This window comes from Cupriavidus sp. 2SB, assembly GCF_005503625.1.
GTDB lineage: Bacteria > Pseudomonadota > Gammaproteobacteria > Burkholderiales > Burkholderiaceae > Cupriavidus.
In genome coordinates this window covers 57,378-105,399 of sequence record NZ_SCMX01000015.1, presented here as the reverse complement: position 1 = coordinate 105,399, position 48,022 = coordinate 57,378, and the positions used below count along the sequence as shown (strand labels likewise).

Annotated in this window: 50 protein-coding genes (1 of these 50 running past the window's edge); 14 read left to right on the top strand and 36 right to left on the bottom strand. The window is 64.6% G+C overall.

The window, feature by feature from the left end; translation table 11 throughout:
• Positions 1-181: 181 nt before the first annotated feature.
• The 6 genes from FFS21_RS09995 to FFS21_RS09970 all read right to left on the bottom strand — a co-directional run bounded on the left by FFS21_RS09995 (position 182) and on the right by FFS21_RS09970 (position 5,705).
• A complete protein-coding gene (locus tag FFS21_RS09995; protein WP_137924673.1) occupies positions 182-1,804 on the bottom strand; it encodes an ABC-F family ATPase in 1,623 nt (540 codons plus the stop codon).
• Positions 1,805-2,012: 208 nt separating this feature from the next.
• Positions 2,013-2,948 (bottom strand): muramoyltetrapeptide carboxypeptidase, encoded by a 936-nt coding sequence (ldcA, locus tag FFS21_RS09990; protein ID WP_137924672.1) that lies wholly within the window; start codon positions 2,946-2,948, stop codon positions 2,013-2,015.
• A gap of 49 nt (positions 2,949-2,997) precedes the next feature.
• Positions 2,998-3,561, bottom strand: coding sequence for a tRNA adenosine(34) deaminase TadA (gene tadA / locus FFS21_RS09985; RefSeq protein ID WP_137924671.1), 564 nt, complete (start codon positions 3,559-3,561; stop codon positions 2,998-3,000).
• Between the two features lie 12 nt (positions 3,562-3,573).
• On the bottom strand, positions 3,574-4,050 hold the full coding sequence (locus FFS21_RS09980; RefSeq protein WP_137924670.1) for a 6-pyruvoyl trahydropterin synthase family protein: 477 nt from the start codon (positions 4,048-4,050) through the stop codon (positions 3,574-3,576).
• 3 nt (positions 4,051-4,053) lie between these two features.
• Positions 4,054-4,686: a 7-carboxy-7-deazaguanine synthase gene (queE, locus tag FFS21_RS09975; RefSeq protein ID WP_137924669.1), complete on the bottom strand. Its 633-nt coding sequence runs from the start codon at positions 4,684-4,686 to the stop codon at positions 4,054-4,056.
• 125 nt (positions 4,687-4,811) lie between these two features.
• Positions 4,812-5,705 carry a LysR family transcriptional regulator gene (locus FFS21_RS09970; RefSeq protein ID WP_137924668.1) on the bottom strand — a complete coding sequence of 298 codons (894 nt, stop codon included), beginning with the start codon at positions 5,703-5,705 and terminating at the stop codon, positions 4,812-4,814.
• A gap of 65 nt (positions 5,706-5,770) precedes the next feature.
• Between FFS21_RS09970 and dkgB the strand changes: the two genes are divergently transcribed.
• Positions 5,771-6,571 (top strand): 2,5-didehydrogluconate reductase DkgB, encoded by an 801-nt coding sequence (dkgB, locus tag FFS21_RS09965; protein WP_137924667.1) that lies wholly within the window; start codon positions 5,771-5,773, stop codon positions 6,569-6,571.
• 21 nt (positions 6,572-6,592) lie between these two features.
• Here dkgB and FFS21_RS09960 read toward each other — a convergent pair whose 3' ends face one another.
• Positions 6,593-7,570, bottom strand: a complete 978-nt coding sequence (locus FFS21_RS09960; RefSeq protein WP_171020364.1) for an acyltransferase family protein — start codon at positions 7,568-7,570, stop codon at positions 6,593-6,595.
• Between the two features lie 292 nt (positions 7,571-7,862).
• Here FFS21_RS09960 and FFS21_RS09955 point away from each other — a divergent pair, with 292 nt between their 5' ends.
• Together FFS21_RS09955 and FFS21_RS09950 are read left to right on the top strand one after the other, a co-directional pair.
• Positions 7,863-9,365: an MFS transporter gene (locus tag FFS21_RS09955; RefSeq protein WP_249359263.1), complete on the top strand. Its 1,503-nt coding sequence runs from the start codon at positions 7,863-7,865 to the stop codon at positions 9,363-9,365.
• A gap of 195 nt (positions 9,366-9,560) precedes the next feature.
• Positions 9,561-11,552 (top strand): acyltransferase family protein, encoded by a 1,992-nt coding sequence (locus FFS21_RS09950; RefSeq protein ID WP_171020363.1) that lies wholly within the window; start codon positions 9,561-9,563, stop codon positions 11,550-11,552.
• Position 11,553: 1 nt separating this feature from the next.
• On the opposite strand, the gene FFS21_RS31985 is transcribed toward FFS21_RS09950, so the two are convergent.
• From FFS21_RS31985 to FFS21_RS09805, 29 genes are all read right to left on the bottom strand, one after another.
• A complete protein-coding gene (locus FFS21_RS31985) occupies positions 11,554-11,706 on the bottom strand; it encodes a hypothetical protein (protein WP_171020360.1) in 153 nt (50 codons plus the stop codon).
• A gap of 22 nt (positions 11,707-11,728) precedes the next feature.
• Complete coding sequence (locus tag FFS21_RS09940) at positions 11,729-12,022, bottom strand: hypothetical protein (RefSeq protein WP_137924663.1); 294 nt, start codon at positions 12,020-12,022, stop codon at positions 11,729-11,731.
• On the bottom strand, positions 12,019-12,513 hold the full coding sequence (locus FFS21_RS09935; protein WP_137924662.1) for a hypothetical protein: 495 nt from the start codon (positions 12,511-12,513) through the stop codon (positions 12,019-12,021). The genes FFS21_RS09940 and FFS21_RS09935 overlap by 4 nt, the downstream gene beginning before the upstream one ends.
• Entirely contained in the window at positions 12,500-12,757 is a 258-nt protein-coding gene (locus tag FFS21_RS09930; protein ID WP_137924661.1) for a DUF7940 domain-containing protein, read from the bottom strand. Before FFS21_RS09930 ends, FFS21_RS09935 begins: the two co-directional genes overlap by 14 nt.
• Positions 12,754-13,104, bottom strand: a complete 351-nt coding sequence (locus FFS21_RS09925) for a hypothetical protein (RefSeq protein WP_137924660.1) — start codon at positions 13,102-13,104, stop codon at positions 12,754-12,756. Before FFS21_RS09925 ends, FFS21_RS09930 begins: the two co-directional genes overlap by 4 nt.
• Positions 13,105-13,135: 31 nt before the next feature.
• Positions 13,136-14,098, bottom strand: a complete 963-nt coding sequence (locus FFS21_RS09920) for a hypothetical protein (protein ID WP_137924659.1) — start codon at positions 14,096-14,098, stop codon at positions 13,136-13,138.
• A gap of 3 nt (positions 14,099-14,101) precedes the next feature.
• Positions 14,102-16,876, bottom strand: a complete 2,775-nt coding sequence (locus FFS21_RS09915) for a hypothetical protein (protein WP_137924658.1) — start codon at positions 16,874-16,876, stop codon at positions 14,102-14,104.
• A 64-nt stretch (positions 16,877-16,940) separates the two neighbouring features.
• On the bottom strand, positions 16,941-22,697 hold the full coding sequence (locus tag FFS21_RS09910) for an LPD22 domain-containing protein (protein ID WP_137924657.1): 5,757 nt from the start codon (positions 22,695-22,697) through the stop codon (positions 16,941-16,943).
• On the bottom strand, positions 22,690-24,882 hold the full coding sequence (locus tag FFS21_RS09905; protein WP_137924656.1) for a transglycosylase SLT domain-containing protein: 2,193 nt from the start codon (positions 24,880-24,882) through the stop codon (positions 22,690-22,692). Before FFS21_RS09905 ends, FFS21_RS09910 begins: the two co-directional genes overlap by 8 nt.
• Before the next feature lie 2 nt (positions 24,883-24,884).
• On the bottom strand, positions 24,885-25,535 hold the full coding sequence (locus FFS21_RS09900; RefSeq protein ID WP_137924655.1) for a virion core protein, T7 gp14 family: 651 nt from the start codon (positions 25,533-25,535) through the stop codon (positions 24,885-24,887).
• Position 25,536: 1 nt separating this feature from the next.
• Positions 25,537-26,019, bottom strand: a complete 483-nt coding sequence (locus FFS21_RS09895) for a hypothetical protein (RefSeq protein ID WP_137924654.1) — start codon at positions 26,017-26,019, stop codon at positions 25,537-25,539.
• Entirely contained in the window at positions 26,009-28,090 is a 2,082-nt protein-coding gene (locus tag FFS21_RS09890; protein ID WP_137924653.1) for a phage tail protein, read from the bottom strand. Before FFS21_RS09890 ends, FFS21_RS09895 begins: the two co-directional genes overlap by 11 nt.
• Positions 28,090-28,773: a phage connector family protein gene (locus FFS21_RS09885; protein WP_137924652.1), complete on the bottom strand. Its 684-nt coding sequence runs from the start codon at positions 28,771-28,773 to the stop codon at positions 28,090-28,092. The genes FFS21_RS09890 and FFS21_RS09885 overlap by 1 nt, the downstream gene beginning before the upstream one ends.
• A gap of 65 nt (positions 28,774-28,838) precedes the next feature.
• Complete coding sequence (locus tag FFS21_RS09880; RefSeq protein WP_137924651.1) at positions 28,839-29,027, bottom strand: hypothetical protein; 189 nt, start codon at positions 29,025-29,027, stop codon at positions 28,839-28,841.
• 10 nt (positions 29,028-29,037) lie between these two features.
• Positions 29,038-29,475, bottom strand: a complete 438-nt coding sequence (locus FFS21_RS09875; protein ID WP_137924650.1) for a Bbp16 family capsid cement protein — start codon at positions 29,473-29,475, stop codon at positions 29,038-29,040.
• 28 nt (positions 29,476-29,503) lie between these two features.
• Positions 29,504-30,553, bottom strand: a complete 1,050-nt coding sequence (locus FFS21_RS09870; protein WP_137924649.1) for a major capsid protein — start codon at positions 30,551-30,553, stop codon at positions 29,504-29,506.
• A 12-nt stretch (positions 30,554-30,565) separates the two neighbouring features.
• Positions 30,566-31,252: a hypothetical protein gene (locus FFS21_RS09865; RefSeq protein ID WP_137924648.1), complete on the bottom strand. Its 687-nt coding sequence runs from the start codon at positions 31,250-31,252 to the stop codon at positions 30,566-30,568.
• A complete protein-coding gene (locus tag FFS21_RS09860) occupies positions 31,218-31,559 on the bottom strand; it encodes a Bbp19 family protein (RefSeq protein ID WP_137924647.1) in 342 nt (113 codons plus the stop codon). Before FFS21_RS09860 ends, FFS21_RS09865 begins: the two co-directional genes overlap by 35 nt.
• 42 nt (positions 31,560-31,601) lie before the next feature.
• Complete coding sequence (gene gp10 / locus FFS21_RS09855; RefSeq protein WP_137924646.1) at positions 31,602-31,937, bottom strand: capsid staple protein; 336 nt, start codon at positions 31,935-31,937, stop codon at positions 31,602-31,604.
• Between the two features lie 9 nt (positions 31,938-31,946).
• Positions 31,947-33,650 (bottom strand): portal protein, encoded by a 1,704-nt coding sequence (locus FFS21_RS09850; RefSeq protein ID WP_137924645.1) that lies wholly within the window; start codon positions 33,648-33,650, stop codon positions 31,947-31,949.
• A 2-nt stretch (positions 33,651-33,652) separates the two neighbouring features.
• A complete protein-coding gene (locus FFS21_RS09845) occupies positions 33,653-34,003 on the bottom strand; it encodes a hypothetical protein (protein ID WP_137924644.1) in 351 nt (116 codons plus the stop codon).
• 2 nt (positions 34,004-34,005) lie between these two features.
• Positions 34,006-34,449, bottom strand: a complete 444-nt coding sequence (locus FFS21_RS09840) for a hypothetical protein (RefSeq protein ID WP_249359260.1) — start codon at positions 34,447-34,449, stop codon at positions 34,006-34,008.
• Entirely contained in the window at positions 34,446-34,907 is a 462-nt protein-coding gene (locus FFS21_RS09835) for a GNAT family N-acetyltransferase (RefSeq protein ID WP_137924643.1), read from the bottom strand. Before FFS21_RS09835 ends, FFS21_RS09840 begins: the two co-directional genes overlap by 4 nt.
• 7 nt (positions 34,908-34,914) lie before the next feature.
• Entirely contained in the window at positions 34,915-36,330 is a 1,416-nt protein-coding gene (locus FFS21_RS09830; RefSeq protein WP_249359257.1) for a thioredoxin domain-containing protein, read from the bottom strand.
• Positions 36,331-36,418: 88 nt separating this feature from the next.
• Entirely contained in the window at positions 36,419-36,994 is a 576-nt protein-coding gene (locus tag FFS21_RS09825) for a terminase small subunit-like protein (protein WP_137924641.1), read from the bottom strand.
• A 40-nt stretch (positions 36,995-37,034) separates the two neighbouring features.
• Positions 37,035-37,274: a hypothetical protein gene (locus FFS21_RS09820; RefSeq protein ID WP_137924640.1), complete on the bottom strand. Its 240-nt coding sequence runs from the start codon at positions 37,272-37,274 to the stop codon at positions 37,035-37,037.
• Positions 37,275-37,446: 172 nt separating this feature from the next.
• Positions 37,447-40,119, bottom strand: a complete 2,673-nt coding sequence (locus tag FFS21_RS09815) for a hypothetical protein (RefSeq protein WP_137924639.1) — start codon at positions 40,117-40,119, stop codon at positions 37,447-37,449.
• A gap of 7 nt (positions 40,120-40,126) precedes the next feature.
• Positions 40,127-40,375 (bottom strand): hypothetical protein, encoded by a 249-nt coding sequence (locus tag FFS21_RS09810; RefSeq protein WP_137924638.1) that lies wholly within the window; start codon positions 40,373-40,375, stop codon positions 40,127-40,129.
• Positions 40,376-40,378: 3 nt separating this feature from the next.
• On the bottom strand, positions 40,379-40,630 hold the full coding sequence (locus FFS21_RS09805; protein ID WP_137924637.1) for a hypothetical protein: 252 nt from the start codon (positions 40,628-40,630) through the stop codon (positions 40,379-40,381).
• Positions 40,631-40,770: 140 nt separating this feature from the next.
• On the opposite strand from FFS21_RS09805, the gene FFS21_RS09800 reads away from it, so the two are divergent.
• The 11 genes from FFS21_RS09800 to FFS21_RS09750 form a co-directional block, all read left to right on the top strand.
• On the top strand, positions 40,771-41,277 hold the full coding sequence (locus FFS21_RS09800) for a hypothetical protein (protein ID WP_137924636.1): 507 nt from the start codon (positions 40,771-40,773) through the stop codon (positions 41,275-41,277).
• Positions 41,278-41,445: 168 nt separating this feature from the next.
• On the top strand, positions 41,446-41,949 hold the full coding sequence (locus tag FFS21_RS09795; protein ID WP_137924635.1) for a hypothetical protein: 504 nt from the start codon (positions 41,446-41,448) through the stop codon (positions 41,947-41,949).
• On the top strand, positions 41,946-42,185 hold the full coding sequence (locus tag FFS21_RS09790) for a hypothetical protein (protein ID WP_137924634.1): 240 nt from the start codon (positions 41,946-41,948) through the stop codon (positions 42,183-42,185). The genes FFS21_RS09795 and FFS21_RS09790 overlap by 4 nt, the downstream gene beginning before the upstream one ends.
• Positions 42,186-42,584 (top strand): hypothetical protein, encoded by a 399-nt coding sequence (locus FFS21_RS09785; RefSeq protein ID WP_137924633.1) that lies wholly within the window; start codon positions 42,186-42,188, stop codon positions 42,582-42,584.
• 2 nt (positions 42,585-42,586) lie between these two features.
• Positions 42,587-43,885: a DUF2800 domain-containing protein gene (locus tag FFS21_RS09780; RefSeq protein ID WP_137924632.1), complete on the top strand. Its 1,299-nt coding sequence runs from the start codon at positions 42,587-42,589 to the stop codon at positions 43,883-43,885.
• Positions 43,882-44,064, top strand: a complete 183-nt coding sequence (locus FFS21_RS09775; protein WP_137924631.1) for a hypothetical protein — start codon at positions 43,882-43,884, stop codon at positions 44,062-44,064. Before FFS21_RS09780 ends, FFS21_RS09775 begins: the two co-directional genes overlap by 4 nt.
• On the top strand, positions 44,061-44,255 hold the full coding sequence (locus FFS21_RS09770) for a hypothetical protein (protein ID WP_137924630.1): 195 nt from the start codon (positions 44,061-44,063) through the stop codon (positions 44,253-44,255). Before FFS21_RS09775 ends, FFS21_RS09770 begins: the two co-directional genes overlap by 4 nt.
• On the top strand, positions 44,252-44,815 hold the full coding sequence (locus FFS21_RS09765; RefSeq protein ID WP_137924629.1) for an ssDNA-binding protein: 564 nt from the start codon (positions 44,252-44,254) through the stop codon (positions 44,813-44,815). Before FFS21_RS09770 ends, FFS21_RS09765 begins: the two co-directional genes overlap by 4 nt.
• 345 nt (positions 44,816-45,160) lie before the next feature.
• Complete coding sequence (locus FFS21_RS09760) at positions 45,161-45,529, top strand: HNH endonuclease family protein (RefSeq protein ID WP_137924628.1); 369 nt, start codon at positions 45,161-45,163, stop codon at positions 45,527-45,529.
• Positions 45,526-46,035, top strand: a complete 510-nt coding sequence (locus tag FFS21_RS09755; protein WP_137924627.1) for a DUF1643 domain-containing protein — start codon at positions 45,526-45,528, stop codon at positions 46,033-46,035. The genes FFS21_RS09760 and FFS21_RS09755 overlap by 4 nt, the downstream gene beginning before the upstream one ends.
• Positions 46,008-48,022: the 5' portion of a DNA polymerase family A protein gene (locus tag FFS21_RS09750; RefSeq protein WP_249359250.1), read on the top strand. 199 nt of this gene lie beyond the right edge of the window; the window shows 2,015 of its 2,214 coding nt (coding positions 1-2,015); the start codon lies at positions 46,008-46,010; the stop codon falls past the right edge of the window. The genes FFS21_RS09755 and FFS21_RS09750 overlap by 28 nt, the downstream gene beginning before the upstream one ends.

Here is a 48,022-nt window from a genome sequence, read left to right as displayed (position 1 = left end):
CAATTTGGACCGCTGGCCCTCTCCCCCAACCCCTCTCCCGCGCGCGGGAGAGGGGTTGGGGGAGAGGGCCAGCGGTCCAAATTGCGGTTAGTCGGCAAGCAGAACTGCCTGCCCTCTCCCCCGCCCCTCTCCCGCAAGGCGGGAGAGGGGAGCAAAACCTCGGGAAAGAAACCCTGAGAAACTAAGCCTCGATCCCCTGCGACTGCAGGTACTCGTCGTACGTACCCAGGTAGTCGGTGATCGTACCGTCCGTGCGGACTTCGATCACGCGCGTGGCCAGGCCGTTGATCAGTTCGCGGTCGTGCGAGACGAAGATCAGGGTGCCAGCAAACTTGTCCAGCGCGATCTGGAGCGATTCGATCGACTCCATGTCCATGTGGTTGGTCGGCTCGTCCATGGCCAGCACGTTATGGCGGCCCAGCATCAGCTTGCCCCAGATCATGCGGCCCTTCTCGCCACCCGACAGCACCTTCACGTTCTTCTTGATGTCGTCGGCCGAGAACAGCAGGCGGCCCAGCGTGCCGCGCAACGACGTGTCGTCGTCGCCGGCCTGCGTCCACTGGCTCATCCAGTCCATCACGTTCACGTCCGTCGGGAATTCCTCGTACGTGTCTTGAGGCATATAGCCAACGTTAGCGTTTTCTGCCCACTTGATCGTGCCACGATCCACTTCCACGCCACGCTGCACACCGGTTTCCACCGCGCTGTTCAGCAGGCTGCGCAACAGCGTGGTCTTGCCCGCGCCGTTCTCGCCGATGATCGCCACGCGCTCGCCGGCCTGAATCGCCATCGACAAGTTGTTGATGATCTTGCGGTCATAGGTCTTGGTGACGCCATCGGCTTCCACCGCCAGGTTGTGCAGCTTCTTCTCGAACTCGAAGCGCACAAACGGGTTCTGGCGCGAGGACGGCTTGATGTCCTCGACCTTGATCTTGTCGATCTGCTTGGCGCGCGACGTCGCCTGGCGAGCCTTGGACTTGTTGGCCGAGAAGCGACGCACGAAATCCTGCAGTTCGGTGATGCGTTCCTTGGCACGCGCGTTGGCGGCCATCTGCCGTTCGCGGGCCTGCATCGACGCCTGCATGTAGTCGTCGTAGTTGCCCGGGTAGACCTTCAGCGTGCCGTAGTCCATGTCGGCCATGTGCGTGCACACGGAGTTCAGGAAGTGGCGATCGTGGGAAATGATGATCATGGTGGAGTTGCGCTCGTTGAGCACATCTTCCAGCCAGCGGATCGTGTTGATGTCCAGGTTATTGGTCGGTTCGTCGAGCAGCAGCACGTCCGGGTTCGAGAACAGCGCCTGGGCCAGCAACACGCGCAGCTTCCAGCCCGGGGCGACATCGCTCATCGGGCCCTGGTGCTGGTCGGTGGGAATGCCCACGCCCAGCAGCAGTTCGCCGGCACGCGCCTCGGCCGTGTAGCCGTCGTACTCGGCGTACTTGGCTTCCAACTCGGCGGCCTTCATGTAGTCTTCGTCGGTGGCCTCGGGGTTCGCGTAGATGGCATCGCGCTCGCTGGCGGCAGCCCACATTTCCGTATGGCCCATCATCACTACGTCGAGCACGCGGTTGTCTTCATAGGCAAACTGGTCCTGGCGCAGCTTGCCCAGGCGGATGCCCGGCTCCAGCATGACCGTACCCGACGATTGCTCCAGGTCGGCGCCCAGGATCTTCATGAACGTGGACTTGCCGCAGCCGTTCGCGCCGATCAGGCCGTAACGGTTGCCCTCGCCGAACTTGACCGAGATGTTCTCGAACAACGGCTTGGGGCCGAACTGCATGGTGATGTTTGCGGTAGAAAGCACGTCTGAAACCTTGTCTGGAAAGCGGGTGTGCCGCGTGGGTACCCTGAGAAGCCTGGAAAGCCAGCGTGGGACCGGATATGTACCCGGCTTGCACCTGATATGGGCGCAGGGGGCTACCGGATGGCGCGGCGGAATGAGGAAATAACCGGGCATTTTAGCACTTGCGGACGCATCCCGTAAGTCAGGTCCGCCAGTGCCGCCTGCGTTACTACAGCGTCGGATACGCCGACAGCGCCAGCGAGAATCCATCCACCCCCAACTTCACGCGCGCCTGCGCGCCCACCGGCAGCGTCAGCTTGCGCGGGCAGTGGCCGAATGGCAGGCCAGTCAGCACCGGAATGCGCAACTGGGCACGGATGTAGTCGAACACGGTATCCATGTCATAGCCGTTGTCGTAATCCGTGGTGCGGTAGTTCGAGAAATCGCCGAGCACGATGGCCTGCTGCCGCGCCAGCACGCCAGCCTGCAGCAGTTGCAGCAGCATCCGCTCCACGCGGTATGGCGGTTCGTTGATGTCTTCGAGGAAGAGGATGCCGCCGTCGACTTCAGGCAGATAAGACGTGCCAAGCAAGCTGCACAGCATGGCGAGATTGCCGCCCCAGAGGGTGCCCTCTACGGTCGTTGCGGCACCTTTCTGCGGCGCGTCGATGTCGATCCGGTAAGCCGGATTGCGCAGGATGCCTTCGAAGTGCTGCCACATGAAGGCATCGGCGGGTTCGGCACCAAAATCAGCCAGCAGCATCGGACCTGCAAACGTTACACCGCCCGTCGCGGCCAGATAGGCCAACTGGAAAGCCGTGAAATCGCTGTGTCCGATGATCGGCGTGCCGGTCGCCCGGGCCTGTTCGGCGATACGTGCGAAATCGATGCTACCGAGTATCCTTGCCAGCCCGTAGCCACCGCGCACGGCCAGCGTCAGCTCGCCTGCGTCGCCCGTGCCGATGGCGTGGAGGTCCGCCAGCCGCTCCTCATCGGTGCCACCAAACCGCAGGTAGCGGCGCGACAGGACCTCGGGGTTGTTGACCTGATAGCCGTGCAGCTTGAGCCATGCGCAGCCGCGTTCGGCAATCGCCGCATCATGCGGATAGCCGGAGGGCGCAACAAGACGGACTGCTACGGGCTGGACTTGGGAGGGTTGGCTCATGCTTCAGCGTTGACGGTAGGGTCGGAACAGCGGAAGCGCCGATTTTCGCCTAATCGGCCGGCGATGGCGAGGGCGGCGTCGGCTGCGCTTCCGTGGCTGCCGCCTGGGCGAGTTTCTGTGCGGCCTTCTGCGCCCGGCGTCGCGCACCGAAGAAATCGCGCAGCATCTGCCCGCATTCGTCGGCCATGACACCCCGTGCGACCGTGGTCTGGTGATTGAGTGTGGCCTGCGCGAACAGGTCCACGACGCTGCCAGCCGCCCCGGTTTTCGGATCGGTAGCGCCGAACACCACGTGCTTGAGCCGCGCGTGCAGGATGGCGCCGCTGCACATCGCACATGGCTCCAGCGTCACGTAGATCTCGCACTCGGGCATGCGGTAGTTACCGAGCACCCGGGCGGCGGCGCGCAAAGCCTGCATTTCCGCGTGAGCCGAGGGATCGACAGAACGGATCGGCAGGTTATGACCGCGGGCAATGATCGTGTCGTTCCAGACCACCACGGCCCCCACGGGCACCTCGCCTGCCGCTTCCGCCAGCCGCGCCTCTTCGAGCGCAGCCGTCATGTAGAAGCGGTCACGTGCAGCGTCGTCCTCGAACGTGGGCGCGGTGGTCATGATCCGGCTCGCTCAGTCCTGCGCAGGCAGCGAGAACGGGGCGCTGACTTCGGCCCAGCAGTTCGGCGTTTCGAACAGCACAAGCTTGGTCAGTTGCAGATGGTGGTTGAAGCAGTTGCGGAAGACCGGGGCGAGGATGTCGAATGCTTCCTGCGCCAAATTCTCGACGGTCGGAATGCTGTCGATGACCACGGTCTTGTGGTTATCCATGGTCTGCAGGAAATTCAGCAGTGCCGTGTCTCCCCGATAGATCAGGAACGCGTGGTCCCACTTCGACACCAGATGCTCGTTGGCGAGCGTCTTGATATCGCCGAAGTCCAGGATCATGCCGTCATCGGGCGCGCCCTCCTGATGCAAGACCTCGCCGGAAAGCGTCAGATCCAGCCGGTAGCGATGGCCGTGGATGTTGCGGCACTGGCCGCCGTGGCTCGGGATGCGGTGGCCGGAGTCGAATTCGAGCCGGCGTGTAATCGAAACTTGTTTGCTCATGTGTCAGCGAATGCCCAGCAGCTTGTGGGTCTGCAACGACAGGCGCCAGCGCGGATGGCGCTGGCAGAAATCCACCGCTGCGGCTGTATTCTGCCGTGCCAGCGGACCATCCATGGCCTGCACCAGGAAATAGCGGAAATCCAGTTGTTCGTATGCCGCGAAGTCCTGGCCGTCCTGCGGCATCACCACCTTCAGCTCGTCGCCCTTCTTGACGACAAGCTCCGAACCCATCTTCGGACTCACGCAAACCCAGTCGATACCGTCCGGCACTGGCAGCGTGCCATTGGTCTCGATGGCGATTTCGAAACCCTGCGCGTGCAGGGCGTCGATCAGCGGCGCATCGAGCTGCAGCAGCGGTTCGCCGCCCGTGCAGACCACCAGCGGCTGACCGCCCCGGCCCTGCCATTCAGAAGCCACCACCGCGGCCAGTTCCTCTGCAGTCTTGTACTTGCCGCCGCGCGTACCATCGGTGCCGACGAAATCGGTATCGCAGAACTGGCACACGGCCTTCGCGCGATCTTCCTCACGACCGGTCCACAGGTTACAACCCGAGAAACGGCAGAACACCGCGGCGCGGCCGGCGTTAGCGCCTTCGCCTTGCAGCGTGTAGAAGATTTCCTTGACGGCGTAGGTCATGCGTGTGGGTATGGGACTTGTGTAGGGCTTGTAATCGAGTGGTTGCCTGCTCAAAAAATAGGCAAAAGCCGCAGCGTGAGCAACCGACGATTGTATCAAGAACTTAGGGTTTCTGCTAAGGCATCCTATGGCATGGCCCGCAGCCGATCGGTCAGGAAATCGAGAAATACAGCAATCCGAGTGGATAGCTGCGTGTTGAGATAGTAAACGGCATGGATAGGCTGGCGCACCTCGATGGTGTCTTGCGGCAACACCTGCGCCAGACTGCCCGCCCGGCGGTCGGCATCGGTCATGTAATCGGCCAGGCACACGATGCCCTCCCCGGCCAACGCCAACTGGCGGAGCGTCTCGCCACTGGAAGCCGTCAGCGCGGGCTGGATCTGAATGTCGCTGCCCGATGCATCCCGGAGTGGCCACCGGTTCAGGGTTTCGGGTTGCGTAAAGCCGATCAGCGTGTGCTGGCTCAAGTCAGCTACGCTCTTTGGCCGGCCGTGCGCCTTCAGATAGCCCGGACTTGCCACGACGCGGATCTGGCTCGTGCCCAACGGCCGGGCGTGCAGTGTGGAATCGCGCAGCGGGCCGATGCGGATGGCGACATCGGTGCGATGCTCCAGCAAATCGATGATCTGATCGTTGGTGTTCAGTTCGAGCGAAATCTCGGGATACGCCGCACGAAACGCCCCAACCAACGGCACGATCACGTGGAACATGAACGGCGACGCCGCATTGACGCGCAGCCGCCCCGCCGGTTTCTGCCGGCGCAGCCGCATCTGTTCTTCGGCCTGATCCGCCGCCCCGAGGATCTGCCGCGCGTGGGCCAGCATCACCGCGCCCTCCTCGGTCAGCTCAAGCCGCCGCGTGGTTCGGCGCAGCAAAGTGGTGTCGAGCTTTTCTTCCAGCCTGGATAACGCACGGCTGATGCCGGAAACGGTCTGTCCCAGTTGTTCGGCGGCGGCGGTGATCGAGCCACTGTCCACCACGGTGACAAAGGCCAGCAGTTCTTCTAGTGTCAGAGTCATTGTTGAATTCTAGTCAACTATGTTCTGTCGATCACGGGGTTTCTGCGTTGCACAAGGAGCCACCCATGCAAATGCCTCAACTCGGCCTCGGCACGTTCCGCCTCAAGCAACAGCAGGCCATCGACTCGGTGACTACCGGCCTGGAGCTCGGGTATCGCCATATCGACACCGCGCAGATCTACGGCAATGAAGCCGATGTCGGACAGGCCATTGCCACGGGCGGCGTACCGCGCGGCGAGTTGTTCGTGACCACCAAGATCTGGATGGCGAACCTGGGTCGCGACGCCTTGCACGCCAGCCTGGAGACCAGCCGCGAAAAGCTCGGCCTCGATCGTCTGGACCTGACGCTGATCCACTGGCCAGCACCGGACGACGGCGTGCCGCTGGCGGAATCCATGGAAGCCCTGGCCAAGGCGCAGGCTGATGGCCTGACGCGCCAGATCGGCGTCTCGAACTTTACGATCGGGCACCTGAAACAGGCCATCGACGTCGTGGGTGCCGCGGCCATCGCCACGAACCAGATCGAGATGCATCCGTTCATGCAGAACCGCAAGGTGACCGATTTCATGCGCGAACACGGGCTGCATGTCACCGCCTATATGCCGCTGGCATACGGCAAAGTGCTGGAGGACGCCACGCTTCAGCGTATCGGCCGCGCGCATGGAGTTTCCGCCGCGCAGGTAACTCTCGCCTGGCTGTTGCAGCGAGGCATCGCCGTGATTCCATCGTCTACCAAGCGCGCCAACCTCGCCAGCAATCTGACGGCTGCGCAACTGACACTGACCGATGCGGAAATGGCGGAGATTGCCGCACTGGACCGTGGCGAAAGGCTCGTCAGCCCAGACTTTGCGCCGAAGTGGGATTGAGCCTGCCGTCGACCGCCGGACTCAGGTCTTGACCGCGAGCACGCCGTCGCCGGCCGCCATTTTCTTGAGCCGCGCGGTCATCGGCAGTTCCACATACCGGTAGACCAAACAGCCGAACACCGCTGTCGAGACAAAGGCCGCCGCTGCCAGCAGATCCACTGGCACGGCGTCCAGGTAGCGCGAAGAAAACTTGTAGAACGCCGGGATCGTGAAGACCTGGACCAGATAGATGCTGTACGACGCGCCCCCGAGGTAGACCAGCCATTTCGAGGCCAATTGCCGCATATGGAGCGCGCCATAGACCAGCAACACAGCGGGGACACCCGACAACAGCAAGCGGTCGATATCGGGCCGCCAGACCATCGTCACGCAGAGCAACGCCGCACCCACCACCGCGAGCGGCAGTCCGATGCGAAATTTGCCTGACTGGTAAGCCTTTGCCACCATCATGCCGCACGCGAATTCGAGCGCTATCGGCCGGCTCCACCCAAGCAGCACCGCCACGATCAGCGCCAGGATCGGAAACAGGAACGCATAACGCCTGCGGGTGAAGATGAGCCCTACCGCGAACAGCGTATAGAACAGCAACTCGTACTCGAGCGACCATCCGACATACAGCACGGGCATGCGATCCAGTGCGACGCCCGCGACGAACAGAAGCGATGACACGATGTGCAGCAGACCGCGGTCATCATCGCGAAACGCGGCGGGCACCACAAAAAGCAGCGCGATCATGGCGAAGGTAAGCAGCCAGTAGATCGGTACGATCCGCAGCAGCCGCTCCTTGAAAAACTCGGATGCGGTACGGTGCTTGCGATCCTGCGTGTAGACCATGACGAAGCCGGAAATCACAAAGAAGACATCGACGCCGCAGTCACCCCACCCCTCGATCCGCACCAGCGAAGTGGACAAGCCGTACACCTTGGAAATGCCGATCACATGGAACATCACCACGGCCAGCGCGGCCAGCGCCCGCAGAATCTGAATATTGTTCAGCATGTCCCCTCCTCCACGCCTGACCCCGGGGTGATCGCTCTCGATCGGTAGCGCCGGCCCCATATGGTGCGGTCCGCCTGCGCAGCATGGGACGGAATGCCACGCCCGGCTGTGCGGTGCCGCGCATTGGCCCCCAGGCCGGATTGGCCTGCGTCAATCCCATTGGCAGCCCGATGCCGCTGGCGACGGGAAACTGTGCTGGCGCAAGACTCGCCTCTTCTCCCCCTGATACGTTGATCGCCAGCAGGAATGCTGTCGATCGCGCACAAAAGCGCAACTGAAAAGGGGAAGCAACGTGTCAAATTCGCAAGCCATCCCAACCGCCGTCATCCAGCCTGTCGACGCGGCCTCCGATCCCGGTTTCCAGGGCAATGACCGCCTGTTGTTCGGCATTGTGCTGGGCGTTCTCACATTCTGGCTGTTCGCGCAGACCGTGTTCAATGTGGCGCCCGATATGGAAAAGACGCTGGGATTACCTGCCACGACGATGAACATCGCCGTCGCTATCACAGCCTTGTTCTCCGGCATCTTCATCGTCTTCACGGGCGGCCTGGCCGACCGTATCGGTCGGATGCGGATTCTCCGCTTCGGCTTTGTCCTAAGCATCTGTGGGTGCCTGCTGGTAGCGCTCGCGCCGTCAGGCACATTCGCCGCGCCGGCGCTGATCCTCGGCCGTGCGCTACAGGGTTTATCGGCAGCGTGCATCATGCCGTCCAGTCTGGCGCTGGTGAAGACCTATTGGCACGGCGCGGCGCGGCAGCGTGCCATCAGCCTGTGGTCGATCGGATCATGGGGCGGCTCGGGTCTCTGCGCGCTGTTCGGCGGGTTCGTCGCCGGCAATTTCGGCTGGCGCTCGATCTTTCTCGTGTCGATCTTCGTGGCGCTGGCCGGATTGCTGCTGATCCGCGGCACACCCGAAAGCCGGGCCAACACCGGACGTGCGGTGCGCATCGACCGCTTCGGCATCTTCACTTTCATGCTCGCGATGATCGGGCTGCAGGTAGTTGTGACACAGGGCAGCCGCCTTGGCTGGGACAGCGTCGCTACCTTGTTGCTCGGCGCCAGCGCGCTGCTGTTCGGCGCGATCTTCCTGTGGCATGAATTGCGCACACAGGATCCGTTCATCGATTTCAGCCTGTTCCGCAATAGCACCTACACCGGCGCGACAATTTCCAACTTCATGCTGAACGGCGTGGCCGGTACGCTGATCGTCACGATGCAAACGATGCAGTTAGGCGGCAAGCTGTCCGTGCAGCAGGCGGGGATGCTGACCATCGGCTTTGCCGTCACGATCATCGGGTTTATCCGCGTGGGTGAAATACTGTTGCGGCGCTTCGGCTCGCGCTTGCCCATGCTGTGGGGCTGCATGATCACAGGGCTTTCCGTGCTGCTGCTGGCGCAGACGCAATTCTCGCTGGAAACCTACAAGATACTGGTGTTCGTGGGCTTCGCGCTGCAAGGCATCGGACTGGCGTTCTACGCAACGCCTTCGACCGACGCGGCCCTGTCGGCCCTCCCCGAGAACCAGGCCGGCGCCGGTGCGGGGATCTACAAGATGGCATCGTCACTCGGCGGCGCATTTGGCGTAGCCATCTCGGCAGCCATCTTTACGGCGATCCGGACCGATACCGGTGGCCCGATATTCGACGGCCTGCTGGAATTTCAGGGGGGCAAGGAAATCGCCGTGCGGGAAGCCGCCAGCATCGCCCTCTCCTTCAACCTGCTGATGGTCGTGATCGCGGCAATATCGATCATGATGACGATTCCGAAGGCACGGGATCGGGCAACACGTTCCTGACAAAAGAAAAAGGCCGACTTAACCGTCGGCCTTTTCTGTCCTATCCGTCGTTATTCCCACTCATTTATAAACAGCGCGCCTAACCCGTTGTTTACAACGGGAATATCACCCCGCACCGACCGGAATACCGTCACCAATACCGTCTAAAGTCGAATGCTACAATCTCGCCGTACTTTCGATACATTCCCGACAAATATGCCACAACCGGCAAAGACGTTCGACGGCCTGCCAGCCGACGCGACGTCAAAAACAAAAGCCGCTGCGCACGCCGACCACCTGAGATACCGCGCCGACATCGATGGGCTGCGGGCAATCGCGGTCCTGTCCGTGGTGGGCTACCACGCGTTCCCCGACTGGATCACGGGCGGCTTCATCGGCGTAGACGTGTTCTTTACCATCTCCGGGTTCCTGATCACCAGCATCCTGCTGAAAGGGCTCGAGACCGGCAATTTCAGCTTCGCCGACTTCTACTGGCGCCGCGCGCGCCGCATCCTGCCGTCGCTGCTGACGGTCATGGTGGCCTGCATCGTGGTTGGCTCGTTCACGCTGTTCGACCACGAGTACAAGGAACTGGGCAAACACATCACCGGCGGTATCGGCTTCGTTTCCAACTTGGTGCTGTGGGATGAATCCGGCTATTTCGACCGGGCGGCAGAGACGAAGATCCTCCTGCACCTATGGTCGCTCGGGATCGAGGAACAGTTCTATATAGTGTGGCCGGTCCTGCTCTGGGTGCTGTACCGGTTCAGGATGACACCGCTGTGGGTCACGCTGGCGGCCGGCGCCGCGTCGTTTGCCGTGGGCCTGCACTATCTGGAAGTGGACCCGACGTCGGCGTTCTACCTGCCGCAGGCCCGGTTCTGGGAACTGCTCATCGGCGCCCTGCTCGCCTACCTGACGTTGGCCGTCGGCAAGCGCCGCCCGCTGGTGCGCGGCGTCCCCGCCCTCCTGCTGGGCAACATCTGCGCGGTGGCCGGCGCCCTGCTGCTCTGGTACGGCTTCGACACCATCACCACGGAAAGCGAGTTCCCCGGGTTCAATGCCCTGCTGCCCACTCTGGGCACGGCGCTCCTGATTGTGGCCGGCGCACGGGCGCTGCCCAACCGCTTCCTTTTGGGCAATCCGGTGTTTGTCTGGTTCGGCAAGATCAGCTTTGTCACCTACCTGTGGCACTGGCCCGTCCTGACGTTCCTGCGGATCATCAACGATGGCCCGGCCACGGACGAGGGCCGCCTGTGGGCGGTGGTGCTGACGATCGCGCTATCGGCCGCAACCCACCACCTGATCGAGAACCCGCTGCGCTTCGGCAAGAACCGCAAGGCAATCCACCGCGGCATCGTGGTGGCTACCTTGGCGACGGCTGTCGCTGGCCTGGCCATGTTCTGGTTCGATGGGTTGCCCATCCGCTATCGCGGCTCGCCAAACGACCTGTCGGCGCGAGAGGTGCGCGAGTCCAACTTGCCTGGCGAGGGGTGCCTGGACGAGGTCTCCGAAAAGCCGTCTACGTTCTGTGTGAAATCCGAGCGACCAAACGTCGCCCTGCTCGGCGACAGCCACGCGCTGGTCATGTTCTGGGGCTTCGCCCACAGTGGAGACAAGCGCCTCGACCGGCCGGCCATCATCGGCGCCAGCTCGTGCCCGCCGGCGCTGGGAGCGGAGTGGCGCCCAGGCTGCGACTACGCGCTGCAGGCCGGGCTCGACTACATCGCCCACACACCCAGCGTGGAGTATGTGGTACTCGCGGCGTACAAGGGGTTCATGCGCGAGGACACCGCCGACCGCGCCGGCGAGTTCGTGCAGGGCTATAACCGCACCATCAAGAAACTTCAGGGGATGGGCAAGCACGTGATCGTGGCCATGGACAACTACACCTTGCGGAAGGAATCGCAGCAGTGCGCGCCGTCGCCGCTCAGCATCCGGACGCGGTTCAAGAACTACCCCGCCTTCTGCAGTGCGCTGACAGACAAGGATCTGCTGACGCATCCGGACTACTACAAGGTGATGGAGCGGATCAAGGCCGAAAACCCCGGCGTGATGTTCTACGACCCGACGCCGTGGCTGTGCCCGGACGGCAAGTGCAACCTGTTCAAGGATGGCCTGATCATGATGGGCGACAAGGACCACATGTCGAAGGCCGGGAACGAGTTCTACGTCCGCGACCTGATCAAGCAACTGGATGCGCGGTGAGCTACTTGGATTTGGGCTTCCACCCGCAGACCTTGGCGCCGGCGCGGTTGTGCGCCAGGATGGTCTGCGCGGTGGCTTCTGTCAGCACATCTGCCTTGTCGACGTAGATTGGCTTCGTCCAGTCGCAGGCGGTGTCGACCGTACGGGTCTTCACCACTACCTGCGGCTCGGGCGGCTCACTTACCCCACTCGTCGTGCAGCACGCGGTCAGCGTCAGGCTCGCCAGCAGCAGCAGAATCCTCATCTCGTCTCACCTTTGCGTTGTCAGCGCCAGCCCGGGCGGCGTCCTGGTTGGCCTTGGCCTCGATGGCGTCGACCTGAGCCGCACGCTTCTCCGCTTCGGCAACCTTCTGTTCAGCCTGGGCCGTAGTGGTCTGGGCCTGCTTATGGCGTGCCCATCCGAACAGAAAGGCGGCAAAGCCCACCAGCCACGGGCCGAACTTCAGGGCAGCAGCAATCAGGGCCGTCATAGGGTCACCGCTAGTTTTGCTACCGAGTGATTCGCCGGCCATGTCTCGGGCCTCGGTTTGCCCGGGCGCCACGTGCGCAGGTACAGCCCCCATGCCCCGTCGGGATCATCCATCGACGGCAGCTGCTTCGGATCGGTGAACAGCAGCAGGCGGGCAACGCCGGCGGCCAGCACGTCGTCTGTCTCCAGCGCTCGCCAGATGCTGTCCGGCAGGAATTGCACGCCTCGCGAGGCGCACAACCGGTCCAACCAGAAGCGGGAGGCGTCGTGCAGGTAGACGCCCCAGACGCCGCCCCGTGTCTGCCGCGTGCCGAGTTCGAATTGAGGGAAGCCCCGCGCCGGGCCGTTGCCCATCTGGCGGCGATGAACCAGCCCGGATTCCTGCAGGCAGATGGCCGTCACCATCAGCCTGGCCTTCGGTGTATCCATCGGATCGGGCAGGATCGCCAGCGCCTTTGCCAGCGGGCCCGTCACAAATTCACGCGCCAGCATCGCCGTCCCCCTTGTCCTTCTTCCGGATCGACGTGTAGCGCACGAAGATCACCAGCACGAACGCCGCCGTCGATACCCAGCGCGCGGTCCCTTCCGGCAGGGCGGACTTCAGATCCTGCGGCATCATGTTCCAGGTGTCGACCAGCGTCGGCCCGAAAGCAGTCACCGCAGCGAAGAAGCTGGCCAGAATGACAGTGCCCTTCTTGTGCAACTGCCGCCAGTTGTCAGCGAGCGAGATTTTCATTTGGCCCATCTCCTAATCTCGGGCCGGTTGCCGGCCGCGTTGTCCATCAGGTAGCGGCGGATCTCCTTCACATCGTTGCCGATGCCGCCGATCTGTTCCTTCATGTCGTTGGTCACGGTCCGGAACTGCTGCGACGTTTCCTCACGCTGCAGTCTGATGTCAGCCTCGACGCGGGAAAAGTGCCGCTCGTGCTCGCTGTCCTTCTGTTCCAGCGCCTGCACCCGGCCTACTAGGGCGAACCATGCAATGGACGCAACCACCGCAGCACCGATGACGGCGCTGACCAGGCTCTGTAGGTTGATCTTCGTGTCGAGCCAGCGCGAGCCGCTGTCTTTGGTCGAGTCCATGGATTCCCCGGTCAACAAAGAAATACGAATGTCAGCGAACGCGGCGCGCTCTGATCTTGCCCTGTGCGTCCGTCGTACCGCCGCTGAAGGTGGCGTACCCGATGAGGTATACCGTGGTGGTGGACGCAACGCTGACGCGTACGGTCGGCACGCCGCTCGCGAGAGTGGCGACGGCGGGCGCGCTGTAAGGCAAATTCAGGCGATCCGGATATGCTGGCAGCGTCGCGGACACAGTGCTTACGCCGCCCATAATCTGGGTATTGACCGTGCCCGTGTTGCCGAAGAAGGCAAATGAGCCGGTAACATCCCAGTCACCAGCTGTGAGCGAGATGCTTGTTAGATTGATAGGCGTGGCAGAGGCGATGCTGGTAAGCAGCGTTCCAGTGCTGGTGACAAACTCTCCGACACTGCCAGCATTCGCGTTGTTGTTCGTGGTCGTACCCACGATTCCGGCCGTCTGCGACGGGGTGATAGTGCTGGTGAACGTGGTCGCACCGCTGAATGTCGGCGTGCCGCTGAAGGTTCCCGACAGCGCGGCGCCAGCAATCGTCGGCGTGGTCAGCGACGGCGATGTGCCGAACACCGCAAGGCCGCTGCCAGTCTCGTCCGACAGGACGCCCAGCAGCTGCGCCGAGGTAGTGGCAGCGAATTGCGACAGGTTGCCACTGGTCAGCGCGAACGCTGTGCCGCAGGACAGGCCGGTGCCGCTGGTGTACTTCAGTGCGCTGTTCGCCGTGCTGCAGCTCGGCGCGGCCACCGCAGTCGGTGCGGCCGTCGAGCCGGTCACGTTCGCAATGAACGTATTGGCAGCCACCGGTGCCAGCGCCGTGGCAGCCACCGCACCCCACGTGGGCGACGTGCTCGGGCCGGTGGATACGATAGCCTGCCCCGCCGTCGAGCCGGCGGGGTTCAGCAGCTGGATGGGAGTCTTGGTCTGCGCAGTGGCCAGCGTGGCCAGCAGCGCTGCGGTGAGGAAGGTTAGAAGTTTGCGCATGTCTTATGCTGCCTTTCGGTAAATGATCTGGTTCGAAACGACACGTCCGGTCGACAGGGAAACAGGCGCAGAACTGGAGACAAGTCCGCCACTGTTCACGCTCATGCTCATGGTGTTGGTCGTTCCATCGACGGCGGCGACGCCTTGCGCGAAGATCGAGCCGTCGAAGATCCGCCAGTTACCCATGTAGGTCTTGCCGTTGCCCTCGGCCGTGAACGGCATCGAGATCGTGATATTCCCGCCAGCACCAAAGCTCGTCGTGCTGCCCACCGTCAGCTTCACGTCGACCTCTACCAGGTCGTTGTTCAACGAATAGGTGGCCGTGAGCGTGCCGTTGCCGAGCGACATCGTCGATGCGCCGGCCATGATCGTCGGCGTGAACGAGATGTTCTCGAAGAAGCCCTTGCGCTTTGTGATGTTCGAAGCGTTCTCGAAGTAGTTCGACACCGCCAAGCCCTTGTAGAACTGTGGGCCGAGGAAGAAGTCCGTGACAGTGCCCTGGACGTAGTAGCCGTAGTGGAACAGCCCCGCCGGGTTCGTGTCGATTGCGTAGTTGGTACCAACCGCCAGCGAGGAGACGCCGGTCGTCGATCCGTTGATGAACGACCCAGCCGAGACGGCCGTCACGCCGGCCGGCTTGAAATCGGTCCACGTGTTTCCCTCGATATTCAGGAAGCCGATACCGTTCGTGCCATTGCAGAACGCGCCAACACCGAAGCAAAAGCCCGTGGCCTTGTTGCCAGTCACGGATACCCGATCGATTGGGTTGTTCGCGTTGGTCCCTGGCGCGACTGTCGTAAAGACTGAGCTGACACCTGTCCCCGTCTTCAGCGCAATGTTGCCGATCACCTTCACGTCGCCCACTGAATAGCTCGGCGAGACGTTGATCACCGCCTTCTGGTCTGGCGCGCCCGCAAACGTGGTGTCGTCCACATTGAAGATGTTGCCGGTAATGAGTGTGTTGCGACTGGTGGTCTGGTTCGCCGCGAAGCGGAAGAAATCGACACCATAGAAGTTCACGACAAACACATTGCCGGAGATCAGAGTGTTGTCGAGCGTGGCCGTATAATTGGGGCCGACCCACATGCCCCGGAAATAGTTCTGAACGTAATTGTTGACGAAACGGTGGTTAGAGCCATGCACCTCGAAGGCCGTCACGCCGCCGGCCTTGCCGACGGTCGCGTATGGGGTTGACTGCCAGAACACGTTGCCATCGGTGAGGAAGTCATCCGCCCACGCGAATACGCTGGTGTGGTCGCTGGTGTCGGTGCCGTTGTTGTAGAACAGGTTGTTCTTGACAGTCCAGCGAGCACCCAGCGTCGCGCCGATAGTGTTGGTCTGCGCAGCCACGATGCAGCACACCCCAGAAGTGTTCAGGAACGAGCACTCCTCAACCAGCATGTCGTTGATCCGCGCAGCCACACCACCAGGCGTGCCGCTCACGCAGATCATGGCCATGTTCTTGGATACGTCATACGTGCCCGAGCCGCGCCCCGGGCTGATCAGGTTATTGGCCCCGTTCATGTCCATACTCAGACGCCGCAAGGAGACCTTGTTCAGCACCTGGTTGGTAAAGAACATTTCCAGCGCCTTGGGCGCGGCGTCCGTGGATTGGTTGTCGGCGAGCTTGAACACCGCGCCGCGCTCGGCCTCGATGTGCATGTTCGACTTCATCACGAACGCAACAGTCTCGGCGCCCGCCTCGCTCGTGACCGCTGTGGCCGGCACGATCTTGTACAGCCCGGCCGGCACGTGAAGCACTTTGCCGGTGATGGACGCATAGTCGATCGCCTTCTGAATACCCGCCGTCACGTCAAGCGTCCATGCTCCCGAGGTGACATCATCTGCCTGCGCCTGCGTCAGGAAGTCGAAGACGCTGACCTCGTCACGCAGGGTCGCGTAGACAGTGCGCGGCACCGAGCCGGTAACGCCCAGGTTATAGGACAGCTTGGTGGACTGAATACCCGCGCTGGCCGTGACGTTCGCGTCCGAGATGGAATTCGGGGGTGGCACCTCGGTGGACAGCGTCGTGCCGATATAGCCCCAGATTTCAGAGACGTAGTTCGGGATCGGAGAGGCGAACACCAGAATCTGGCCGTTCAGCGACCACTCGCCGAATTCCTGCGGCACACCGTCGTAGTGCACCTCGATGTTGCCGGGCACGCCCGGCGCGCGCGGGAGCACTACCTGTGTGTCATTCGGCTGGAAGTCGACGCCCGACGTAAGGGTGAACGGGATGCGATCCCCAGCGCCCACCGACGAGGGAGCAGGCAACAGCGTAAGGCCACCGATGGCGTCGAACCCCAAATACATGTTGGCTCGCGCCTGGTTGCCCGGCAGCGGTGCCAGCGGGTCGTCGCTCACGCCCACCTTCACGGAACGGTCGCTGATTTCCTTGATCTGCTGGATCTGGATCTCGGCGCGGTCGAGCGCATCCTCGACCACCTGCGGGAAGAACGGGCTCAGGTTCGGGATATCGGTGGGCTGCGTATACGCCAGCCCGCCGGTGAAGGTCAGCTTCTGCTCATCGTTGAGCACGGCCAGCGGACTGCCCACGCGCGGGTACGTGATCGTGCCGCCGGGGTTGTTGTCCTGGTCCGCGTTCAGCACGACGCTGTAGTCCGAATCCAGCGTCAGCACCGAATCCACGCCGTTGGCGTCGGTATACATGACCGTCACGTCCTCCTTCTTGAATACCTTGAAGTCGAACGAAAACGCCGTGGTGACGCCGTTGCCCAAGTACGGGCCGGCTTTGCGGGTGGTGCTGGTAATGGTCAAGGTCGGACCCCTTTAGATTCTGGGGGTAATTCTCGAACCCGAACTTGCCGGTAGAGGCACCCGCCTATTTCTTGGGCGGCGCCCCTACCAGGAGCGCGCCCGGGTTCTCCGTCTTGCCATCAGCCATCGCATTGATACCGCTCACGGTCGCGTTGATCTGCCCGGCTGGGTAGTGGAAGATGATCCCGGCCACGCTGTTCAACGCCTTCCAGAATGCCTCGTCGGCGTCGCCTTGCTGCACCTGCTTGCCCAGCTTCGCCAGCTCGGCAAAGAAACGCACCGCCGCCGGGCCGGTGTAGTCCACGCCACCCGTGCCGGTCGTGGCCTGCACGGCGGCGCCCGCCTCGCGCAACAACACCATCGTGCCGAACAGATAGTTCAACTGGTCCGCGATCAGGTTGCGCAGCAGCTTCTCGTCGTCATCGTCGCCGTGCAGCGCGGCCTTCACCAGCGTGCTCACGGCGGCCGGGATGGTGTACAGGAGCAGCAGGTCGCACACCAGCATGGCGACGTCGCGCGGGTTGCGGAAATCCGTGCGGCCCACCACCTCGGCGGTAAGGTTGTACGTGGTGTTGAAAAACGAATAGAACGAGGTGAACAGCTTCTTGCCGGCACCGCCGCGCTGGATCGCGGCGAGGTCCTTCACCTGGCCGCCGCCCTGCGTGTCGATCACGGCCTGATCAGCCAGCGCGATGGCGCGTTCCTCGGTCATGCCGTTTTCCGCCATGGCCTTTTCGTAGGCACCCCACCACGTTGGGATATCCGCGATCAGCTGGGCCTTTTGGATCAGGTAGAAGTACGACGCCTGCAGCTTGCTGTCCTTGCCCTGCACCTTGTTGCGGATCTCGTTGATTTCCCGCTGCATGGTCTTGGCGCGCAAGCGCATGAAATCCGACATGCCATAGATCTGCTTGGCCGAGTTCTCGAGACGCAGCGAGTCGCCCGCCCAATGCTTGATACCCTTGAGCATCCACTTCGTGCCGATGCGGGCCGCTGTCTGTGTCAGGCCCAGCGGCTGCAGCAGCGAGGTGGTCACGCGCCAGCCCAGGCCCACGATGGTGGAGCCGGTGCGCAGATGGTTCATGAGCTTGTCGAGCGAGTCGAGCGCACCCATGTTGCCAATGGCCACGTCGCGCAGCGTGTCGCGCAGGGTGCGGTTGATCTCCGGGCCGTAGTGCGCCCGGATGGCCGAGTCGACGACGCCGGCCCGCAGGAGGCGGTTCGCGTCGACCAGGTACTCGTGCCACGCCAGATCGTGCACCACCTGCTGGACGTGCTCAAACACCACGTTCATGTCGTAGCGGATCGGTCGGCCGGTGGACTCGGAACGCTCCTTGAGGTGCCCGCGCCGCGTCATGGCGCGGGTGTACATGCCGCGCTCGATCTGACGCTGCACCTCGGCGTTGGTGTCGGCCTCGGCGCGCGTGCTGCGCAGCGGGTCGTACTTGATCGGGTAGTACCCGCCCTTGTACTCACCAAACTTGGTCTGCACCGGGGTCGGGTCGACCCACGCCGGTTCGACGCCGGTCAGGCGCTTTTCCTTGGCCGCGATCTGCGGGCGGAACGACTCGAGATAGTCCCACACGCCCTGCACAAAATCCCAATCTTCTTTGGTCAGGGTATCGAGCACGCCCTGCAGCTGGCCAGGCGAGAGGCGTTCGCCCGAGAGCACGCGCTCGCGGTTCACCTCGTTGCCCATGTTCAGCGCCATGCCGATCCGCTCCTCGCGCGTGAACGACTTGTCCAGCGCAGGGAAATAGGTCTTGGCCGACAGCTTGCCGCCGGCCAGCACCGGCGCGAAAAGCTCCTGCAGCTTGAGCGTGGCCTTCTCGTTTTCGACGGCCTCGAAATCCCCGGCCCCGTTCATATTGCGCACGAGGTATTCCCACGCCACGCCGCCGTCCTTCCAGCCGTCGAACTGGCGCACGACGCTGGCGAACTTGCGGTGATCCGCAAGGAAATTCCGGAACAGGGACGCGACGTCGACCAGCGGGCCCCGGTCGGAAATGCGACGCTCAGCCACGATACCCTTGGCGTTGTCCGTGATCGTGGCGGCAATGGCGTCGGCCACGGCCTGAAACTCGCGCTGGTCCTTGGCCGTGAGAAGTTTCTTTTTCAGACGCCCCAGGTGCTCGATGTTCTTGACCGCATCCGTCAGGCCGCGAAGCTCCTCGAGCGTCATGTCCTTGTACGACTTGCGGTTGGCCTCGTCGATCAGCGCCGGGTCGATCACTGGTTGCAGGCCCTGCTCCTCCTGCGACTGCACCCACTCGAGCAGGCTCTTGCGCTTCTCGAGTTCGCGCAGGGTTGTGCCCTTGCGCAGGTCGAAACGCTCGAGCAGCCCGTCGATCTGGTCCAGATAGGCCGGGTCCACGTTCTTGCGCACACCCTCGCGGTCGAACTTGGTCAGGTAATCGACCGACTTGTCGACCTCCTCGCGCGCTGCGTAGGCCGCCCGGGTGGCGTAGTTGTTCACCAGCTGGTTGCGCTTCTGCACAGCGGCCGTGGCGAGATCGTCCTTGCGCAGGGCTTCCTGCGCGGCGCGTGCGGCTTTGGCCTCGGCCACCGCGTACTGGCTGGGCTTGATGTCGCGCACGCGCAGGCGTGCGATGGCGGCCTCGGCGAACTGGCGCGCGGCGCGCACCAGCACCTGGCGCTGGCCGGTGGCGCGGTTCAGGGCATTCAGTTCCGTGGCCACGAACTTGGCCCGGCCTTCGTTGTGCACAGCCAGGTCCGCCGCACGTTGGATGGCGGCGGGGTCGGACAGGTCGCCGAAACGCTCGAGCATTCGCTGGTCGGTCATGCGGTCGATGACCTGGTCGATCGGCTCGGCCTCGAGCAGCGCATGTACCAGCTGGTCGCCCGATGTGTATCCGAACATCTGGGCCACGACGTCCGGGTGCAGGCCATCGCGCGCCAGCATGCCGTACTGGCCATAGCCCAGCTTCGACCAGTCGAGCAGCGCGAACTTGTCGGCCTCGCCGCCGTACATATCGGTCAGCGCCTCAATGGAGAGCTTGTGCGGCACGTCGCTCATGTCGGCAGTTTCGCCGCCGGCAGTGGTCGTGCCGCGCTTCAGGAACTGCATGCTGCCGTACAGCGGAGTGGCGTATACCTCGCCCGCCACCTCCTCTCGGACGCTGGCGCGCTTGGCTTCGGCCTCCTTCTGCATGGCCTTGATCGTGCGGCTGCGGGCGTTCGACAACCAGCGCATATCGCGCAGGCTGCGCGCCTCGAGCTGGGTCGTAGCGTCCGCCTGTGCCTCGGCACCCAGGTTCTGGTATGCCTGCCACTCGTCCGGCGACATACCCGCCGCCTCGGCGGACTCGAACAGCGGAGCCATGCCGCGCACGGCCTGCATCTCCGCGATAGCGTCGGACGACGCCACCATGCGGTCGAACACGCTGCGCACCTCGTCGGTCAGGCTGACGTTGAGCGCCTGTAGCGAGCGGTAAACGTTGATCATCCAGGCGCGGAACCGGGCGAACATGCCCTGCAGTTCGACGCTGGGCGCCTTGCCCTCGAACAGGTACGCCTCAAAGCCGCGCGCCAGTTGCTCGTGGTAGGACCGCTTTTGCTCGAGGTCGTAGCTGTCCCACGTGGCGAGGTCCGGCACGCCGAACCAGTCAAGCAGCGCCTGGACGTCGTCCTTGATCTCCTCCGGCGCGTCCGGCCGGCGGGCGATATCAGTCAGCACTTCAAGGTAGAAGTGGCCCGACTCGTGCAGGAACGTGGACAGGTCGGCATTCTGCAGCAGCGTGATGACGGTGGGCTGCTGGGTAATGTCCTTGCCGAACGACACGGCGCCGCGCGTGTTGCCGCCCAACACCGGCGGCACGTCGGTGCGCTCGTTCAGTCCCTCGCCACCCCAGCCACGAGGCACATTCTGGTTCAGCGTGCTGGTGGCGCCCGCTACTGCAGCCGGTGGCTGACCGGACTGAACCGTAGATACATCGCCTGCAGGACGGGATTCATTGGCCACGGAAGCGGCAGCGCCGGACTCCGCTGGTGCAGCGGTCCCGGTGTTTGTAGAAGCTCTCGGTAGTCCATTTTGCGCTCCTTGGTCCAGCGCAGCCTGCACCCGCAGCGGATACCGCGCGGCCATTTCCTCGGGTGTGATTCCCAGCCGCAGCGCCTGCACACCGTAGAAGTTCGCCATGAGCGCGGCATAGCCGCGGTTCACATCCTCGGTGAACCGGTTCACCTGGTTCAATTGCTCGAGCACCTGTTGCTCGACCACGGCGCGCGAGGTGTTGAACTGGTCCTGCGGTGCCTGCTCGGTCAGCGTGCGCTCGACTTCCTGCTGCAGTTGGCCGGCCTGGTCCTGCATGTACGTTTCGGCCTCGGCGCGTGTCATGCCCGCCGGGTCGGTCTTGAGGTGCGGCAGCAGCGCGTCGCCGATCTCGGTACCGGCCACGGTGGTGGCGTACTCGTCGATGGGGATGCGCACCATGCCGCCCGTGGCAGCGGCCACCGGCAGCTGCTCGGCGACAGACGGCGACGCGGCGGCCAGCGCGGACAGGTCGACGCCAGACTGGGCCAACGCCTGCAGCTGGGAGACGTCGATATAGACGTCCTGCACCGGGCCGTCCTCGGCGGCCTGCGCCACGAATTCGCGGAACGTTTCCGGATCGCGTGCGCGAAGCTTGGACGCAGCGGCGGCCTCGCTGAGCTGGGCCAGAATCGTGCCGTCCTCCATGCCCTGCTGCACTGCCGAATTCCGTCCCCGCAGCCGGTCGGCCGCCAGTTCGACGCCCTTGGCCGTGCTCACGGCACCGCCCGACGCCACCAAGGTGGCGATCAGCGTCTGGGCGGCTGCGCTCGGCCGCTCCTCGAGGTAGGCCGTGAACGGCTTCTCGGGGTTCAGGACCGCCCACTCGTTCAGGTCCTGCAGGATCGTGGCCACCTGCTCGCCCGGCACCTCGGCGGCCATGTTGCGGGCCAGCATCGAATAGAACGGCGTGCCGGCGCGGATATCGGTCAGGAACCGCGCTACCGGGATCTTCTCGGTGGCGTACTCGATTGCCGCCTGCGACGCGGCGAACGGCAGCGCCTGCTGGAATGGCAGGCCCTTGTCCCGCGCCTCGCCGTACGCCTGGCCGCCGGTGATCCCCGACAGGATACCGAGCGCCGCCTGCGGCTGGCCGGTCACGGCGGCCGGCAGCGCCAGCCCCATCTGGCCCAGCGACTGCAGGCCGGAATACCATCCGCTGTCCAGCACGCCCGTGCCCTTGGGCATCATTTCCTTGGTGGTCTGGTCCTGCCGCTGGCGCAGCTCGGCGATGCCACGCGACACGCGCTCGAACGGGTTCTCCGGCAGGATCGTGCCGGCCAGCGGGCTGGTGATCGTGGCAAGCGCGTCGGCGCCGGCCTGCGCCACACCCCACGCGGAGGCATTGAACTGCGGGATAGCCGACACCAGCGCGCGGCCCGAGTTCGTCAGGAAGCGCACCCCTTTCTCGATGGCCGACAGGTTCGGCGTGTCATCGTAGGACACCGCAGCTTTCTGGGTGTCGTAGATCATGCCCGCCGTCGTCGGGTAATCCTTGGCCAGCGTCTGGTAGTCGATCGAGTCGACCGTGGCGCGGCGCTGGTAGTCGGGCTCCTGCAGCCTCACCGAATCGACCGGCACGGCGTACTGCTTGGCGAGAGCCTGCAGCCGCGCCTCGACGTCGGGATTGCGGTCCGCTACCTGCATCATGGAGAGGCGCCCAGGCGTGCCCGCCGCGCCGTCCCCCGCATCCACGAATTGCGAATACGGGTTCACGGCCGACTGGACCGCGTCCTGTCGAACGATGTCGAGGTATTGGTTTTCAGCCATTGCGCTTGAAAGGCGTCACGCCACGCGCGCGCCGGTAGACATCCTGAATGGCCTGGTCGGTCACCGGCTTGCCGGCGGAACGCAGGGCCTGGGTAATCTGCTCGCGGTCGGTCGCCGGTACCGTGATGACCTGGTCAGGCGCCACGGCGGCAGCCGGCAACTGCTTGTCGAACCAGAACGGACGGTTCACCTCGACGGCCGAGAACAGCGCGGCCGCCTCATGCTTCAGCTCCTCGGGCTTGAGCTTGCGGCCGATGTTCGATTCCTGCGCCCGAATGCGCTGTTCGTAGGCGTTCCAGATCCGGCCCACCACGGCAGCGCCCTTGGCGTCGTCGTCCTTGGGCGTCGGGTCGATGCCGGCCTCGCGCATGTACTGGTTCAGGTAGTCCTTGCCCGTGCGCAGGTTGGTCATGGCGTCGGTCTTGCCCTGGCGCAGGTCCTGCTGCTCGTTTGTCAGCTGCTTGAACTCCGACTCGCCCAGCCGGTTGCGGAACGCCATGAGGTTGGCCGCGCCCAGCACCTGCGGGTCGGACTTGAGCGAGTAGTACAGCTGCCAGTCCGTTTCGATAGGTTGGCCCTTGGCCACCTTGTCGGCAAACGCGAGCATGTTGTCGTACTGACCCGGTGGGAGCGACGAACGCAGGTTCAGCGGCAGATCCGTGAAGCGGCCGCCATTGGCGATCAGCGCCGACTGCACGTTGGCCACGGCCTCGTCCTCGCGCTGCTTGGTCGCCTTATTCAGGTCGGCCAGTTGCTGCGACACCACCTGGCGCGCGGCCTTGTTCTGCTCGGGCCGTAGAGTCGGGTCGATCAGCGCGTCGACCTGCTGGTGCAGCTCGAACTCGGTGGGCTTGGCCGGCGCGCCACCGCCCGCGCTGTACTGCTTCATGATGCCCTGCACGTAGGGGATCGTCTCGCCTGGCTTCGGCAGATAGGTCATCCATTGCGCCGGCGTGCCGTTCTTGTTGGCCTCGCGGATGGCGGCGTCGACGCTGCCCGGCCCCGCGTTGTACGCGGCCAGTGCCTGCGGCACGTTACCCTGGTACCGCTTGAGCATGGCGTCGAGATAGTCGCGGCCCACGCGGGCGCGCTCGTCCGGGCTGTTGTCAGCCGCCGGCCGCACGCCGAATCCGGGGTTCGTGTTGGTGCTGTCAAGCACCTGCATTTCCCCCTTGGCGCCCTTGGGCGACGTCAGCAGCTGGCCATCCTTGCCGTACCGCTTGCCGCCGCTCTCCTGCTGCTTGACGAACTCGGCCAGGCCACTGGCCTCGGGCGAGCCCGACTGCACGACGAGATTGGTCAGCCGCCCGGCATCGCTCGGCACCAGCGCGGGCAGCGCCCGCGTCATGACGTCCCGGCCGGCGGCGTTGCCGATCTGCACGTCGAGCTGCTTGGTGATCAGACCATTGGCGCGCAGGATGTCGTTCGCGTCCATGTCCTTGGCGTTGTTCTTGAGGTAGGCGTCGGCGAAGCGCGGATTGTTGTTCTGCAGCGCGGCGTCGATGGCCACCAGGTGGGCATTGCTGGCCTGCTGGCGGGCCTGCATTTCCGCCCACTCGGCCGACTTTCCTGTCAGCTTGGCGATGTTGTACGCCTGCGCGCGGATCGATGTCACGGCATCGGCCACCATGGCCGGGTTGTCGTAGTTGAGCCCGATCTCGCGCTGGCGTGTGGCGATAATTCCCTCGCCCGTAGACAGTGCGTAGTTCTTGAATTCCTGGTTCTCGTGCTGCATGACGCTGGCACGGAACTGTGTCGACATATCGTTGGCGCGCTGGCGGAACGCCAGGCGCTGGGCGTCGTTGCCCAGGCTCTGTTCGATAGCGCCGAAACGCTGGTTCAGGTTGCCACCGTACTCGTCGGCCAACGGCTGGCCGCTGGCGCGCTCGAGCGCGTCGCGCCCCTTGAGGTTCGTGTAGCCGGTGTCCTTGCCGTAGCTCAGGTCCATCACGGCTTCACGCGCCTGATTAAGGGCGTCGTCGACGCGCAGGGCATTGGCCTGCTTCTGCATGTCGAGGCCAATCTTGAACGTCTCGTCGGCTACCTGATCGTTGGCGCGGTTCAGCGCAGCGGCCTGGTTGTTGGCCACATCGACAGCCAGCCCGACTGGCGCGGCTTGCTGGCGCGCATCCGGCAGGCCCTGCCGTGCAACTTGCGGAGCGTCGTAGGTGGGAACTCGCGCCATCGTCAGTCCCCGAAAAAGCCAGATGAGCTGAACACCGAACTGCCCGACGGCATCGTGTCGGTGCCAGTGCCGGAGCCTGTGTTCTTGTAGATGTCATACCACTTCGACGACACGCCGGCGGCACTGCCCAGCAGCGACGTGGCAGCGGCTGCCCCCGGGCTGGACGCATCGCCAGCCGCGCGGTACGCCTTGCTCTGCGCGCGGTAGTTATCCGCCTGGACGTTGTAGCCCCACGCCGATCGCGCTGCGTTGTTACGCAGCGTGGCCAGGTCGACGTCGCGCATGTAGCGCGTTGACGCCTCGATGTTTACGGGCGAGCCCTCGTTCAGCGATACGCCGTTCGCAGCAGTGTTCGCGCGCTGGCGCCCCATCAGCTGGCCGGTCTGCCGGTAAAGGTCTGACTCGGCCTGCCGGCCGCGCGTCACGGCGTCCTGGGCCTGCAGCTCGGCCAGGTTGGCGTTGTTCTCGGCGATCGTTGCGTTGTAGTCGGCCACGGCACGTTGGCCGCTGGCCTTGTTGCCCGCCGTGGCCGCGCCGCCGATGGCGCCGATGATGGATGGCGCAAGCGACATAAAGCCCCCGCCAGAGCCGCCGAGCATCGACGAGCCGGAGGACGCGGCCGAGGTGTCGGCGCCAGCAGCGGAGAAGCACATGTTATAGGTCCATCTCGAACAGGTGGAATGGCATGCCGTATGGGCCAAAGGGCACGGTTTGCGGATGCACCTTGAACCCCAGCCGTTTCAACCATCGGATGCTTTTGACGTTCCGCGCATCGACGTGGTTGGACAGGCGCCGATAATGCCCCTTCATGACCGCAAGGTAACGGAGCGCGACTCGAGTAAGGACACCCGGCAGCCGGTCGAGGTCGGCCGTGCCGAGAATCCACGGCTCGGCTTCGTTGGTCGTGAGCAGTGACCCCACGGGCACGAGACCGCCGATCATCAGGAGCCGGTCCTCGGCGAACACCGCCCAGACGTGGCTGCAGCGCGACAGAACAAGTTCCATCGCTGCATACGGGCAGGCATCGCCGAGCGTTGCCTCGACCTCGAGACGGTCGGCCTCGCGCAGATGGTCGATCAGGTACCGGCCGTCCGCTTCGGTCGGTACCCGGACCTCGATGCGCGGGCTACGAGCCAATAGCCACCTCCATCGACATGGCGGCAATCGTCACCGGCAGCGGGTCGCGCTGCTCGATACACACTCCGCCGTCCTGGTTCCACGACGGCTCGAGCACCTGCTCGAGTTCCCCAGTCTGTAGCCGGGGCGGCGTTCCCCATGGCTCGTCCGTGCGGATCTTCAACTCGGACATTTCCGTCGTGTCGAAGCTCGGGCCGACCCAGATGCCTGACGACTTGACCAGCCGCAGGAACACCTTGTTCACATTCTTGGCCCTGCCCTGCCCGAGCGCCTGCGTCTCGAAGGACATAGGCAGCGTCTGCAGGCGCGCGGTAATAGGAAGCCCCACCTGGATTTTGCTGGCCGGGAAATCCAGCTTGATCGCGCCGCCGGTGACAACGCGCTGCGGCAGCACGCCGCCGTCGGCCAGAATGCTGACGGTCTGCCCCTCGAGGTGGCTCAGGCCCGACGTGATGGTATCGATGGGCGTGCCGTTGTACGACACCCCCGCGTCGACAAAATAGGCGTCGGCCTGGTCCTCGAACTGGCGGGTGTGGAACCGCTCCACGTAGCGCACCATGCGCCCGTTGATGGTCCGGCGCACGATCGTGTAGATAGCGTCCTCATCACCCTCGCCGATCACGCACACCGATTCGAAGGCACCGTTGACCGTGTTGTGGTGGTGCCAGCCGGCGACTTGCTGCTCGGGTACGTAGGTGCAGGCGACCATTTCCCCGCTCGAGGACACAGTCCAGACGATCTGGTATGGCGCCTTGGCCATCGCCATGTCCTGAATCGTGTACCCCTCGAACAGGTGCGGCGCCACGAGCGACAGGTCGGCGGCCTGGTACCGATAGCCGCCCTGGTTGTCGTAGGCATAGGAGAACTCGGATACCCGGCCGCCGCGCGCCCGCGCGAAGATGATGTTGTTGCCCACCACTGCGGGCTGCACGTTGTTCGAGCCCGTGTAGCTCTGCGGCTTGGCCGAGACGGTGTTCGGCGTCAGCGCCCCGTTGTCGGTCGACTGGATGCGCCATTCCGCGCTGGCTGTGTGAACGACGAGCGTGGCCAGCGGCACCAGATGCCGGATCGAGTTCACCTCGCGGGCGGCAATGCGGAAAATCACGGCATCGTCGTCACGTGTCGGGATCGACTGCGTCAGGTTGGTTTCCGTGCCCGAGCGCGTCATCCAGATAGTCTGCGGGCGGTTCTCGGTGGCGGCAAAGGCGCGCCGCTGCTCGTAATAGGACACCGCGCCTGGGTAGTTGCCCGGGCCCACGAACGGGTTCAGGCCGCTGGGCGGGCTCTCGGACATGTCCGCCGAGATGTTGTCGTCCACGAACGACAGGCCCACCGCGCGCCCGATGAAGCCGTAGACGCCGTTCTCGGCCTTGTAGACGTCATATCGATCCGGCGCCGAGGGCGACGCCGACCAGTTCAGCGTCACGGTGTTGCCAGCCACGGACAGATCGATGGTGGCCGATGCGCTGTTCGAGGCGACCGACTCGTCGACCACTGTACCGTCCACGCGGCTGGCTGTGACCACATAGGTGTAGGTGTGCGGGTTGCCGCCACCTGGCCCTGCCGTCACCGCGCCCAGTCCGCTGGGCGGCTGCACCTGCGGCGAGAACGAAATGTCGGTCAGGGTCCAACTTGTGGCGCCCAGGCGCCGCAGCTCCTTGGGCGGGTATTTCGGATGCACCAGCGTCAGCACGTCGGCTGACTGCACATAGTGGATATCGAACAGATGGGACTCGGCGTAGGGCGTGGCCACCTCGTACGCGGTGCCGGGCGGGTCCTCGAGCGTGGCACCCATGGTGTGGAACCGCACGTAGTTGAGCCCGAACTCGAGTGCGAAGGTCTGCTGGGTATTGAACGAGAACGGGATCAGCCGCGTGCGCTTCGAGCTGTCTTTCACCTCGCGCACGAACTCGGTACCCGCCCGGTTCACCGCGGGGCCGTGCGGCAGCACAATGAAGTTCAGCGCCTTAGCGAGCCCCGTCTGGAACTTGGCCAGGTCCACGCGCCCGAACATCTCGGGGCTGATCTCCCCGCCCGAAAAGGAGCGGTCAAGAGTGCGTACGTTCGGCATCAGCGCCTCGCCATCCAGGGCACGACCTGTTTCGGGTGGATCTGGCGCGTCATCGAATCCTGCGATTTCGCGATGGCGAGCGCCGCCACATAGAGCTTGTAGAGGTCCTTGCCCACAGCCTGACCGGCGTCGCCCTTGATGATCGGACCAGCCAGGAACGACGCCAACAACAGCACGAACGCATCAGTCATCGACGGTGTGTAGCGCGTCGGGTCGTTCTGCCGGTAGGTGTAGCGCAGGACCGCGTTCTGCTGGTTGGTCAGGATGAGAGCCGTACCATCGGCAGCGGTTTCCTCGTCGAAGTCCTGCGGCGTATATGCGGCACCGATATCGATGACGCGGTCCATCGGCATGCCGGTGAACGAGCCATAGCTCTGCGGCAGTCCAACACTGTAGTCATCGAGCGCGTCCGACGGCAGCACGGCCCACGCCTTGAGGCAGTCGGCCGGCTTGCCGTAGGCGAACTGCCACGATGGCGTCACGGCGGGCAGGTTGGCCAGCGCCACGCGGCGCGTGGCGAACGACCATGGATGCGCCTCGAGCACGAGGTCGCGGCAGATCGGGTACCACTGCTTGCACCGCCCGGCCTGCGGGCTGCCCTCGGGCGGGTCGATGCTCGCCACGGTGGCCGCGTCACCGAGCCGGGACAGCGCGAGGTTGCAGATATCGACTTGGGATGCCATGGATGCACCTACGAAAACGGGGGCCACGCGGGCCCCCGAATTGGTTCACTAGTCCGCAGGACCGATCAGGCGAGGTCGTCAGCCTTCGGCTTGCGGGCGCCCGGTTTTTCTTCCTTCACCGGCTCGAACCAGGTATCGCCACGCTCGAGTGAGACCTTGGCGACGTCGTCCTCGATCTCGAACTCGTCGCCCGGCTCGCGCAATTGGTGGCCGCCCTTGCCGGCGTAACCTTGTTTGAGTGCTCGTACCAGCATGTGCTACTCCTTATCGAACGGTGAAGTCGGCGGCGTACGGCTTGCTGGCCTGGACGTCCTTCACGAGGAAGGCGTCAATCGTGCCGGCCGTGGTTGCCGCGGTGCCGATGCGGTAGACCACGCGGATATACCGCTCGAGACCGATGGGCAGGCGCTGCTTGGCGATTTCCGTGTTCGCGGTCAGCGCGGCCAGGGCCAGCGCGCCGGTCAGCGGAAATTCCTGCGGCGAGGCAAAGCCGACGTTGTCGTCGGTCTGCAGCACGACCTGCACGGTGGCGGCGCCACCGGAGGCGACGGCCGCGCCCAGGCGAGCAACGATGTACATTTCCTCGCCGATGCCCACGTCAGCGGCGGCGCCGGTGTCGTAGACGTTGGTGGAAACCACGTCGCCGGCCGCCGAGACGATCGATTGCAACGACGAGAACTGTTCTTGGGTGTCGAGGATCATGGCTATGACTCCTTTGAATGTCGTTGCCTTAGACCACGCGGGATTCGGTCAGCAGCAGCTGATCGACCGTGCGCACCGGGATGCTCAGGAAGCGCGTGGTGCCATTGCCCAGATAGCCCGGTACGACCTGGCCGAACTGGTTGATGGCGACGTCGATCGTCACCGCGTTCTGCGACTTGTCGAGCGCGGCCTTGGCCAGTTGGCCCTTGACCGTGCGTGCGGCATAGAACACGGCATTGCCCATCGACATCATCGGAATGCGGTTCAGCGCGTCGATCATCACCTTCATCAGGGCCGTCGATGCAGTCGGCAGCTGCGTGCCGGTCTGCGAGATCAGGTCCGAAACGTCGATGTTCGCGATACGCACGGCGTAGCGCCAGTCGCGGACGGTCAGGCCGCACTTCCACTTCCACAGATCCGCATACGCGCGGAAACGCGCCGGCGGGGTCTGCTGGTCGAAGGCATCGATTTCGCCCAGGTCCTGGTGCTGCAGCCCGGCCTCGGAACCCTTCGGGTAGATCCCGGTGACGGTGTTTTCGCCCCAGACCACCAGCCACACCGAGGTGTTGTCTGCACCCGTGCCACCCGCGTCGATGATGTTCTGGCCGTTAAGTGCGGTCTTCGACGAGTAGCGCGGCGACAGGCCCATGAAGCGTTCCGGGTTCACCGAGGTGTCACCGTAGAACAGCGCCTGGCACAGAGCCTGGTTCATGCCTTCGATCTCGGCCTGCGCTTCGGACAGGCGGAAGGACGAGGTATTGCCGTTCAGGTCCGCGAGGTCGACGTCCACCTCGTTGCGAGCCTCGAGCATGCCGCAGGCGTCGTCCACCTGTGCGCGCTTCGACTTGGTCGGCTGAACACCTTGATACAGCTTGCGCCACGTCGGCGTCGGCAGGCCCGTGCGGACCGTGGTGCGGTGGCCGGTGGCGAGGTTGCCCTCCTTCCACACCATGTCCTGCAGGACTTCGTTCGACTGGTTCAGCAGTTCGATGACTGCAGCGGTCGAGCCATCGGGATTGATCGACTTGGCGAAGTCGGTCAGCGTGACAGCACCGCCATTTGCCGGGAGAGTAGCCATTTGCCGGGCTCCTTATTTCTGTTTGGTGTTCGCGTACAACCGGCTTTCCACCGAGCGCGTACCAGATGCAGCACGCCCGCCGACGAACCGGTCCTCACTGATTGCCTTGCCCGCCCGGACCATGAACCGGATCATCTCCGGATGGCTGCCCAGTCGGGTATCGTTCAGTAGCTTTTTCAGCTCGGGCGTCGCGAACGCATCCACCGCCTTCTTGGCCACGCCGAGGTTTGCCTCGAAAGCGTCACCACCGTATTCGGTGTCGGCACGGGCTTGCGCTTCCCACTCGGTGGCTGCAGCGGTCAATGCTTCCGCCTGCTTCGCCACCAGCGACTGCGCGTGTTTCACGCCCAGATCTGCGACCTTCTGCGCGTCTTCCTGCGAGAGGTCCAGTTCCTTTGCCAGCGTTTTCAGGTCACCGGTCAGTGCGGAGTCCAGGCTCGTGCCCTCGGGCGCGGTGAAATCCGTGTACTGCTCGGGGGCCTTGGGTGTCGGCTTGGCGTCGTCGGTGCCTTGCTTGCCCGACTGGTCGTCGGTCTTGCCAGCTTCCGCGGTTGCGCCTTCCTTGCCCGTTTGCTCGGTCCCTTGCTGCTGTTGCTGCTGATCGACGGTCGTCGTTTCGGCCACCGTGGTGGTCGTCGCGCCATCCGTCTGCGTCACGCCGGAATCAGTTTGCGTTTGGCCGGTCGCTGCTTCGCTCATCTTTCATGTGCTCCGAGAGCATTTCGAGGTATCGCTCGGGGCAGGCTTGCTGCAGCAGCACCAGGAGGTACTGGCCGACTTCCCGCTTGCCTTCGCTATGGGCCATCTGCAGGGCATTGGTGCTGAAGCACGATTGGTAGGTGCCAGCTGCGCCGAGGAGATGGCGCACAAAGCGGCGCCCTTCTTTGCGACTCATCAATCGGCTTACGTCGTCCATCAACACGCGTTGCTCGTGCTCGGCCTTGCGGGCCCGGTCGAGCCTGGCGCTCTCTTGCGCCCGAATGTCAGTGGGGTCGTATCCGCTCATGTGTCCGGAGAATACGGGCCGCGTGCGGAGGTAAGGACACCCCTAGCGGTACAGCGTCGAGGCTATCTGCGCGTCGGAGCGAGCGGCCGGCGCTGCATCCGAGTCGAGCCCCATGTCGGTGATCTGCAGGCCGAGACTGCCGTCCTTGCCTTCCTGGTTCTCGTACTGCGAGATGCGCGTGACGCGCACGATCGCCATAAGCTTCATCGTGCTGCCCACGGCAGGCATGTCCGTGATTCCGAGCTTTTGCAGCGTCTCGTCGTCCAGGTCAAGGCACAGACCGTACGGATAGCGCGGCAGGTCGGATTCGGAGGGCGAAGCGATGCAGCTTTCTTCCTTGGCCTCCTGCTCGGTCATCTGCATCGATACGAGTTGCATGTCGCGCTCCTACTGGTAGGACTGCGGCAGCGTGTAGCCGCTGGTCAGGTTCATGAGGTCCGTCAGGCCGTTCGGCTGGGCGGTGTTGATCGAGCCCAGATCCTTGGCCGCGCCGGCGGCCTGCTGCATCATCTCGGCCTGCGCGGCGGCTTGCTGCGCCTGGGCGCGCTGCTGGCGGATCAATGCCACCTTCTCGTTGCCCACGATCATGCGGGGGTCGACGCCCAGCTGGTCGGCGATGATGTCCGCCGCGCTGTCCGCGTCGATCTTGTCCACCACCTCGGGTTTCATCTGGGCGATGTTGCCCAGCGTCATGAGGTAGCGGTCGGTGCTGTTCACACCCACCGCACGCTGCGCCTGCGCCAGCATCGAGATGAACTCGACGTTGAGTTGCTGGTTCTGCATTTCCTCGGGCGGCGGCGGTAGCAGGCCCAGCGTCAGCATGCGGGCGAACGCCCGCTCTACCAGCGGATTCAGGGCCTCGTCGTGCAGCCGCTCGAGCGTGGGGCCCAGCATCAGCAGCTTTTCCTCGTGCCGCTCGGCCACCTCGGTGGCGGTCATCTGCGTGCGGTCCTGCCCCTGCAGCATCAGGAACAGGTCTACAAAAAAGCACGCATTGATGCGCTCGCGCACGTCGGCAATGTCCGCGTTCAGGTACGACAGGTTGAGGTTGACGTCCCACATGGAGCGAATCCCGGCCTGCGGGGTGGCGCTGTCGTAGTAGGTCACCCCGCCCGGCAGCATGTTCGTCTCGCGGTTCTTGAGCGCGGTCGGCACCTGCAGTGGCGGTTTGGTCTGGTAGTCGATGGCCTCGGCCTTGCGCAGTTGCTCGTGCTGCAGCTGCTTGACGTCGCCCAGCGCCACCATGCCCGGCGAGTTGCCGTAGATATCGCTGCCGAACAGCTGCCAGCGCGGGCAGATCGCCGGGAACTCCTCGAACCCCGATTCGCGGAGGAACGTTTCCTCGTTCTTGGCACCGTCCTCCCAGTACTTGGACGAGAACGGCATATTGAGCGCATCGCCCCGGCGGCTCTGGTCGCGATCGGCGCGCGGCTCCACGAGGTGGTAGAGCGTCACCCATGCGTCGAGGTTGCCCGCGTCGTACATGCTCTTGGTGCTCTGGCTCACGTTCTTGATGCCGAACTCGCGCACGACCTGCGAGACGGTTTTCTGGAACTTGCGGCCCAGCGTGTCCACCTCGCCGCGATAGTTGGCCGAGATCCGGTACTCGCCGCAGGTCAGCGGATAGCCGTACAGGACGCTCTCGAAGTCGTCCGCGAGAAACGTGGCGGCCGTGCCATACAGCCCCAGCTCGAGGTAGGAGCTATGTAGGAACTGGTAGACGTTCGTGCGCTGGAACAGGTCCAGCATGCGGCGCTGCACATCGTTGAGCCACAGCTTCACCGGCTGGTAGTTCGCGAGTTCCGGATCGGCCGTGCCCAGGCGGAACCATGGCCGAGCCGGACTCGACATACCCGACATGAGGCCAGCACCCAGCACGAGCAGCGCACGGGTGGTGGTCGAGTCGAAGATGTTGCCGTAGCGGCGGTTCCCGAGGTTGCGATCGGTCTCCGAGAACCGGCCGGCGAATGGCAGCACAAAGTCCGAAAGCTGCGCATAGACGTCGCGCCAGCTGGTCCACTCGGTATCGAGCGCGGTCCACCGCTTGCGCAGGTTCGGGATGACTGGCGCGTTGGCCTTCGGTGCCGCCATCGTCAGGCACCCAGCAGGCTATTGGCGCCCAGCATCGAGCCACCCAACGTGTTCTTGCCCAGCTGCAGGTTGTTCGGATCCACGCCTGCGGCGCCGGTCAGCAGCGTGTTGGCCGCGCTGCCGGAGGTGGCGTTGTCACCCACACCTGCCGCGCTGTTGAGCAGCGTCTGGTCAGGGCCCTTCGTTGCCTGCGTGCCGGGCGCCGTCTTGGCCGCGTCCGCCGCGGCCTTGCTTGCATCGTTGGCCCGGTTCTGGGCCTTGCGCTGCTCGTTCGAGCTGTAGACAGCCGTACCGGCAGAAATGGCCGCTGCGGCCAGGCCCGCAATTGCGGTAGCTGAGATCCCACCAGACATGGCTATTGCTCCGTTGTGGTGAGGCCGTGCTTGCGCGACATCAGCCGGTCAGCCTCATCCGTGAATTCCGCCTCGGCCTGCTCGACCGTGGTCGCCTGCGTGGGAAAGATCATCGTGATGTGAGTCTCCGCGCACGCAATGAATGCCTGCTTGCGGCCCGCGGTTGCGGCCAGCACGTGGTACCCGACCAGGCGCCGCGTCTCGCCGCCAGTGAACACGAGCACGTCGCCCGAGATGACGAGCGTCGTGGCGATCTTGATCAGCGCACCGGTCAACAACGTGTCCGGGGGCAGGCATACCGTCCGGGCGTACATGCCGGCGTGCAGCACGTGGTCTGTGCGCAGCGATACCTGCGGGCGCGCCAGCACCTGGTTCTCGAGCCGCCGCACGCGCTCGACGTCCTCGGCGGACATCGGCGGGATATCGGGCACGACGGCCGGGATCACGCCAGCTCCCGAAAGAACATGCGGGCCGTCTCGCGGTAACCGACACCGGGCAGCACCTTTTCGAGTCGCCCACCGGTCGGTGCGCTCACGAGCAGCGCCTCGCCGCCCTGCTCCCGCGCCAGGTCCTCAGCGGCTCGCAGCAGCGCGAGTCCAGCGCCCGTGCTGCGCGCTTCGCTCGTCACGAACAACGATTCGGTGATCGCGACCTGCCTGCCGAAGTGCGGCAGCACGGATCGCAGCACGGTGACAAAGCCCACCAGCTCGCCGTCCAGCACCGCCGCAATGACCTGCAGCACGCCAGCCGCCTCGAGGTGCTTGTACGTCGCCATCTGCGCCACGGGCGGCCCGAACTCCGGAATGCCCGACTCCGCGCCGTACTCGGCCAGCAGCGCCTCGAAGCAAGGCGATGCCTCGAGGTCGGAGACGGTGCACGGACGGATGACAACGGGGGAGCGCATGGCGGCCCTAGCGGATTAGCGATTGGTACGGATCGTACGAGGACGATGCGCGGGTAGAGGCACCCGGCAGGTCCTCGACTCGCGGGGTGTCGATCAGGCCGAGGATGACCGCGCTCGCGTAGTCCGGGCTGCGCCCAATGCGCTTGATGATCTCGTCGCGGCTCTCCACGTAGATCGTTTTGCCCTGCAGCCGCCAGCGTGGTGCGCACAGGTCGGCCAGCAGCCGCTGGTCCGGGGGCAGCGCAATGCCGTTGTTCGCGGCCGGGTCCAGTGCTTCGCGGATTTGCCACCAGTACTGGGACCGCAGGTTGGCGAATGTGAGCCGGCCGGACTTGTCGGTCGCATCCGATGCCTCGGCCACGTTCACGCCTACCGTGGTCTGGTTCGCCTGCATCAGGAAGTCGTACGGGCTCGCCCCCACGCCGATCACGTCGATGTGGATGGGGGCATTGTCCCGGCGTGCAGCGATCACCAGGCCGGCCACGGTGGGCCCGTCCGGTGTCTGCGTGCCCGGGTAGGCCAGCAGCTCGTCGAACCACCAGCCGTGGCGCCGCGCGATGATGGTGTTGTCCTTGCCGCCACGCGCGACGTCCACGCCCATCGAGTCCATGCGCGGCTTGGTGTCGCGTCGCTTCCAGCGCGCCATGGCGGTTTCCACCCACGCGGTGGGGATGACCTGCATGGCGTCGTCCTCGATACCGGCCTGGAAGTCGCCGTACAGCATCTGGGAGCGCAGCGGCTCGGGGAGTGCTTGCAGGGTAGCCATGTAGCCGGTCCCCATCAGGTAAGGGTTGTCCGCGATCCGCGACGGGATGAACGTGCGCGACTCGGGCGTGATCGTCTCGCCGTCGTGCAGGAACGGTGTGCCGTCCACGACCTCGATCTCCTTGCCGTCGACCATGGCGAACCAGCGCAGCTCGCCTGGCTGGGCTGGGCACGGGTGCTTGGGGTCGAGCCACGGGGCAAAGAAATCGATGATCCAGCGACCCTCAGCGCTCGTCGGCGGGTTGAACGTGAGCAGGGCCTGGCACTGCTGGCCGGGGTCCACGGATCGCAGCCAGCCGAGCAGGAACCGCACCTGCGCCTCGAGGAAGTTGGCCGCCTCGTCGAACACCAGCAGGTCGTGTGGGCGGCCCTGATAGCCGCGCTCGTCGCCCGGGTTGGGCAGGCTGGCGAACTCGATCTGCAGGGGCTTGCCGTCGGGGCGCTGGGTGCGCCAGATCTTTTTCTGTCCGTTATAGCCGAGCTTGTTGCCGATCAGCTCCTCGAGCCGATCCTCGATGCCCGTGAGCTCGGTACCCACACGGCGCAGCATCATCACCTTGCGATGCTTGGTCAGCGCCTTGCCGCATGCCAGGTCAGTCTTGCCGCCACCCGCCGCCCCGCCGTAGCCGATGATCTTGGCCTGCGATGCGTAGGCCATGGATTGCGGTCCGGGCAGTGGGCTCCACGGATGGCGTCGCTTGAGCTCGCGCAGCAGGAGCAGTTGCCGCTCGAGTGCTGCGCGCTCCTTAGACGAGGTCGCTCCCATCGTCAGGGCCTTGCGGGGTCACGGGCAGCGCGCCAGATGCGGCCAGTGCAGCGATCTCCGCCCGGATCTCGTCATCGCTCATGTCCGTGGTGGCCAGGTGGCCGGACAGTTCGACCTTGGAGTTTTCGCGGTACTTGTCCGGGTCGTGGGCCTTGAGCAGGAAGATGGCCAGCGTATCGCTGTACTCGCGCACCGCTGCCACCTTGTGGTTGCCCTGCTCGTCGAGCACTGGCTCCATCTTCGGCGCGCCGGTGGCCTCGTCGATCACCGGATTGCCATCCGCGTCCTTCACCTCGCGGAACAGGTACGTGAACCTACCCTGGTGCGTGAGGGGCTTGTCGGTCCCCTCGAATGCCCGGCGGTGTGCCTCGTCCTCCAAGGCGGTGACACCGACCTTCATCGCGGCATCCCACGCGGCGGCGAAATCCGGCATCTCCGATCGCCAGTGGTAAGCCGTCCACCGCGAAATGTCCACGGCCTTGCACGCCTTGCCGACGTTGCACGTCTCGGACAGGGCAGCGCAAAACGCAGCGAGCTTTTCTGGTGTGAGTTTCATGCCCGGGAGTATCCGACCACACCCGAGCGGTAAAGGCACCCTACTCCTGCTCGATCGTCCGGTAACCCATTGCGGCCTGCCCGCGGTGCTGACCCTGCACGATGCGCTTGACTTGGCTGGGCGAGATTTCGAAGATCCGCCCCAAGCGCTTGTAGCCCCACCCCGTGTCCGCCCGAAGCTGCAGCAAGCGCTCGATGTCGGCGTTCGTGAGCTTTGCCATCGGATGGTCTTCCCCTATGCGCAGACCCAGGTCGTTCACGGCCACGGTTCGCTTAGCCATGACACACCTCCTTTCCCGCAAAAATTTGCAGATTCAACGTTTGCGGGTATTGCGGGTATTGCGGGTATCTTTTCAGCCCATTTTTATAAACTGTCACGTATATACACACCTGACACTTCTCGTACATCAGCTAAAACAATACCCGCAATACCCGCGATACCCGCAAAACGACCTACCCCCTAACCCGTTTCACTTTCCATTTGAGGGTCTTTTCGTGCAAATCTTGCGAATTCGCAAAAAACTGCCCGTTGACCACTTCGTCCCGATGCTTGTTCAACCATGCAGAAAAACGCTTGGCACTGAATGCCCGGTCACCATCGGATAGTTCTTCGACAGCTTCCTGCAGCAATTCATGTGCTGGCGAGTCCTCCATGCTGTCCGTGTCCCCTCGTAGCACGGTGGCGGCGGACACCGGCTCGTACCCGTACACACCCACCCAGGCATCCATGACGCGGCCGAGCAGCACCTTTTCGGGGTTCTCGTCGGCGGCACGAATGGCCGAAGCGGCGGGATCCATGAGCCCCACATCGCCGCCCACGCCCATGTCGGCGCACCACACGACGCACTGGCGCACCAGCTGGTCCCACGCCTCGAACGAAGCGAGCTCGCCCTCGCCCATGGGAATGCCCAGGGTCTGGTACCCCCGCAGGACCGTCAGCGCCGCCCGCACCAGCACCTGGCGGCTATCGCGCACCTTGACCAGTGGGTCGAACGGGAACGAGCGCAGGAACGGCGTCTCGGTGGCCGCGTCGATGCGGCACCGCAGGATGCGCCGGCAGGCGTCGCCGCGCACCGAAAGGTTGTTGCCGCTGGCGATGAACATCGCCCGGTTCGGTACCGTCTTGTTGCTCGACACACCCAGCACCCGGTCGCTGAACTCGGCAGCGGTCAGGAACGCGTTGAGTACGGCGCCCTCGAGGGGCCGGACCATGTTGTCCCAGATCACGCAGCCCGAGCCGCCCAGCAGCAGCGAGAACAGCGCCTTGGATGCCTCGGGCTCGTCTCGTGGCGGCGCGTACACCGCCGGGCTGTTGCCGCCCAGCACGGCCACGCACTGAGCGAGCTTGGTTTTGCCGGTACCGGCCGCCGGGGCGTCAAAGGCAAAGCCCGGTGCCGTGGGGATAGCCCGGCGCAGCACCGCGGTGAGCAGCGCCGCCAGCATGACGCCGCGTGCCTCGTCGTCCGCGAACGGGAACATGGCAAACGGCGCCCACAGCTCGGCAAACGCTTCCTGCACTTGCTCGAATGTCGGGGACACCGGCACTCGCAGCGGATCGCGGTCATCGGACAGGAACAGCAGCCCGGTGGCCGCGTCATATCCCGGCGTATCCAGCGCGGTGCCGTCCGGGCGCAGGGTTGGCGCCGTGATAACCGCCGTCAGCTTGGGCAGGTCGCGCTCGCCCGTGCGGTCACAGATGAACTTGGCCAGTTTCTCGGGCGCGTCGGCCGGTACCCAGTCCTTGCTGCGGCCGTCGAAGCGTTCGAAGCGGATCACGCGGCCAAGGTAGTCGAGCATCCAGGTGGCAGTGACCTGGTGCACGCGCCCCTCGGCCACGCGAGCGATAGCGCCGTCGCCGAAGTCGTAGACGTCGCCCGCGTCGCGGATGATGGCGAGCGAGTCGTCCGCGATCCGCGAGAGCTCGCCCGCTTGCAGCTTGAGCAGCTTGGGCTGGCGCACCAGGTCATAGCGGATGCCTCCGTGCGCCCAGCTCCACAGGTAAGGCCGACCACCGCTGCGCAGGTTGAGCCACGCGATGCGGCGGTCGTTGCGGTACCCGGGTTCGCAGGGATCCGCGAAACGCTTGTTGTGCCAGCGGTTCGGGTTGTCCAGCACCTCGCCCACGGTCACGGGCTTGCCTTCCTCCGGCATCAGCACGTAGTCGGCGTACAGTGTGCCGTCCTCGACGGCGGCGCGCACGACCATGCGGGCGCGCTCGATGTCCATGTCCTGCGTGGCGGCCAGGCCCTGGGCCTCGTCCTCGATGTACTGGGCACGGATACGGTCGGCCTCGGGCTTGACCTTGGCGCGGGCGGCGGCCTGCGCCTCGAGCAGCTGCGCACGCTGGGCGGCGTCCAGATCCGGGATGAGGCGCGAGTCGAACAGTTCGGCGCCCCCGTTCCAGATGCGGTGGTCCGGCCGGCGCTGCACGAGCGGCGCGTGGCACTGCGCACCGGCGGCGAAGTCGATGCGCTCGGGCTGGTAGACCGAGGCGTCGATGATAGAGCGGTCGAGCAGCCGGCCGTTCTTGGCCACCACGTAGTGGCCGTACCCGGCCAGCCACGTGTGCGCGTACAGCGCGAGGCCGGCGCGCTCGATGTCGGTACCCTGCCGGAACGGGATATAGAGACGCTGGCCGCGCATGCCGGTGATGGGAGCGCCACCGTCGTCGCGCTCGATGAACGACGAACTGCTGGCGCACCACAGCATGGGCGCGTCGCGCAGCGCAGGGCACGCCTTGATGAGGGCGTCGCGCAGGGCGTCGGCCGTGTTGAGCGGGTCAGACGCGTGTTCGGCGTCGTGGTCCAGCATAAACATGGCGGCGCCCGCACTGAACGAGAAATAGTCCCGGCTGCGCGCGATGGCGCCGGGGTGCTCGTGCATCACGTCCTTGGTGACGATCGTGGCCTTGGGCCGCGTCGCGAGGCCGTAGGCCAGTGCCTGGTTGTGCTTGAGCGATAGCAGCAGCCGCGAGAACCCGGCCAGGTCCTCGACCTCGACTCGCTCGGCCTCGCCGCGGCTGAGAAATGCCTTGGTGTGCTTGACCACCTGGCCGTCAGCACCGAGCGAAAAGACCTTGGTGAGCTGCGCGCTGTCGTTGGTCAGGCGCGTGATCTGGATAGTCATAGAATCCTCAGGCTGCACCCTGCTCCTCGGCGCGAGCGCGCTGCAGGTCGTTGTCGGCCGTGTCGCCAACCGGAAAGAACGAATTGAGAGCCTGGACATGCTTCATGTGGATGGCCAGACGTTCCTCGTACTTCTTGGCCGGGCCGTGCTTGCCTTCCCGGTGGCAGGCGTTGGCGTGGTTCCGGGCGCGGATCACGGCGCGCCAGTGGTACAGGCGCACCGGGCGCAGCATCTCGAGTGCCTGGGATGCTTCCATGGCCTACCCCCGAACCACGTCGAGCCAACCGGCCGGCAGGCCGAGCCGTTCCTCGTACGTGCGCGCGGTGCGCTCGCTAACGTTGCGCTGCGGGTTGGGCCCGATCAGCTGCGAGAGATAGGACGGATGGGCGAGCTGCAACTTAGCAGCCAGGAGCGACGGGCCACCATAAGTGTCGGCCAACAGTCGCAAATTTGCTCTACGAGTGTCGAATACAGCACCCAGTACGGGGCTTTCGTTGGTTGTTGCGTCCACTTGCTAACCTCCTTCCGTTATTTGCTAACGTGGACTTTAGCATAATGAAAAATAGTGTGGTAGAATTGATTTTAGCTGTTGCTTTAATCTTTAGCTTTTGCTACCGTTCGCCCTGACAAAACTAATCACAGCGCGGACTCATGACCAAACAGACCGAAGGCGTAGACGCTCTCCTGGAACTTCGTAGAGCGAATTTCAGGCGCGTCACCACTCTGTTCGGCGGCCCGACACGCATTGCGGGGCTGCTCGGGTTCAAAAGTGGCAGCTACATATCCCAGTTAGCAAGCGGGCACCGTCCGCTTACAGACAAGCGTTCACGCGCTATCGAAGAAAAGCTAAATCTCGACCGCGGCTGGCTCGACAAGGAGCACGGCGGCACCCCGGTATTTGGTGAACTGGATCCAAACAACAGTTGGGCACGTATCCCAGGCGAGGCGAAGCTGGCGGCCGAGGAGAGCACCCCGCCGACAAGCAGCAAGCTCATGAGCGATGTCGTGCACGCCATCGGCGCTGTGCTCGAAGAGTCGAAAATCATTGCCGCACCTGCCAAATTCGCCACTCTTGTCGATCTCGCGTTTGAAAACGCGCAGCTCCGTGGCGGCGTCGATGAAGCCTTCATCCGCAAGATTTCTACCCTGCTGAAGTAATTCCGCCTGGCGCTCTGCGCCATCGCAGCACCTCAAGCCGCCCATCGGGCGGCTTTTTTACGTCTGGACATTAGCAAAAGCTAAAAATTCTCCTTGACACCCGCTAAAGTCAGTTGCTAAATTGCTAACGCCGTCACAGCAATCCTTTAGCAAATACAGGAGAACGATATGTCCGCAGTAGTTGCCGTTTTCGTCCGCCGCGCCATCGCGGACAGTCAAGTCGAGTTCAACACCCAGGCCAACAGCCTGTCCGAGGCGCTGGCCATCGCCCAGCAGCTGGCCAACGGCACCGCCGACGCGGCCGCCACCACGCAGGCAGCGATCACCAAGGCGTCGAAGGAATCGAAGACCACCACGGCCAGCACCCCGGCGACCACGGGAAACGATGCCGGCACGGCTTCGACCGAGACGTCGTCGCAAGCGTCTGCACAGACAGCCGGGAAATCTTCCGACGAAATCAAGCCCGCGCCGGCGCTGGACTATGAAAAGGACATCAAGCCGCGCGTGCTGCTGCTGTCCAAGGACAAGGGCCGCGACGCCACCATCGCCACCCTGTCGCGCTTCGGCGTGGCCAAGGCCACGGAACTGAACGAAGACCAGTGGCCCGCGTTCCTCGAGTTCGTCAACGCGGTGCTCGACGGCAAGGTGAAGCCCGAGGAAGCGCTGGCATGAACGCGAAACTCGCCAAGCGCATGCGCCAGCATGCCCGCCGCCTGATGGGTGGCGCCCCGGCGAGGGGCCTCGTGGCCGGCGTGCAGCACACCAAGAACGTGCGTGCTGGCACGAACCAGAACGGCACCCCCCGCATCCAGACCATCACCGTCACCAGCCTGGTCAACGACCCGAAGACCGTGCGCGGCATGTACCGCAACATGAAAAAAGGCTGGGCCAACAAGGAGGCTCGTTAAATGCGACTCACCAAAGCCCAACTGGCGCATGCCTGCATGCGCCTGAATCAAGCCGCCGAGAAGCGCATCGCCGAGGCGGTGCCGCACATCGGCCCGAAGCCTGCTCTCCCTGGCATCTCGTTCGCGGAACAGTGCGACCAGATCCGCACGGGCAAGGCCAAGTTGCGCCCGCAGGGTGAACTGAACAGCTACACGGACCTCAAGGACGCGTACACGTACCCGGCCCACGACAAGGCCGTGACCGTCGCGAAGAAAGCGATCGCCACGTGGGAAGCAGCGCATCGCAAGATCACGGAACGCGTCCACGCTGAACGTGATCGCGTGCTCGACAAGATCATGCTGAGCGACGCCGAGGACGCACTGGCCCACATCGACGCTTTCTCGGGCGCGAAGGGGTAAGCATGACCGAGCCCTCCCACGCTCGCCTCTCGCCCTCCGGGGCGGACCGCTGGTCCGTCTGCCCCGGCTCGGTGATCCTCGAGGCAGACGAGCCCGACAACAGCAACGAGCACAGCGACTGGGGCACGGCCGCACACGCCGTGGCCGCGATGTGCCTGACCGAGAAGACCGACGCCCTGGCCTATCTCGGCCGGCGCATCGACGTGGGCGACTGCCGCACGGTCGAGTGTGATCGCGACATGGCCGAGGCGGTCCAGCAGTATGTGGACTACGTCCGCCAGGTGTCCGAGGGCGCCGAGCTGCTGGTCGAACAGCGCTTCGATATCAGCCACGTGGTGCCCGAGTGCTTCGGCACCTCGGACGCGGTCGTGATCCGGCTGGATGAGCTCCACATCATCGATGCGAAGTTCGGCCGCGGCGTGCCGGTCTACGCCAGCTATGCCGTGGACCCGGCGGACGCCAACAGCCCGCGCAAGCCCAACAAGCAGATGGCGCTCTATGCGCTCGGCGCGCTGCGCGAGCTCGAGCTGGTGAACGAGTTCGAGCGGGTGCGCATGACGATCCACCAGCCGCGCCTGAACAGCGTGGACGAGTGGGATTGCTCTGTCGCGGACCTGCTCGCTGCCGGCGACGAGCTCCACCAGGCCGCCGAGCGCGCCTACATGTACGTGGACAGCGACACACCGCCCGCGCCCAGCGACCTGGTGCCCGGCGAGAAGCAGTGCAAGTTCTGCAAGGCCAAGGCCACGTGTCCGGCGCTGGCGCAGCGCGTGCAGGTCGAGGTCGGCAGCGACTTCGACAACCTAGCCACGTTCGCCCAGTCGGACGAGCAGAAGGCCATGACGCTCAAGGCGCTGACCCCGAAGACGGGCGAGGCGCTTGGCAAGGCCATGCAGGTCATCGACCTGATCGAGTCGTGGTGCAAGGCCGTGCGCGGCGCCACCGAAGTCGAGCTGCTGAACGGTCGCGATGTGCCCGGCTACAAGCTCGTGCAGGGCCGCAAGGGTGCGCGTGCTTGGACGAGCGAGGGCGAAGCCGAGACCGCGCTCAAGGCCATGCGGCTCAAGGTGGACGAGATGTACAGCTTCAAGCTGATCACGCCGCCCGCCGCCGAGAAGCTGGTCAAGGCCGGCACGCTGGGCCCGCGCCAGTGGGCAAAGCTGCAGCCGCTCATTGGCCAGTCCGAGGGTGGCAAGTCGGTGGCCCCGGCCAGCGACCCGCGTCCCGCGATCGTGATCACGCCGCCGGTCGACGACTTCGAGGACCAGACGGCCAGCCAGGCCGAGGAGGATCTGGCGTGAAAGCCATCGTCTATGCGGCACTCATCGCCGTCAACAGCGGCTTCTGGTTCGCGCTTGCCCTGGCGGTTTCCAACGCCGACGGCAAGCCGGGCTGGATGCCCGTCGCCATCCTCGCCTTGGTGACCGTGCCCGCCGTACTGGGCGTCGGCCTCGGCGCCGCCCTCAAGGAGAAACCGTGAAATCAGCCGTCGTCGAGCCGCGCAAGGTCATCGCTCTTACGACCCTGCCAGCGGAGGCCAGCGCAGCGCTCGCGGCGGCTGCGAAGTCTCACCCCAAGGATTCGTTCGCCCGACAGGTGGCGATCGATGCCGCGATCAAGCGCGTGAAAACGCAGTACCCCGAATATTTCCGTCAGGAGCAACAGCAATGAAAGTCATCCTCAAGAACGTCCGCATCGCCTTCATCGACGCCCTGTGGACCCCCAAGCAATACCAGGGCGCTGGCCCGTTCCGTCGCAGCGCCACGTTCCTCGTCGAGCCGGGCAGCGAAAACCACAAGCTGATCGAGGCCGCGATCGAGAAGGTGGCCGCCGACAAGTTCGGCAAGAAGGCCGCCTCGGTGCTGGCCGGTGTGCGCGGCAACAGCAACAAGTGCGCGTACATGGACGGCAACACGAAGGCCGACTATGACGGCTTCCCGGGAATGATGTACCTGGCCAGCCACCGCAAGGACGCCGACGGCCCGGTGCTCGTGCTCGACAGCAACAAGGCCCCGCTGGCCGAGGGCAGCGGCAAGCCGTACGCCGGCTGCTACGTCAATGCCAGCGTCGACATCTACGCCCAGGACGGCCAGAACACCGGCATCCGCTCGGGCCTGATCGGCGTGCAGTTCTTCCGCGACGGTGACAGCTTCGGCGGCGCCAGCCGCAGCGACGGCAGCGAGTTCGAAGACCTGGGCACCGGCGTCGAGGAAGCCGAGGACTTCGCCTGAATGACCCCCGTTTGCTCGGCGCCAAGGCGCCGGGCCTTTTTGGTGGGGGTGGTCGCTCCCGTCACAGGCCAGTATCGAGATAGCGAGCCACGTCAGACGCCTGCCGCAAGCTAGGCGCAGTGCAGTAACTAGATCCCATAGCCTCCCTGATAGCGCCCACCCCCACCCAAAAGAGGGGACGTCCGTCTTCCATCTGCGATTGGCCGCGCGGAAATACGGCCGGGATTGCTAGCACCGTGGTGCCCTCGCAGGTGAATCACACCTGGTGCATGCACAAACCGTGGGACGTCGGCGACTTCAAGACACGGGAATCCCGGCAATTGGCCTTTCACCGAGCGCACTGTCATGCCCTTCAAATACCCCGATCTGTGCCACCGCATCGTCGCCAACAGCGTGATGGCGGTGGACTCGTTCTACGAAGACACGCCGTGCTGGCTCTGGATGGGCAAGCGCAACTCCTCCGGCTACCCGGTGATCAGCCTGCGCTGGAAAAGCGGCCCCCGCAAGGGCAAGGTCCGCAACGCCCTCGCCCACCGCATTTCGCTGATCGAGTTCAAGCAGCGCCGCCTGTCGTCCAGATCGGTCGCAAAGCATCTTTGCAACAACCCCGTGTGCGTGAACCCCGCGCACCTCGCCGGCGGCACGCAGAAATCCAACGTGCGCCAGTGCGTCAAGGAAGGTCGTCACTTCACCCCGTTCAGGAAAGAACCATGATCCATTTCGACGACGGCAGCGGCGCGATCCTGTCCGACTGCCAGCGGTACCGCTATCGGTTGTGGCGCCGCTGGGACTACGAAAAGCCCGCGCTCTGCTGGGTGATGCTCAACCCGAGCACCGCAGATGCGGCCGCCGACGATCCGACCATTCGGAAGTGCATCGGCTTCGCCAAGCGATTGGGATATGGCGGCATTGACGTGGTGAACTTGTTCGCTTGGCGTGCCACCGATCCGCGGGAACTGGCCCGCGTCGAGGACCCGATCGGACCCCTCAACGACGCCACCATCCTGTCCGCTGCTCGTACCGCCAGCGAATCCAACAGCAGTGTGATCTGCGCGTGGGGCGCCAACGCTCGCCGGTCCCCTCGCGCCGCCGACGTGCTCGACCTCCTGCGCTTTCAGGCCACCGCGTTTTGCCAAGCATTGCGCATCAACGCCGGTGGCGAACCAGCGCACCCGCTGATGCTCCCCTATTCTTGCGACCCTGTGGAGATGACCTGGTGACCAACCCTCGTTTCTGGTGGGACAAGGAAACCTACAGCCCGGTACCGCTCAAACACGGCACGCACATCTACGCCGAGTCGGCCGAGGTGATGCTGTTCGCGTACGCGCTCGAGGATGGTGACGTGTTCGTGTGGGACCGCACGGCCAACGAGGTGTGGCGCCTGGTAGGCGACGACGCCGAGCTGGTCGAGACGCTGGAACCCGAAGCCGTGCCGCTGGCCGTGCTCGAGGCAGCGGACGACCCGGACGTGCACTGGTGGGGCCACAACACCGGCATGTTCGACTGGGTGGTGACGTCGCACGCCCTGCCCTGGCTCGCGCGCATGGTCCCGCAGAACCGCCGCCGCGACACCATGGTGCAGGCGTACTGCCATTCCCTGCCCGGCTCGCTGGCAGCGCTGTGCGAAGTGATGACCGTGGATGCGGCCGACGCCAAGGACAAGCGCGGCAAGGAACTCATCCAGCTGTTCTGCAAGCCGCCGGCCAAGAACCTGAAACGCGGCCGCGCCACGCGGGAGACGCACCCGGCCGAGTGGCACGAGTTCATCGTCTACGCCGGCAAGGACATCACGTCGATGCGTGCCGCGTCCAAGAAGATGCCCATGTGGAACTACGCGGGCGACGAGCTGACGCTGTGGCACCTGGACCAGACCATCAACATGCGCGGCGTGGCCATGGACCTGGATCTCGCCGAGGCCGCGGTGGCGGCGGTGGACCGCGCCCAGGTGGATCTCGCCCACCGGACGCAGCAGCTGACCGACGGCGAGGTCGAATCGGCCCGCAAGCGCGACAAGCTGCTGGCCTACCTGCTGGCCGAGTTCGGCGTCGACCTGCCCGACATGCAGAAGTCCACGCTCGAGCGGCGTGTCGACGACGCCAACCTGCCGTGGGCGCTGCGCGAACTGCTGGCGATCCGCCTGCAGGCCAGCACCACCAGCACCAGCAAGTACAAGACCCTGCTGCGCGGCGCCAGCAGCGACGGCCGGCTGCGTGGCACGCTGCAGTTTTGCGGCGCCGCGCGCACCGGGCGCTGGGCCGGCCGGCTGTTCCAGCCGCAGAACCTGCCCCGCCCCGCTATCGGCTCTCTGCGCGACGAGGCACTACAGGAAGCGATCGACCAGGGTATCGACGCGCTCAAACTGGGCGTGGCCGACCTGATCGCGGACAACGTGATGGAACTGACCAGCGCGGCCATCCGGGGGTGCATCGTGGCCCCGCCCGGCAAGAAGCTGGTGGTGGCCGACTTGTCGAACATCGAGGGCCGCATGCTGGCCTGGCTGGCCGGCGAGGAGTGGAAGCTGCAGGCGTTCCGCGACTACGACACCATCATCGGTACCGACGCCAAGGGCAAGGAGATCCGCAAGGGACACGACCTCTATGTGCTGGCCTACGCCAAAGCGTTCGGCGTGGCGCCCGAGGATGTCGACAAGTTCATGCGCCAGATCGGCAAGGTGATGGAACTGGCGCTCGGCTACGAGGGTGGTGTCGGGGCGTTCCTGACGTTCGCCGCGGCGTACAACATCGACCTCGAGGAGATGGCCGAGAAGGCGTTCGACTCGATTCCGGCCGAGATCATGGACGAGGCCCGGGGCATGTACGAGTGGACGCTCAAGAAGCGTCGTAGCACGTTCGGCCTGTCCGAACGCGCCTGGCTGGTGTGCGAGTCGTTCAAGCGCAGCTGGCGCTACGCCCACCCTGAGGTCGCCGGATTCTGGAAAGACCTCGGCACGGCAGTGGTCGACGCGACCCGGTACCCGGGAAAGACCTTCACCTGCCGGCGTCTCAAGGTGCGCCGCGACGGTGCGTGGTTGCGCATCCGCCTACCGTCCGGCCGATATCTGTGCTACCCGGCGCCGCAGGTCGACGACAAGGGCCAGTTCTCGTACATGGGCGTCAACCAGTACAGCCGGAAGTGGAGCCGGATCAAGTCCTACGGCGGGAAGCTGGTCGAGAACGTGACCCAGGCCGCGTCGCGCGACGTGCTGGG

Bases quoted from the DNA above. Each gene is read 5' to 3' on its own strand.
- tadA (WP_137924671.1), bottom strand. From the start codon at position 3,561: ATGACCACCGCGCCCACGTTCGAGGACGACGCTGCACGTGACCGCTTC.
- FFS21_RS09875 (WP_137924650.1), bottom strand. From the start codon at position 29,475: ATGATCCTCGACACCCAAGAACAGTTCTCGTCGTTGCAATCGATCGTC.
- FFS21_RS09830 (WP_249359257.1), bottom strand. From the start codon at position 36,330: ATGGCCTACGCATCGCAGGCCAAGATCATCGGCTACGGCGGGGCGGCG.
- FFS21_RS09960 (WP_171020364.1), bottom strand. From the start codon at position 7,570: ATGCTGAACAATATTCAGATTCTGCGGGCGCTGGCCGCGCTGGCCGTG.
- FFS21_RS09980 (WP_137924670.1), bottom strand. From the start codon at position 4,050: ATGAGCAAACAAGTTTCGATTACACGCCGGCTCGAATTCGACTCCGGC.
- FFS21_RS09970 (WP_137924668.1), bottom strand. From the start codon at position 5,705: ATGACTCTGACACTAGAAGAACTGCTGGCCTTTGTCACCGTGGTGGAC.
- FFS21_RS09880 (WP_137924651.1), bottom strand. From the start codon at position 29,027: ATGCTGGTACGAGCACTCAAACAAGGTTACGCCGGCAAGGGCGGCCAC.
- FFS21_RS09890 (WP_137924653.1), bottom strand. From the start codon at position 28,090: ATGCCGAACGTACGCACTCTTGACCGCTCCTTTTCGGGCGGGGAGATC.
- FFS21_RS09825 (WP_137924641.1), bottom strand. From the start codon at position 36,994: ATGAAACTCACACCAGAAAAGCTCGCTGCGTTTTGCGCTGCCCTGTCC.
- FFS21_RS09850 (WP_137924645.1), bottom strand. From the start codon at position 33,650: ATGGCGGCACCGAAGGCCAACGCGCCAGTCATCCCGAACCTGCGCAAG.
- FFS21_RS09760 (WP_137924628.1), top strand. From the start codon at position 45,161: ATGCCCTTCAAATACCCCGATCTGTGCCACCGCATCGTCGCCAACAGC.
- FFS21_RS09860 (WP_137924647.1), bottom strand. From the start codon at position 31,559: ATGAGCGGATACGACCCCACTGACATTCGGGCGCAAGAGAGCGCCAGG.
- FFS21_RS09785 (WP_137924633.1), top strand. From the start codon at position 42,186: ATGCGACTCACCAAAGCCCAACTGGCGCATGCCTGCATGCGCCTGAAT.
- queE (WP_137924669.1), bottom strand. From the start codon at position 4,686: ATGACCTACGCCGTCAAGGAAATCTTCTACACGCTGCAAGGCGAAGGC.
- FFS21_RS09765 (WP_137924629.1), top strand. From the start codon at position 44,252: ATGAAAGTCATCCTCAAGAACGTCCGCATCGCCTTCATCGACGCCCTG.
- dkgB (WP_137924667.1), top strand. From the start codon at position 5,771: ATGCAAATGCCTCAACTCGGCCTCGGCACGTTCCGCCTCAAGCAACAG.
- FFS21_RS09790 (WP_137924634.1), top strand. From the start codon at position 41,946: ATGAACGCGAAACTCGCCAAGCGCATGCGCCAGCATGCCCGCCGCCTG.
- FFS21_RS09885 (WP_137924652.1), bottom strand. From the start codon at position 28,773: ATGGCATCCCAAGTCGATATCTGCAACCTCGCGCTGTCCCGGCTCGGT.
- FFS21_RS09795 (WP_137924635.1), top strand. From the start codon at position 41,446: ATGTCCGCAGTAGTTGCCGTTTTCGTCCGCCGCGCCATCGCGGACAGT.
- FFS21_RS09755 (WP_137924627.1), top strand. From the start codon at position 45,526: ATGATCCATTTCGACGACGGCAGCGGCGCGATCCTGTCCGACTGCCAG.
- FFS21_RS09920 (WP_137924659.1), bottom strand. From the start codon at position 14,098: ATGCGCAAACTTCTAACCTTCCTCACCGCAGCGCTGCTGGCCACGCTG.
- FFS21_RS09800 (WP_137924636.1), top strand. From the start codon at position 40,771: ATGACCAAACAGACCGAAGGCGTAGACGCTCTCCTGGAACTTCGTAGA.
- ldcA (WP_137924672.1), bottom strand. From the start codon at position 2,948: ATGAGCCAACCCTCCCAAGTCCAGCCCGTAGCAGTCCGTCTTGTTGCG.
- FFS21_RS09935 (WP_137924662.1), bottom strand. From the start codon at position 12,513: ATGCTGGCGCGTGAATTTGTGACGGGCCCGCTGGCAAAGGCGCTGGCG.
- FFS21_RS09905 (WP_137924656.1), bottom strand. From the start codon at position 24,882: ATGGCGCGAGTTCCCACCTACGACGCTCCGCAAGTTGCACGGCAGGGC.
- FFS21_RS09950 (WP_171020363.1), top strand. From the start codon at position 9,561: ATGCCACAACCGGCAAAGACGTTCGACGGCCTGCCAGCCGACGCGACG.
- FFS21_RS09820 (WP_137924640.1), bottom strand. From the start codon at position 37,274: ATGGCTAAGCGAACCGTGGCCGTGAACGACCTGGGTCTGCGCATAGGG.
- FFS21_RS09845 (WP_137924644.1), bottom strand. From the start codon at position 34,003: ATGTCTGGTGGGATCTCAGCTACCGCAATTGCGGGCCTGGCCGCAGCG.
- FFS21_RS09925 (WP_137924660.1), bottom strand. From the start codon at position 13,104: ATGGACTCGACCAAAGACAGCGGCTCGCGCTGGCTCGACACGAAGATC.
- FFS21_RS09810 (WP_137924638.1), bottom strand. From the start codon at position 40,375: ATGGAAGCATCCCAGGCACTCGAGATGCTGCGCCCGGTGCGCCTGTAC.
- FFS21_RS09815 (WP_137924639.1), bottom strand. From the start codon at position 40,119: ATGACTATCCAGATCACGCGCCTGACCAACGACAGCGCGCAGCTCACC.
- FFS21_RS09835 (WP_137924643.1), bottom strand. From the start codon at position 34,907: ATGCGCTCCCCCGTTGTCATCCGTCCGTGCACCGTCTCCGACCTCGAG.
- FFS21_RS09930 (WP_137924661.1), bottom strand. From the start codon at position 12,757: ATGAAAATCTCGCTCGCTGACAACTGGCGGCAGTTGCACAAGAAGGGC.
- gp10 (WP_137924646.1), bottom strand. From the start codon at position 31,937: ATGCAACTCGTATCGATGCAGATGACCGAGCAGGAGGCCAAGGAAGAA.
- FFS21_RS09900 (WP_137924655.1), bottom strand. From the start codon at position 25,535: ATGTGCTTCTCCGCTGCTGGCGCCGACACCTCGGCCGCGTCCTCCGGC.
- FFS21_RS09865 (WP_137924648.1), bottom strand. From the start codon at position 31,252: ATGAGCGAAGCAGCGACCGGCCAAACGCAAACTGATTCCGGCGTGACG.
- FFS21_RS09910 (WP_137924657.1), bottom strand. From the start codon at position 22,697: ATGGCTGAAAACCAATACCTCGACATCGTTCGACAGGACGCGGTCCAG.
- FFS21_RS09870 (WP_137924649.1), bottom strand. From the start codon at position 30,553: ATGGCTACTCTCCCGGCAAATGGCGGTGCTGTCACGCTGACCGACTTC.
- FFS21_RS09940 (WP_137924663.1), bottom strand. From the start codon at position 12,022: ATGACGGCCCTGATTGCTGCTGCCCTGAAGTTCGGCCCGTGGCTGGTG.
- FFS21_RS09780 (WP_137924632.1), top strand. From the start codon at position 42,587: ATGACCGAGCCCTCCCACGCTCGCCTCTCGCCCTCCGGGGCGGACCGC.